Raw genomic sequence first — 56,418 nt, forward strand, 5'->3', positions numbered from 1 at the left:
TGACATATCCCCGCGCACCCGGCCCCCTTACGCCCGGCCTGGCAACTGTCGAGGGGGGCCCCCACCCAACGGTGGGGGCCGCCGTCGTCGTTTGGCGTACTTCGGGAAGTGCGCAAGGTGCTGTGATGCAGCACAATCGAAGTTGTAGCCTTCGCACAAAATGGAGCTTGTCCCGCGGGCACCGTATGCTCGGATTATGCCCGAGCCGTCCCCTGCCCCTGCACCGCGCAAATCGCCTTCCCGAACCATGACTCCGGAGAAGACGGAGACCCTGAAAAAGCTCAGGGCAAGCGTCGGTCAGTTGTCCACCACCACCATGCGCCAGCTGGAAAAGTCGCTGCCGTGGTACAGCCGGCTCAGTTCGGACGAGCGTTCGGCGCTGGGCCTTGTGGCGCAGAACGGCATCGCCGCGTTTGTCACCTGGTATGAGCGCCCGAGCTCCCCGTCCTGGATCCTTTCCGATGTTTTCGGCACTGCCCCGACGGAACTGACCCGGTCGATCAGCCTTCAAAAGGCGCTTCAGCTCATCCGGATCGTGGTGGAAGTGGTCGAGGACCAGGTGCCGGTCATCGCTCCGGAAGCGGACCAGCCTTCCCTCCGCGAAGCAGTTCTGCGGTACTCGCGGGAGGTGGCTTTCGCCGCCGCGGACGTGTACGCCCGGGCCGCGGAGTCCCGCGGGTCCTGGGACACACGGCTCGAGGCCCTGATCGTGGACGCCATCCTCCGCGGTGAAAACACCGACGCGCTGCGCTCCCGAATCGCCGCGCTGGGCTGGAAGGCGCAGGAGCGGTTCACCGTCATGGTGGGGAACTCACCGTCGGAACCCAGTGCCAGCTACGTGAGTGAACTGCGGCGCATGGCGGGCCGGTACGCGGAGGATGCCCTCGTGGGCATCCAGGGCGACCGCCTCATCCTGATCCTGGGCGGCGTGCACGACCGGGAAACGGCGTACGTGAAGCTCAGCGAGATGTTCGCGCCCGGTCCGGTGGTCTACGGAGCGGAGGCAAGTTCGCTGCTGGAAGCCAGCGGCTCGGCGCAGTCGGCCTTCGCCGGGCTCACCGCCGCACGGGCCTGGCCCGCCGCTCCCCGCCCTGTGGCAGCAGACGACCTCCTGCCGGAACGGGTCATTTCCGGGGACGATGCTGCCCGGCGGTCACTCGTGAAGAACATTTACCGGCCGCTCCTCGCGGCATCGAACGGGCTGGTGGAAACGCTCGGCACGTACCTGGAGCTGGGCCATTCGCTCGAGGCGACCGCCCGGGAACTCTTCGTCCATGCCAACACTGTGCGGTACCGGCTCAAGCGCGTCTGCGACGTCACCGGCTGGGATCCGCTGCTCCCGAGGGAGGCTTTTGTGCTCCAGGCGGCCCTCGTGGTGGGGCGGCTGTCCACTCCGCCGAAGCCCGCCGCCGAGCGTGTTGCCGCGCGGAACACGAACTGAACCGTTGTAGACTTCCTACAACCTGACCCTGTGAGCTTGGTGTACGGAAACACCAATGGATCACCCGGTAATTTGGAAAGCTGGATACGTGCTTGCAATCGTCTGCCCTGGACAGGGCTCACAGACCCCCGGTTTTTTGGCCCCGTGGCTGGAACTGCCTTCCGTAGCAGGCCATCTGGCCTCCCTGAGCGAAATTGCAGGCATTGACCTCACTGCGCACGGGACCACCTCCGACGAGGAAACCATCAAGGACACCGCCGTTGCGCAGCCGCTTATTGTTGCGGCCGGGCTGGTGGCGGCCAAGTCGCTGTTCGACGTCGAACTGAACACGCTTCCGGTCATCCTGGCCGGGCACTCCGTGGGCGAGATCACGGCGTCCGCGCTGGCCGGCGTCCTCACGGAAAAAGAAGCCATGACGTTTGTGCGCGAACGCGCCAACAGCATGGCGGCGGCCGCTGCCGTCACCCCCACCGGCATGAGCGCCGTGGTGGGCGGCGACCCCGCCGAGGTCCTGGCCGCCATTGAGGCCGCCGGCGCGACGCCCGCCAACGTCAACGGCGCGGGCCAGACCGTCGCCGCCGGCACGTTCGAGCAGCTCAAGGTCCTGGCTGAGAACCCGCCGGCCAAGGCCCGGGTAATCCCGCTGAAGGTCGCCGGCGCGTTCCACACCTCGCACATGGCCCCCGCGGTGAGCGCCCTCGAGGCGCTCCGCCCCGAACTGCAGCCGCAGGCGCCTGCGGTGCCGCTGCTGTCCAACTTCGACGGCCAGGAGGTCACGGAGGGCAACGCCGCCGTCGCCAGCCTGATCGCCCAGGTGTCACGGCCCGTCCGCTGGGACCTCTGCATGGAGACCCTCGTGAACCGCGGCGTCACCGGCGTGATTGAACTGGCCCCGGCGGGCACCCTCGCCGGCCTGGCCAAGCGTGGCATGCCCGGCGTCAAGACCGTTGCGGTCAAGACCCCGGACGATCTGTCCGCAGCCCTTGCACTCTTTGCAGAACTGGAAGGACAGGCATGAGCACGCCGGTACTGAAGCAGACCGCGGTCAACCAGCACGCCCGGATCCTGGGCATCGGCGCGTACCGCCCCGACGTCCTGGTCACCAACGAGGATGTGTGCCAGTGGATCGACTCCTCCGACGAGTGGATCCGCCAGCGCACCGGCATCGTCACCCGGCACCGTGCCCCCGCCGACGTCAGCGTGATTGACATGGCCGAGGGCGCCGCCCGCGAGGCCATGGAGAAGGCAGGCATCGACGCATCCCAGCTCGGCGCCGTCATCGTCTCCACGGTGACCCACCCGTACGCCACCCCCTCGGCTGCCGCCAGCCTCGCGGACCGCCTGGGCGCCACGCCGGCCCCGGCCTTCGACATCTCCGCTGCCTGCGCAGGCTACTGCTACGGCGTGGCGCAGGGAGACGCGCTGGTCCGGTCCGGAGCCGCCCAGTACGTCCTCGTTGTCGGCGCCGAGAAACTCTCCGACGTCATCGACAACCGCGAACGCACCATCTCGTTCCTGTTGGGCGACGGCGCGGGCGCCGTCGTCATCGGCCCGTCGGACACCCCCGGCATCGCGCCGTCGGTGTGGGGATCGGACGGCAGCAAGTGGGACGCCATCGGCATGACGCGCTCCATGCTGGACGTCCGCGATCTCGGCCTGGCTGCCCGCCGGTCTGACTCCACCGGCGACCTCGCGCTCCTCGAAGAGGCGCAGGAGCTCTACCCGACCCTCCGCCAGGACGGCCAGACCGTGTTCCGCTGGGCGGTGTGGGAGATGGCGAAGGTTGCCCAGCAGGCGCTGGACGCCGCTGGTGTCGAGGCTGAGGACCTGGTGGCCTTCATTCCGCACCAGGCCAACATGCGGATCATCGACGAGATGGTCAAGAAGCTTAAGCTGCCCGAGACCGTCACCGTGGCCCGGGACATCGCCGACGCCGGCAACACCTCCGCGGCCTCGATCCCCCTGGCCACGCACCGCCTGCTGCAGGAAAACCCCGCGCTGAGCGGCGGCTTGGCCCTGCAGATCGGATTCGGCGCCGGACTGGTCTTCGGCGCCCAGGTAGTCGTCCTTCCGTAGCAATTCCGATAACCAAGCCGCAACCGCGGTTTGCCCATTTCCGGCATCCTCTGCCGGCAATAACAAGAAAAGGAGCCATCAATGGCTAGCAACGAAGAGATCCTGGCCGGACTGGCTGAAATCGTCAACGAAGAGACCGGCCTGGCCCCCGAAGCCGTCGAGCTGGACAAGTCCTTCACCGAGGACCTGGACATCGACTCCATCTCCATGATGACCATCGTCGTCAACGCCGAAGAGAAGTTCGGCGTCCGCATCCCCGACGAAGAGGTCAAGAACCTCAAGACCGTCGGCGACGCCGTCGACTTCATCTCCAGCGCCCAGGCGTAAGTAAGACCCCAGCCAGTATTTTGGCTCCAGCCTGCGCAGGGACCAACCTTTGCAGGCTGAACCCGGCTGGCCGGTCCGGACCCGCGTTTTCCGGACCGGCCAGCCGATGCACCACCCTAAATTTTTTGCAGACTTCCTCCGCACGCCACCCACTCCGGCCTCCGGCCAGCAGCACAGGACACGGCAGGCGCACCGACAGAGAGTGATCCCATGACACGCAAAGTAGTCATTACAGGTCTGGGTGCCACCACGCCCATCGGCGGCGATGTACCCACGATGTGGCAGAACGCGCTGAAGGGGGTTTCCGGAGCCCGCACCCTTGAGGACGACTGGGTTTCAAAGTACGAACTGCCGGTCCACTTCGCCGCCCGGTGCTCCACTCCCGCCCTCGACGTCCTGACCCGCGTTGAAGCCAAGCGCATGGACCCGTCAACCCAGTTCGGCGTCATCGCCGCCCGCGAGGCATGGGCCGATGCAGGCATCACCGAAATCGACCACGACCGGCTGGCTGTCGCCTTCGCCACCGGCATCGGCGGCGTGTGGACCCTGCTGGATGCGTGGGACACGCTGAAGGAGAAGGGCCCCCGCCGCGTCCTGCCCATGACGGTCCCGATGCTCATGCCCAACGGCGTGGCCGCAGCTGTCAGCCTGGACCTGGGTGCCCGCGCGGGTGCGCACACCCCCGTGTCGGCCTGCGCGTCCGGCACCGAGGCCATGCACCTCGGACTGGACCTGATCCGCTCCGGCAAGGCCGACGTCGTCATGTGCGGTGGCGCCGAAGCCGCCATCCACCCGATGCCGCTGGCGGCGTTCTCCTCGATGCAGGCCCTCTCCCGCCGCAACGACGATCCCGAGCATGCCTCACGCCCCTACGACCTGGACCGCGACGGCTTCGTCATGGGCGAGGGCGCCGGCGCACTGGTGCTGGAAGCCGAGGAGCACGCCATCGCACGCGGCGCCCGGATCTACGGCGAACTGGCCGGCACGTCCGTGACCGCCGACGCGTACCACATCACGGCACCGGACCCCGAAGGCCTGGGCGCCACCCGCGCACTCAAGGCAGCCATGTTCGACGGCCGCATCCAGGCAGAGGACGTGGTCCACGTCAACGCACACGCCACGTCGACGCCCGTGGGTGACAAGCCGGAGTACACGGCGCTGAAGGCTGCCCTCGGCAACCACGTCGACAACGTGGCAGTCTCGGCCACCAAGTCCCAGATGGGCCACCTGCTCGGCGCTTCCGGCGCCGTCGAGGCCGTCCTCACGGTTCTGGCCGTCCACGAGCGCAAGGCTCCTGTCACGATCAACCTCGAGAACCAGGATCCGGAGATCCCGCTCGACGTCGTGACCTCCGCCCGCGATCTGCCCGCAGGCGACATTGTGGCGCTGAGCAACTCGTTCGGCTTCGGCGGCCACAACGCGGTCGTTGCCATCCGCAGCGTGTGATGCGATTTGACCACTGAAGAAGCCCCCGCCGGTTGGCGGGGGCTTCTTCATTGCTATGGGGAATGCGGCCTCTGTCGCTGGCGGACAGCCCTGCGGGGATCGAACTTGCCCGTCAGCCGACCTGGTGCAGCCAGCGCACCGGCGCGCCTTCAGCGGCATGCCTGAAAGGTTCCAGTTCCTCGTCCCATGCCTCACCGAGGGCAAGCGACAGCTCATGGTAAACGGCGGAGGGATCGCCGGCGCCGGCCTCATAGGCGTAGCGGATCCGGTCCTCGGACACCATGATGTTGCCGTGCACGTCCGTGACGGCATGGAAAATTCCCAGCTCAGGCGTGTGGGACCAGCGTCCGCCGTCCACACCCTGGCTGGGTTCTTCGGTGACCTCGAAGCGCAGGTGCGCCCAGCCCCGGAGGGCAGACGCCAGCTGCGCACCTGTTCCCTGCGCGCCGGTCCAGGACAGTTCCGAGCGGAACATGCCGGGCGCGGCGGGCTGAGCGGTCCACTCCAGATCCGTCCGCTTGTCCACGACGGATCCGATGGCCCACTCAACGTGAGGGCACAGTGCGGTAGGGGCTGAGTGAATAAACAGCACACCGCGGGTCATTGCAACAGACATTCCATCCTCCATAGCTGTAGGTACGTCTTCCCCAACGACCTGCATGGACGGGATATTTGCTGCTCCGGGCGCCGCGTGGTGCCGGATGATTCCTGCCAATCTATGAAGTTATCTGCCGGGCTGACAAGGGCGCATGAGACAGTGCTTCAAGCACAACTTGAAAGTTGCCGAACTTGGATCTTATTGTGCCGTACGCCGTCTAATTACGCCAGTGCAATTCGGCGTGGTGTAGAAGACACGCTGTAGAAGACGCGCCGAAGAAAGGCGCTCAGGCGCGGGGGTGGGCCTGCTGGTAGCTCTTCCGCAGCCGGTCCACAGATACGTGGGTGTAGATCTGGGTGGTGGCCAGGCTGCTGTGGCCGAGGATTTCCTGGACGGCCCGAAGGTCCGCGCCTCCGTCGAGCAGGTGGGTGGCGGCGGTGTGCCGCAGGGCGTGCGGCCCCGTGGCGGCGGTATCCCCAAGCGCCTCGAACAGGTCCTTCACCACGCTGCGGACCTGCCGCTGGTCAACACGGCGGCCGCGCATGCCGAGGAACAGGGCGGGTCCGCTGTCCGGGGCCGCCAGTTTTCCCCGTCCGCGGCGGAGCCAGTCGTCGACGGCGACCGCAGCCGGCAGCCCGTAAGGCACCGTCCGTTCCTTGTTGCCTTTGCCGAGCACCCGCAGGGTCCGGCGGTCCGGGTCGAGGTCGTCGACGTCCAGGCCGGCCAGCTCGCCGACCCGGACGCCGGTGGCGTAAAGCAGCTCAACCATCGCCCGGTTCCGCAATGCCAGGGGATCACCATCCTGGGCTGCCTCGTTGAGGTCGGCCAGCAGCCGGGCGAGCTGTTGCTGCTGCAGCACGCCCGGCAGTGAGCCATCGCGTTTGGGGGCCTGCAGCCGCAGGGCGGGATCGGTTTCAATGAGTTCTTCCCGCAGCGCCCAGGCGGTGAAGGAGCGCGCCGTGGCCGCGCGGCGTGCCAGTGTGGAACGGGACGCGCCGGCCTCGCTCTGGCTGCCCAGCCAGCGCCGCAGCGTTCCGAGTTCGAGATCCGCAGGATCGGTGACCCCTTCACTGGCCGCGTAGCCCAGGAGGCTGGAGACGTCTGCCACGTATGCGCGGACCGTGTGTTCGGACCGCGCCCGTTCGCCCGTCAGGTACCTGCCGAAGCCCGTGACCGCCTGGGCGAGGGCTGCCGGCAATTCCTGTTTCTCCACTCCCCCACTGTCCCAGCATTCGGCGCAGAATCAGGGAACGGCACGCTGCCAGCTCTAGGTCGATTGCTTGGTGCGCTTCCATCCGCCTTTCTCGGAGACGGCCAGTCCAAGCAGCGCCAGCCTGCCGAGACCCGCGCGCACGGATTCAGCACCCAGGCCGGCCACGGTGCAGAGTTTTTCGACCGAACTGGCGGACCGCAGCGGGAGGGCGTCCAGCAGGATCAGGTCCTCGAGCGTCAGGCCATCGTGCTCGGCCGCCTGGCCGCTCCTTTCGTCAGGCAAGGACTGGCCGCTGGGCGAGGCGAGCTCGGCGACCTCCCCGGCGTCGGTGACGCAGACGGCGCCGCCGTCACGCAGGAGCCGGTGGCAGCCTGCGGAGTTGGCGCTGTGCACCGAGCCCGGAACCGCTCCCACAGCACGGCCCAAAGTTTCCGCGTGATGGGCGGTGTTTAGGGCACCCGACCGCCATCTGGCTTCCACGACGACGGTGACGGATGCAAGAGCGGCGATCAGCCGGTTCCGCTGGAGGAACCGGTAGCGCGTCGGCGCAGAGCCGGGCGGCACCTCGGCGAGAACGGCACCCTGGTTTGCCACGGCGCGCAGGAGATCCTCGTTGCCCGAGGGGTAGAAGCGGTCCACGCCGCCTGCCATCACGGCGATGGTCGGCATCGCATCCGATCCGCCGGCGAGGGCGGCCCGGTGCGCGTGGGCGTCGATCCCGTAGGCGCCGCCCGACACCACCGTGAATCCCCGCTGCGCCAGCGAGTAGGCAAGATCGCCGGTCACCGACGCACCGTAACTGGTGCTGTCCCGCGAGCCCACCAGGGCGACCGCCTTCGAGGCCGGGGGAAGTTCGAACTCGACACCCCGCCACCAGAGGCAGATCGGCTGGTGCAGGCCAAGATCGTCAAGCTGCCGTGGCCACAGCCCGTCCGAAGGGATGATCATCCGGCCGCCCAGGCGCTGCATGGTGGCCAGGTCACGCTCAGGAGCGAGGTCCGGAATCCTGGGTGCCCAGCGCCGCAGTGCGGCACCAAGGCCAGCCCACGGGTTCACCGAACTGTGCTCGGCCAGCAGCACCGTAATGTCCTGTTCCAGCCCCGGTCCGTAACCGACCTGGCCGGTGGCTATTCTCAGGGCGTCCTCCGCTCCGGCGACGTGCACCAGGGCCAGGCCCGCGGCGTCCTGCGGCTCCATCAGCCTGGACAGCGCGGCTCGGGCCAGTCTCTCGTTGTGCATGTTGATCCCTTTCACGCCGCTGCCGAGGCGGTCTGGCGGAGGCTCAGGGCCTGTCCGATGTCATTCCCGTCGGGCTGTTCCCTGCCGCCGAGGTCGGCCAGGGTCCACGCGAGCCGGAGCACGCGGTCATAGCCCCGGGCCGTGAGCACGCCCCGTTCCAGCGCCTGGTCCAGAATCCGGGTGGTGGCCGACGCCAGTCTCAGCTCGCCGCGCAGTATCCGGCCGGGCACCTGGGAATTGGTTTCCAGGCCCAGGGGCTGCAGCCGCTGCAGCTGGCTTTCCCGGGCGGCGTGGACGCGGGCACCGACCGTTGCGCTGTCTTCCGCTCCCCCGGACTGGCCGAAGTCTGTCAGCGACACGCGGTCCACCTGCAGCTGGATGTCCACGCGGTCCAGGAGCGGCCCGGACATCCGCGACATGTAGCGGCGCCGCATGAAGGGGGTGCAGATGCATTCAATGCCCTTCCCCGCGGCCTTGCCGCAAGGGCAGGGGTTGGCCGCCAGCACAAGCTGGAACCGGGCCGGGTAGGCTGCTGCGCCCGCAGAGCGGTGGATGACCAGCTCGCCGCTCTCAAGGGGCTGCCGGAGCGCGTCCAGGACCCTGCGTTCGTATTCCGGAGCCTCATCGAGGAACAGAATTCCGCGGTGCGCACGTGATGCGGCGCCGGGACGCGGCAGCCCTGACCCGCCGCCGATGATCGCCGCTGCTGTCGCCGTGTGGTGGGGATTTTCGAAGGGCGGCCGCCGGACCAGCTGCACGCCGGATGTCGGGAGCTGGCACAGGGAGTGGATCGCCGTCACCTCCATCGCCTCCGTGTCGCCAAGATCGGGAAGAAGCCCTGGAAGCCGCTCGGCCAGCATCGTCTTGCCGGCGCCGGGCGGGCCCATCAGCAGCAGATGGTGGGCGCCGGCCGCGGCCACCTCAAGGGCACAGCGCGCTTCCGCCTGGCCGGACACGTCACACATGTCCGGGACGGGCGTGTCCACGGACACCGGCTCGGTCCCGCCTGAATCCTCTTCCGGGTCGAAGTCAAGGACAAGGTCCTGCGGGTCAGCCCCGAAATCGAACACCAGCCGCGCCAGGGTCCGGTAGCCCAGGACCCTGGCGCCGGGGACGAGCTCCGCCTCGGCCACATTCGCCTGGGCAACCACAATGTCGTGGAATCCCGCCTGCACCGCGGACATCACGGCCGGAAGGATTCCGCGGACAGGCCTCAGCCGGCCGTCCAGTCCCAGTTCGGCGATGAAGACGGTGCGCCCCGTTGGCCTGATATCCTCCGCTGCCCGCAACACCGACATCGCGATGGCAAGGTCGAAACCGGAACCGCGCTTGGGAAGCGACGCCGGAATAAGGTTGGCGGTGATCTTCCGCCGGCTCAGCGGAATGCCGGAGTTCTGCGCCGCCGAGCGGATGCGGTCCCTGGCTTCGTTGAGGGAAGCATCAGGGAGGCCGAGAAGCACGAATGCCGGCAGGGTCTGGCCGATGTCGGCCTCGACCTCCACGATGTAACCGTTCAGGCCCACGAGGGCCACCGAATAGGCTCTCCCCAAGGCCATCACAGAACCTCCTTGAGGTGCTCAACGGTTGGTTCGCCAACGCCGTCGTCCAGCACGGCAATAACGTCCACCCGGCGCAGGGGCAGCTGCAGCCCATGGTCCCGGCACCAGGCCGACCCCAGGCGGTGCAGGCGGGCGAGCTTGTCCGGGCCCACCGCTTCGAACGGGTGACCGTAGGCGAGTGAGCGCCGCGTCTTCACCTCTGCAATCACGAGGGCATCGCCATCCAGGGCGACGATGTCGATTTCGCCGTCGGGGCAGCGCCAGTTGCGCTCCACGATCAGCATTCCCAGTGATTCCAGGTATTCGGCCGCGAGCTCTTCCCCGCGCCGGCCCAGCATGTCCTTGGCTTTCATGTCCACCTCCGCATCCAGCCTGCGGGGGCCTGGTCATGCGGAACAGCCTGTTATTGGGCTATGTGGAAAGGCCGGGAGAATATCGGGGAAAGACCGCGTGTGGAGGAACAGTCGAAGCCAGAAATAGCAGCAACAGCCTCAGTTGCCGAGGTCGACGTCCTTGGGCAGCGCGAGTTCCTCGTTGCGCGGCAGTTCCTCGACGTTGACGTCCTTGAACGTGATGACCCGGACGCTCTTCACGAACCGCGCTGAACGGTAGACATCCCAGACCCAGGCATCCTGGAGCGTGAGGTCGAAATACACCTCACCGTCGGCGCTGCGCGCCTGCAGGTCCACGTGGTTGGCGAGGTAGAAGCGCCGCTCGGTCTCGACCACATAGCTGAACAGACCCACGACGTCGCGGTACTCCCGGTAGAGCTGGAGCTCCATGTCGGTCTCATAGTTCTCAAGGTCTTCGGCACTCATGGTTCCATCTTGCACCATGCGGCGGAAACCCGCGCACCACGCTGCCCGGACAGCCGCTTCGCTACTCGGTCAGCAGGTTCCAGCTCACCCGGTGATAGGGGCTGGGGCCGCGGGTCCGGATGGCCTCCCGGTGGGCGGCGGTGCCGTAGCCCTTGTTGACGTCCCAGCCGAAGTCCGGGAACTCAAGATGCAGCGACTGCATGGTGCGGTCCCGTTCGACCTTGGCAAGGACGCTCGCGGCAGCGACACTGAGGCACTGCATGTCGGCCTTGACGAGCGTGTGGACCGGCGCGTCGCACCCGGGATCCACCACGACCTCATCGAACAGGGAGGGCTGGACGGCGGGTGACAGCCAGTTGTGGCTGCCGTCGAGCAGGACGACGTCAGGGGTGATGCCGGCGCCGAGGATCGCAAACCAGGCCCTGTTCCCGGCGGTCCGGAGGGCGCCCATGATGCCGAGTTCATCGATTTCCCGGGCACTGGCATGTCCGACGGCGGAGGCAACGCTCCAGGCCCGCACCAGGGGATCCAGGCGTTCGCGGTCCGCCGCCTTGAGCAGTTTGCTGTCCCGGACGTCGGCGAGCAGTTCCATATTCTGCAGGTCCACGACGGCGATTCCCACACTTACCGGCCCGGCAAGGGCGCCGCGGCCTACCTCGTCGACGCCGGCCAGGAACCGCGCACCGCGGGGCAGGAAGCGCTTCTCGTAGTCAAGGGTGGGTGCAACGGACATGGCTAACCTGCCGAGGGGACATTCCTGAAGACGTCCGGGTAGTTGTCGAGGGCGGCCCAGCGGTTCATCGGCCAGGCGATCACTGCTGCCTTGCCCTCGATATCGGCGATGTCCACGAAGCCGCCGTTGCTGTCTGTGTGGGCCCGGGAGTCCGCCGAGTGGTTGCGGTTGTCCCCCATCACCCAGACCTTGCCCTCGGGCACCACGACGTCGAAGGTGCGCACGGCCGGGACTTCGGCCGGGTTGACGTATTTCTCGTCCAGCGCAGCCCCGTTGACGGTGATCTTCCCGCCGTCGTCACAGCAGACGACGCGGTCCCCCGGAAGCCCGATGATCCGTTTCACGAGGTGCTGCTCGGAGTTGTCCGGCAGCAGGCCCACGAAGGTCAGCCCGTCCTCCACGACGCTGAATGGCCCGTCGGCCTTTGGCGGGGTGGGCGGCAGCCAGCCCTTGGTGTCCTTGAAGACCACGACGTCGCCGCGTTCGAGGGCGAAAGGCTCCGGAACCAGGAGGTTCACGAAGATGCGGTCGTTGATGTCCAGGGTGTTCACCATGGACTCGGACGGAATGTAGAAGGCCCGGAAGAGGAAGGTCTTGATGAGGAAGGACAGCACGACGGCGATCACCACCACCGTGGCGATTTCCTTCAGCCACAGCAGGAGGGGGTTGCGGTCCCGGCTCCTTTCCTGCCGGCGGGAGCCGGAACGGGAGGGTGATGCCGCACCGGAGCCGGGCACTGCCGGTTCCGAAACGGGCTCCTGGGCGGCATGCCGTCCCGGCCCCGCAGCACTCTGCCGCGGCTCTGAACTCCCGGGATCGATTTCCGGCATCTACTGTCCGTCCTTTGTTGTTGTATGAGCCGCCAACGGCGGCCGCGCCACTGACGCAAATCTATCAAGCGGCCAGATGATCTGTACCGGCCTGCCGATTACCCGGTCCACCCGCACCATGCCGCCGCCCGGCGCCCCCAGCAGGCTTCGGGAGTCCGCTGACACCGAGCGGTGGTCACCGAGCAGCCACAGCCGGCCCTCCGGAACGGTCACGTCGAACTTTTGCGTGCTCGCGGCGTCACCCTGATACAGATACGGTTCCACCAGCGGCTGGCCATTGACTGTGAGGCGGTTGCCGGCGTCGCAACAGACCACGCGGTCGCCGGGCAGGCCGATGACCCGCTTTACATATGTAGTATCACTGCCGGTCAGTCCCAGCCAGTGCCCCGCGGCGGCCGCCGCTTCCTGCAGCGGACCCTGCCCGCTGTTCAGCGGGGCGAACGAGCCCCGGCCATCGAACACAACGACGTCGCCGCGGCGGATCGGCTCCGTCTGGAAGGCGGTGCGGGACACCAGGATCCTGTCGCCGGTCCCGAACAGCGGCTCCATGGAAGCGGACGGGATGTAATAGACATCCAGCCAGAGGGAGCGGATCAGCCCGCTGATAAGGACGGCGGCCAGCACTGCCAGCAACGCAAAACGCCAGCCCGGTTTCCCTGGCTGGCGTTTCGTCTGATCCATAGTCCGTATCCTGTGGCGCTGTTGCGGATGGTTCCGGCGCTGGCCGGACACGGGCTGGGGCCCCGCCGTGAAAGTCCGGTCGGACTTACTTGGCGGCGCTGAAGTCGCGCTTTTCCTTGATCTTCGCGGCCTTACCGCGCAGTGCACGCATGTAGTAAAGCTTGGCGCGGCGAACGTCACCCTTGGTGACAACCTCGATCTTTTCGATGATCGGGGAGTGCACCGGGAAGGTACGCTCAACACCGACACCGAAGGAAACCTTGCGGACGGTGAAGGTCTCGCGGATGCCGTCACCCTGGCGGCCCAGGACGAAGCCCTGGAACACCTGGACACGGGAGTTCTTGCCTTCGATGATGTTCACGTGAACCTTGAGGGTGTCACCCGCGCGGAACTCGGGAACGTCAGTGCGCAGCGAGGCTGCATCTACGGAATCGAGGATATGCATTGATCCACTCCTGGTGAACGCCACAGGTCATCCACTTTGGGTCACGGCGGCCAAGCCCGAAGAATTCCGGGAATCGCCGCCGAAGTGTTGAAGTCCAGTCCCGCCACCGTTTGGCAGCACCGGGGTGTCTTGCTGTTGGCTACGCTCCCCCTGTGGCAGGCGCGGACCCAGCAGACACAAGGACTAATTTTGCCATATATGGCACGGATTGGTTAATCCCGGCGCCTCAGGTGACCGTCGACGACGTCGTACCCCAGGTCAGCGAGAGCGGTGCGGTCTGCGCGGGGCAGCGACCCGGCGTCGAACGTTTCGAGCAGGTCAGGACGGCGTTCCGCCGTCCTGCGGTACTGCTCGTGCCGCCGCCACTGCGCAATCTTGCCGTGGTTGCCGCTGAGCAGGACGGCCGGGACCTCCCGGTCGCGCCAGACCGACGGCTTGGTGTACACCGGGTACTCCAGCAGGCCGTCCGAGTGCGACTCTTCAACGAGCGACTCGGGGTTCCCCACGACGCCGGGGAGCAGCCGGCCGATCGCTTCCACCATGGCCAGGACGGCCACTTCACCGCCGTTGAGGACATAGTCGCCGAGGCTGACCGGGCGGACGGTGAAGTGTTCCGCCGCCCATTCGATGACGCGCTCGTCAATGCCCTCGTACCGCCCGCAGGCGAACACGAGCTGCTCCTCCTCGGCAAGCTCGTACGCCAGCGCCTGGTTGAAGCGCTCCCCCGCCGGGGACGGCACGATCAGCACGGGCCTGGCCGCGCCGGCCGGCCGGGCAGCCGCCACTGACTCCAGCGCCTGCGCCCACGGCTCGGCCTTCATCACCATGCCGGCGCCGCCGCCGTAGGGGGTGTCGTCAACGGTGCGGTGGCGGTCGGTGGTGAAGGTGCGCAGATCGTGCACATTCAGGTCCAGCAGCCCGTCCTGGCGGGCCTTTCCGATGAGCGACAGTTCCAGCGGGGCCAGGTACTCGGGAAAGATGCTGACGACGTCGATCCTCATCTACGCTTTGGCCTCCGGCTCGGCGTCGTCCTCGGCGGTGTCCCGGCCCCGGGTCTCCGGGTCCTCCCCGCCTTCCTCGTTGATCTCGAACAGGCCTGCCGGCGGAGTGAGCAGGACATAGCCCTCCTCGATGTTCACTTCCGGGACGATCTGCTCCACGAACGGGATGAGGATTTCCTTGCCGTCGGGGGTTTCCACGACGAGCAGGTCCTGCACCGGCATGGTGTTCAGGGCGGTGACCTTACCCACGGGCCGCGAACCGACGCGGGCCTCAAGGCCGACGAGCTCGTGCTCGTACCAGCCTTCGTCGTCGTCCTCGTCAAGCTCCTCGGTCTCGATGAACAGCTTGGCGCCGCGCAGGGTCTCCGCCCGGTTGCGGTCAGCGACCTCCTGGAAGCCGAGCAGGAGGATGTCCTTGTTCCAGCGGGCACTGCGCACGGTGAGCGGCCCGGCCGAGGCCGGCTCCACCACAAACTCGGTGCCGGGGACGAACCGGTCCTCGGGCGCGTCGGTGAGCACCTGGACGGTCACCTCGCCGCGGATTCCGTGGGGCTTGCCGATACGGGCCACCTGAAGCTGCATGTGTTCCTCTGTTTGATGCATGTCGATGCATGGTTATGACTGTGCGGGCGTGCTGGCCATCGCGGGGCCAGGCCCAAAGCAGTCCGGCCCCTCCACCGTTAGCTGGTGGAGGGGCCGGACATTAAGACAAGCGTTGCAGGCGCGTTACCGGCGGCGGTCGGTGTCGACGACGTCGACCCTGACCTGCTCGCCATCCGCCAGTGCCGCCACGACCGTGCGCAGTGCACGCGCGGTGCGTCCCTGGCGTCCGATTACCCGTCCGAGGTCTTCCTGGTGAACGCGCACCTCGAGGGTATCCCCGCGGCGGTTGTTCTTGGCACTGACCTTGACGTCCTCAGGGGAGTCGACAATGCCGCGGACAAGGTGTTCGAGCGCTTCTGCCAGCAACTTACTCAGCCTCGGTGGTCTCTGCTTCAGCCTCGGCGGGGGCTTCCGATGCCTTGGCCTTCTTGGTGATGGCTTCCGGGATGATCACGGAACCCTTCTCCGGAGCAACGAATGCTTCCTTGTCGGCCTTGGTCTTCAGGGTGCCTTCCTGGCCCGGCAGACCCTTGAACTTCTGCCAGTCACCGGTGATCTTGAGGATCGCAGCAACCTGCTCCGACGGCTGGGCGCCGACGGACAGCCAGTACTGTGCACGCTCGGAGTCGACCTCGATGTACGAGGGCTCCTCGGTGGGGTGGTACTTGCCGATCTCTTCGATGGCACGGCCATCGCGCTTGGTGCGCGAGTCGGCGACAACGATGCGGTAGTACGGTGCGCGCATCTTACCGAAGCGCTTGAGGCGAATCTTTACGGCCACTTTTGTGGTCACTCCTGTTTCTGAAACGGGGTTGAACCCGCGTTCTGCACCCGTGGGGCGGGCCGTACTTGGGGGTTCGAAAAGGACAGGATCCAGACGCGGAGAGAGGGGCCACGCAGATCGAGTACCTGTTTATTGTGCCAGATCATCCGCGTTATTTCGACTTGACATGCGGACGCCGGTCTCATTGCGCGCTAGGAAGACCAGACGTAGAGGCCGGTCCTGCTGGCTTCATCCACGGTACCGGCCAGCTCCGCCAGCTGCTGAACGTACTTCCGGGCTTCCCCGGCGCCGAACGGCATGTCGTCCAGGGCCGCCCAGCGTTCGGCCACGTCGTCCAGAACGTTGCCCTCACCCTCGGACTCATAGGTGAGGAGCTCGGCCAGCGTCCGGACCATCGCCGCGGGCACGCCGAGCAGGGAGTCGCTGGCCACGTCCACCATGGCGAGCTCGTAGTCGGCGCCGGCGGCGTGCACCGCAGCGCCGGCGAGGTCGCCGAGCTGTTCGATCTCAAAATCACTGATGCCAATGATTCGGATGCCGTCTCCGGCAGCAGCGCCGCCTTCCAGCGCCTCTGCCCGCTTGAGGGCATCATTGTGGGTGGCGACAAACACTTCGGTGAAGCCCATGGATTCGTCCTCATTCCGTCGGCGGTGCATGCCCGGCGGCTGCCGCGCCGGGGCCCTTCGAATGTCAGCCTAACCCAACCGGGTGCACCGGACTCAGCGAACCCTATTTTCGAACAGCGGCGTTCATCGAACGGCGGCGTTTACCAAACGGCAACGCTTATCGGACAGCGGCCCTTACTTAACAGCGACGCGGAGCCGGTTCCGCCACGGATCCTCGAAGCGGAGCTCGGCGCCCGTGTGGTGCGATTCGACGCCGGCGACCTTGAGGCGGTCGGCAAGGGCGCCGACGTCGTTGCCCGAGGGGACCTCAATGAGGACCTCGCCGAGACCCAGGGTGTCGCGGCGCGGCCCGGCGCCGCGACTGTTCCAGACGTTCATGGCCATGTGGTGGTGGTAGCCGCCAGCTGACACAAAGAGCGCCTGGCCGTGCCAGCCCGCGGTCTTTTCGAATCCGAGGGTGCCGACATAGAAGTCGTGGGCGGACTGCACGTCGCCCACCTGCAGGTGGACGTGCCCCACCTCTGCTCCGGCGGCGCGCTGCCCCGTCACGGATTCCTGCGTGAGGTGGTCATGCAGGTACTTCTGCGGCGGCAGTGCCACGTTGTCCATGACAACGTTTTTGCCATCCCAGGACCAGGCTTCGCGCGGGCGGTCCCAGTAAAGTTCGATCCCGTTGCCTTCCGGATCGGTGAAATAGAACGCCTCACTCACCAGATGGTCGGCACTGCCCACGAAGGACTGCGGCTCGTACTGGGCCGCACTGGCAATGGTGGCGGCAAGGGAGGATCGGTCCTCGAACAGGAGCGCGGTGTGGAAGAGGCCGGCCTCGCCGCGGCCGGGGATATTGAGGCCCGGGGCGGGAGCGAGGTGCACCAGCGGCGTTTTCAGCCGGCCGAGGTAGAGGCCGCCGTCCTGCTCGGCAACGACGTCGAGGCCGAGGGCGCGCTGGTAGTAGTCGGTCATGAGCTTCATATCGCCCACCTTGAGCATGACGGTGCCCATGGCGAGGTCGGCAGGAAGCAAGTCCTGGCTGCTGTCTGCTGCTGTCATTGAATACTCCCGAAATGTCCGGACCGCCGGATTTCGGCAGCCTCTACATATCTAAATTACTTGAAGCTTCAATTTATTCCTAGTCCTCTTATTCCTAGTCCTCCCGGGTCCTATCCCGAGTGAACAGTCCTGCCCCGCAGAACCACGTGGCTGAGGTTCCGGATGGTCTCCGGCACGGCACGCGGATCTTCCCGGCAGAGCACAACGTCGGCGCCTGCCCCTTCGGCCACGCCCTCCGCTCCGAGCCAGCGGCGTGCACGCCAGCAGGCGGCGTCCAGAGCCGCTGCTGCCGGGAGCCCGGCGGCGTGGAGTTCAAGGATTTCGTCGGCGATGCGGCCGTGGCGGATCACGCTGCCGGCATCAGTTCCCGCATAAATTTCGACGCCGGCCTCATAGGCTTCCATGATCCGCTCCCGGCGGCGGGCCCAGAGTGAGCGCATGTGCTCGGCATACCGCGGGAACTTTGGCTCGGCCTGGGCCGCGATATCGGGGAAGGTGGCGATGTTGATGAGTGTGGGAACGATCGGCACCTGCTGCTCGGCGAAGCGGGGAATGTGCCTGGGCAGGAGCCCTGTGGCGTGTTCAATGCAGTCGATGCCGGCGTCCAGCATGTCATCCAGGGTGTCCTCGCCGAAGCAGTGGGCCGTGACCCTGGCGCCCTCGTCGTGGGCGGCCCGGACGGCGTCCCGCACGGCTGCGGCAGGGAATGACGGCGCGAGGTCGCCGGCGGTCCGGTCGATCCAGTCGCCCACCAGCTTGACCCAGCCGTCCCCCTCCCGTGCCTGTTTGCGCACGGCCTCCACGAGGCCTTCGGGTTCGACTTCGACGGCGAAGTTGCGAAGGTAGCGGCGGGACCTGGCGACATGTCGGCCGGCCCGGATGATCCGGGGCGCATCAGGCCGCTGCTGCAGCCAGCGCGTGTCGCTCACGGCACCGGCGTCGCGCACCAGCAGCGTTCCGGCGTTGCGGTCAGTTATCGCCTGCTCGTACGCCACGTCGTCGTCTACGGCACCCGCCGGGCCCAGCCCGATGTGGCAGTGGGCATCAACGAATCCGGGCAGGACCCAGCCATCCAGGACGGTGTCCGCCCGCCGGCTCGGCGGATTGAACGTCAGTTTCCCGTCAACGGCCCAGAGCCCGCGGCGTTCCTCATCCGCCGCAGTGAGCACGGGTCCGCTGAATTCGATGATGTGCGCCATGGTTCCAGCTTAATTGGCCGCCGCACCGGGCCCTTCACAGATGGACAGGGGCAATCGTGGCTGTGGTAGCTTCGTCTAACGACCACACGGGTGCCCTTGCAGGGGCTGAGATCAGGCTGACGCAGCCTGCGACCGTCGAACCTGTCCGGGTAATGCCGGCGAAGGAAGTGAGCAGTAAATTGAGCACCCAGAAATCACAGCTGAGCCCTGCCCAAAATGAATCAGCCCAGAATGAAAAAGCCCAGAATGACGCAGCCGTCACGCAGTCGCTGAAGTCCCATTCACTGGCTTACCTGGAAGGAGACGGGCTGCGGGTTCCGGTAACGGAAATCGCCCTGGAGCCCTCCCCCAACGGCGAGCAGAACGAGCCGCTGCGCGTTTACCGCACGGCCGGCCCCGGCAGCGACCCGGTGGTGGGCCTCGCCCCGTTCCGTGCGGAATGGATTGCGGCGCGCGAAGACACGGAGACCTATGACGGCCGCGAGCGGAACCTGCTCGACGACGGCAAGTCAGCCGTGCGCCGCGGCGCGGCTTCCGCCGAATGGAAGGGCGCCAGGCCGGTGCCCCGCCGTGCGGCTGAAGGCAGGACCGTGACGCAGATGCACTATGCGCGTCAGGGCACCATCACTCCCGAGATGCGCTTCGTGGCCCTCCGTGAGAACTGCGACGTTGAACTCGTCCGCAGCGAACTCGCCGCCGGACGGGCCATCATCCCCAGCAACATCAACCACCCTGAGTCCGAGCCCATGATCATCGGCAAGGCGTTCTTGGTGAAGATCAATGCCAACATCGGCAACTCGGCCGTTACCAGCTCCATCGCGGAAGAGGTGGACAAGCTGCAGTGGGCCACCCAGTGGGGTGCGGACACCGTGATGGACCTGTCCACCGGCGACGACATCCACACCACGCGCGAGTGGATCATCCGCAACTCCCCCGTGCCGATCGGCACGGTGCCGATCTACCAGGCGCTGGAAAAGGTCAACGGCGAGGCGAACGCGCTGACCTGGGAGATCTTCCGTGACACGGTCATCGAACAGTGCGAGCAGGGCGTGGACTACATGACCATCCACGCCGGCGTGCTGCTCCGGTACGTGCCCCTCACAGCGAACCGTGTGACCGGCATCGTCTCCCGCGGCGGTTCCATCATGGCTGGCTGGTGCCTTGCCCACCACCAGGAAAACTTCCTGTACACCCACTTTGACGAGCTCTGCGAGATCTTCGCGAAGTACGACGTCGCCTTCTCACTGGGTGACGGCCTGCGGCCGGGCGCGACGGCGGACGCCAACGACGCCGCGCAGTTCGCCGAACTGGACACCCTGGCTGAGCTGACCCAGCGCGCCTGGGAGTACGACGTGCAGGTCATGGTGGAGGGACCGGGCCACATCCCGTTCCACCTGGTGCGTGAGAATGTGGAGCGCCAGCAGGAGCTCTGTAAGGGTGCGCCCTTCTACACGCTGGGTCCGCTGGTCACCGATGTTGCCCCTGGCTACGACCACATCACCTCGGCCATCGGCGCCACGGAAATCGCCCGCTACGGCACGGCCATGCTGTGCTACGTCACCCCCAAGGAACACCTGGGCCTGCCCAACAAGGATGACGTGAAGACCGGGGTCATCACCTACAAGATCGCCGCCCACGCTGCCGACCTTGCCAAGGGCCACCCCGGCGCGCACGAACGCGACGATGCGCTGTCCAAGGCCCGGTTCGAGTTCCGGTGGCGCGACCAGTTCGCACTGTCGCTGGACCCGGTGACTGCCGAATCCTTCCACGACGAGACGCTGCCGGCGGAACCTGCCAAGACGGCGCACTTCTGTTCGATGTGCGGCCCCAAGTTCTGCTCCATGCGGATCAGCCAGGACATCCGGAATGAGTACGGCTCAGCCGAAGCGCAGGCCGCCCTCGCAGAGATGGCGGAGGGCATGCGCGAGAAGAGCGAGGAGTTCCTCGCCGCCGGCGGGAAGGTGTACCTGCCGGAGCTGCGGCTCCCCGAGTCAGCCCGCCAGTAACAGGCGTCCCTCACCATGTCCGGCTGGCATTGGGGGCCGGCCGGACGTGGGACGGAACGCTGAACGCGGGACGGGAAACGCTAGGAAGCCTGCGGCTGCTGCTGCCGCCGGCTGACGTCGGCGATGAATGACCTGATGTGGCGGTCACCTTCCGCTGAATCGTGGGGCCGGTGCCCTCCCGCAGCGATGCGGTGCACGGCACCGGTCTCGCGCAGGTAACCCGCGATTTCCTCGTACAACGGCTCCCAGCCGCCGGTGAGGACCAGGGTGGGAACACCCGGCACGATCTGCAGCGGGGCCTGCCACGGCGGCGCCTGCAGCCGCAGCCGCCTGGCAGCGCGTTTGGCCTCCGGGGTGCTGGGCTCCGGCGAATCCGCCGCGAAGGCACGGTGTAAAAACTCGCGTTCGTAATCGTCGTCGCCGAGCTGGTGCCGGACCTCGAACAGCGGTTCCATCAGGGCGCGATGGGCGGCAGTAGCCGGCAGTTCGGCGGTGAGCGACAGGCAGGCAGGCTCCACGAGCGTGAGCGAGAAGACCAGGTCGGGGCGTTCGACGGCGGCCATCATCGCAGCGATGGCGCCCTGTGCGTGCGCCACCACATGGCCCCCGGCGGCTCCGCGGCCGTCGTCGGCCAGGGAACGCAGCACGATGCGGGCGTCCTCGGCGAAGTCGGTTTCCAGCGGTTCCGCCTCGGCGTCAAAACCGTGCCGCCGCAGGAACAGGGCGTCGTACTGCAGGGCCATGCCGTGCTGGCGCGGCCACGCCGCGGAGCCGAAGTTTCCGGCTCCGTGGACGAACACTACCCGCTGCTTATACATGACCCAACCTTATGGCAGCGGTCCGACATCGGCGCCGGCCGACGTGACCGTGCGCCTTATTTGCCGCCCAGGAACTTGTCGAAGCCCTTGGGGAGGTTCAGCTGGGACGGGTCGAAGTCGCCGGACTGCTGGCCGAACGCAGCTCCGGTAGGCACTGCCTTGGCCCCGGCCGCCCGCCTTGCCTCGGCTTCGCGAAGCTCCTGCGCCGCCTTGGCAGGATTTCCGGAACGGGCCTTCTTCTTGGGGGCGTTCTTGCCGCCCTTGCGGGCACCGCCTGCCCCCATGCCCGGCATGCCCGGCATGCCCGGCATCCCGCCGCCCTGGGCCATCTTCTTCATCATCTTCTGCGCCTGGCCGAAGCGCTCCAGCAGCCCGTTGACTTCGGACACGTGCACGCCCGAGCCACGGGCGATGCGGGCCCGGCGGGAACCGTTGATGATCTTCGGAGCCAAACGCTCATGCGGCGTCATCGAGCGGACGATTGCCTCGACCCGGTCAATCTCGCGCTCGTCGAACTGCTCCAGCTGCTGCCTGATGTTCTGGGCACCGGGCATCATCATGAGCATCTTCTTCATGGAGCCCATTTTGCGGATCTGCTGCATCTGGGCGAGGAAGTCGTCCAGGGTGAAGTCTTCCTGGTCGGCGAACTTCTTCGCCATCCGGGCGGCTTCTTCCTTGTCCCAGGACTTTTCCGCCTGCTCAATCAGGGAGAGGACGTCGCCCATGTCCAGGATGCGCGAGGCCATCCGGTCCGGGTGGAACAGTTCAAAGTCGTCCAGGCTTTCACCGGTCGAGGCGAACATCACAGGCTTGCCGGTGACCGACGAAACGGACAGCGCGGCACCGCCGCGGGCATCGCCGTCGAGCTTTGACAGCACGATGCCGGTGAAATTCACGCCTTCATCGAAGGCCATGGCCGTGTTGACGGCGTCCTGGCCGATCATGGCGTCAATCACGAAGAGGACTTCGTTGGGCACGATGGCCCGCCGGATCTGGCGCGCCTGTTCCATCATGTCCGCGTCAACGCCGAGGCGTCCGGCGGTGTCAACGATGACGACGTCGTGCAGCTTCTGGCGTGCTTCCTCGACGCCGGCACGGGCGACGCCGACCGGATCGCCTGCCGGGTGCTCCAGCTCCGAGGTGGCGCCCGGGTGCGGTGCAAAGACGGGAACGCCGGCGCGCTGGCCCACGACCTGCAGCTGCGTCACGGCGTTGGGGCGCTGGAGGTCACAGGCGACGAGGATGGGGCTGTGGCCCTGGGCCTTCAGCCACTTGGCGAGCTTTCCGGCCAGGGTGGTCTTGCCGGCACCCTGGAGGCCGGCAAGCATGATGATGGTGGGGCCGGTCTTGGCCATCCGGATGCGGCGGGTCTCGCCGCCGAGGATTTCGACGAGCTCCTCGTTGACGATCTTCACGATCTGCTGGCTGGGGTTCAGTGCCCCGGAAACCTCGGCGCCGAGCGCGCGCTCACGGACCTGCCCGGTGAACTCGCGGACCACGGGCACGGCAACATCCGCATCCAGGAGGGCGCGCCGGATCTCGCGGACCGTGGCGTCGACATCTGCCTCGGTGAGGCGGCCCTTGCCGCGGAGGTTCTTGAAGGTTGCTGTCAACCGGTCAGAGAGTGAATTGAACACGCGCCGTGCACTTCTTTCAGTGGATGTACGGGACTCGACTATCTAGGGTATCAAGTCAGCCTTGCAGGTGGCATGCTGGCAGGGTGACGAGCCAAACGACTGTGAAAACCCTGCTCATCCTTGGTGCCTCCGGCGATCTCACCGGCCGGCTCCTCCTCCCGGGCCTGGCCAGGCTGGTGGCCACAGGACGTGCGCCCGGCCTGAAACTTGTGGGCGCCGGTTCGGATCCGTGGTCCCTGGAACAGTGGCAGGAGCGCGTACACACCGCTTTTGAGGCAGCCTCGGGGACCGCGGGCGCCTCTGGCAGGGACGCATTGGCGGCCATGGAAAAGTCCACGGAATACCGCCAGGCCGACGTCACGGCCGACGGCCCGCTGGCGCAGCTCCTGGCCGAACTCGAGGGGCCGGTCGCGGTCTATTTTGCCCTGCCTCCGCAGGTGAGCCAGAAGGCCTGCGAAATCCTGCGCCCGGAGCAGGTCCCCGCCGGCACACGCCTGGTCATGGAGAAGCCTTTCGGCTCCGGCGAGGAATCGGCCCGTGAACTCAACCGGACACTCCTGACCCTGGTCCCGGAGGACCACATCCACCGGGTGGACCATTTCCTGGGCAAGGCCACGGTCCTGAACATCCTCGGGCTGCGGTTCGCCAACAATTTCCTGGAGCCGGTCTGGAACCGCGGCCACATCGAAAAGGTGGAGATCATCTTCGAGGAGGACCTCGCCCTCGAGGGACGCGCCCGGTACTACGACGGGGCGGGCGCACTGCGGGACATGATCCAAAGCCACCTGCTGCAGATCATGGCGCTGCTGGCCATTGAGCCGCCGGCCACCATCGGCGAGCGCGACCTCCGCGATGCGGTTGCCGCCGTCCTGCGGGCCAGCAGCATCAGGCAGCCCTACACGGAAACCACCCGGCGGGCGCGATACCTGGCGGGAAGCCTCGGCGGCAAGAACGTCCCCGATTATGCCGGGGAGGAGGGCGTGGACCCGGGCAGGAACACCGAAACCCTGGCCGAGGTGCAGGTGAACATCGACAACTGGCGCTGGAATGGCGTGCCGTTCATCCTGCGCTCCGGCAAGGCGCTGGGGGTCAAGCGCAAGGAGGCGGTGGTCACGTTCCGGCCGGTTCCCCACCTGCCCGCCGGCTTCACCGGAAGGGACACCCCCAACACGCTCCGGATCGGCTTCGGCCCGGACACCCTGGAGCTCGGCGTCGACGTCAACGGGCCGGGGGACGTCTTCAGCCTGGACCGGGCCGCCCTCGTGGCCGAGCTCAACGCCTCCGAACTGCTGCCCTACGGCGAAGTGCTGGAAGGCGTCCTGACCGGGGATCCCCTGCTGTCGGTCAGGGGCGACACCGCAGAGGAATGCTGGCGGATCGTCGAGCCGGTGCTGGCGGCATGGGCAGCAGGCAAGGTTCCGCTGGAGGAATACCGGGCGGGCTCGACAGGAACTGCTTAACACGCAGGGAGGGCCGGTCACCGTTGTAAGGTGACCGGCCCTCCCTTTGCGTTGGGCTGGTGCCTGGTCTGGCTGGCGACTACGCTAGATGGCGGCTACGCCGCGTTCGCCCGTCCTCACCCGCACTGCTTCGAAGACATCGACCGTCCAGACCTTGCCGTCGCCGGCGCGGCCCGTGTTGGAGCTGGCGATGATGACATCCAGGATGTCGTCAGCCTGTTCGTCCGTGGCCAGCACCTCGACGCGGATCTTGGGCAGCAGGTCCACGTTGTACTCGGCGCCGCGGTAAACCTCGGTGTAGCCGCGCTGCCGGCCGTAGCCGCTGGCCGCGCTGACCGTCAGGCCCTGGACCCCGTAGGCCTCCAGGCCTTCGCGGATCGTTTCGAGCTTCTCCGGACGAACAATTGCTGTGATCAGTTTCATGCCCCCACGCTTTCCTTGCCTGTTACTTCTTCTGCCTTCTTGCCGTCGGCGGGAACCGCGTCCGTGCCGCTGGTCTGACCGCCGGTTGCCGGAACCTTGCCGGTGATCAGCTCATGCAGGGGCTGGAAACTGCCGCCGTGGCCGCCGACGCCGAATTCGTAGGCGGTCTCTGCGTGCAGGCTGAGGTCCACACCCACCACTTCCTGCTCCTGGCTGACCCGGAAGCCCATGGTCTTGTGGATGGCCAGTGCGATGATCGTGGTCAGGACAGCCGAGTAGGCGATGGCGATGCCGGCTGCTGCCAGCTGAGCCCACATCTGGGCAAGGCCGCCGCCGTAGAAGAGGCCGCCGCCCACGCCGTCGGTCGGAAGGGCGATGAAGCCGAGGGCCACGGTGCCGATGATGCCGGAGACGAGGTGGACGCCGACGACGTCGAGGGAGTCATCGAAGCCCCAGCGGAACTTGAGGCCGACGGCCAGGGCCGAGGCCACACCGGCTACAACGCCGAGTCCAAGGGCGCCGACCGGGCTGACGTTGGCGCAGGCAGGGGTGATGGCAACCAGGCCGGCCACCACGCCGGAGGCCGCACCCAGAGAGGTGGGGTGGCCGTCACGGATGCGCTCGGTGACGAGCCAGCCGAGCATGGCGGCAGCCGGAGCGGCCAGGGTGTTGATCCAGATCAGGCCGCCCTGTTCCGCCGTGGTGGCGGCGCCGCCGTTGAAGCCGAACCAGCCGAACCACAGGATGGCTGCGCCGAGCATGACGAACGGAACGTTGTGCGGGCGGTGGTTCGGGTCCTTGCCGAAGCCCTTGCGGTTGCCGATGATGAGGACGAGGATCAGCGCAGCAACACCTGCGTTGATGTGGACCACGGTGCCGCCGGCGAAGTCAATGGCCGGGCCAAGCGCCTGTCCAACCGCGCCTTCGGGGCCGAAAAGTCCGCCTCCCCACACCATGTAGGCGAGCGGGCAGTACACCAGCGTGACCCAGACGGGCACGAAGACGCTCCAGGCGCCGAACTTCGCGCGGTCTGCGATGGCGCCGCTGATGAGGGCAACAGTGATGATGGCGAACGTGGCCGCGTAGCCGACCTTGATCAGTCCGTCAGGGGTGGTGATGCCTTCCAGGCCGAAGGTGGCGAACGGGTTCCCGACAATCTGCAGGAATCCTTCGCCGGAGCTCATCGATGCGCCCCAGAGCACCCACACCACGCCGACCATGCCGATGGAGATGAAACTCATCATCATCATGTTCAGTGCAGCCTTGGCGCGCGTCATGCCGCCGTAGAAAAATGCCAGACCTGGTGTCATGAACAGCACAAGTGCCGCCGCCACCATGAGCCATACGTGACCTGCGGTAAGTTCCATGGTGCACGTCCTCTCTTGATCGAAAATGCTGCGGAGTGATCCGCCTGCCCAACGCCTTTTGCGTCCTGAATCAAGTTTTGCCCCGGTGTGTTTCGCTGGCTGAGGATTTAGATTGCCGGTCTGTTACAACAACCTCCCTGACGTAAATGGTGCATATCCTGCTTGTTACGGTTATGTTTCACCCGCCCCAAACGCCCGTTCCGCCCGTTTTGCAAGGATTCCCCCGCAACATGCCCCCACTCCCCCGTAACGCCGCGGGCAAACTCCGGTTCAGCGCGGTCCGCCGCCCCGGCGGTGCTCCGCTGCCCCGTGACATCAAGGTGATGCTCGTCGCCGCCTTCCTGATAGCGCTGGGCTTCGGCCTGGTGGCTCCCGTGCTGCCGCAGTTCGCCACCACGTTCGACGTCGGCGCCACGGCCGCCGCCGTCATCGTCAGTATCTTTGCCTTCATGCGGCTGCTGTTCGCCCCCGCCGGCGGGTCGCTCATCGGCCGGCTCGGTGAGCGCCCCGTCTACGTTGCGGGCCTGCTCATTGTGGCGGCGTCCACGGCGGCCTGCGCCTTCGCCCAGAACTATTGGCAGCTGCTGGTGTTCCGCGGGCTGGGCGGCGCGGGCTCGGTCATGTTCACCGTGGCATCGATGGCGCTGGTGGTCAGGCTGGCTCCGCCGGAGAGCCGCGGCCGGGTTTCGGGCGCGTACGCCTCCGCGTTCCTGATCGGCAACGTCTGCGGACCGATCGTCGGCGGCCTGCTGGCAGGATTCGGGCTGCGGATCCCGTTCCTGGCCTACGCCGCCGCGCTGGTCCTGGCGGCCCTGGTGGTGCAGACGCAGCTGAGCCATGTTCCCGGCTCTGCGCGCGGAGAGGCAGGCGGGGCGCCGCCCATGAAACTCGGCGAGGCGCTCGGCGACAGCGCCTACCGGGCGGCCATGTTCTCAAGTTTCGCCAACGGCTGGGCCACCTTCGGTGTGCGAATGGCCACGGTGCCGCTGTTCGCCGTCACGGCGCTGGGCTCGGGGCCGGAGGCGGCCGGCTGGGCACTGGCGGTCTTCGCCGCCGGAAACGCGCTCGCCCTCACTGTGTCAGGCCGGCTGGCGGACAGCCTGGGCAGGAAGCCGATGATGGTGGCCGGCCTAGTGGTCACCGGCGCGGCCACCGCAGGAATCGGGCTCACACAGGGGCTGGAGTGGTTCCTGGCGGCGTCGCTGCTGGCCGGAGTCGGCGCGGGCATGCTCAACCCGGCTCAGCAGGCGGCGGTGGCGGATGTGATCGGCCGCGAGCGCTCGGGCGGACCTGTCCTGGCGGCCTTCCAGATGACGTCCGACATTGGTGCCATCCTCGGGCCGGTGCTCGTCGGACTGCTGGCGGACCGGTTCGGCTACAGCTGGGCCTTCGCAGCGACAGGCGCCGTGCTGCTGGTTGCCGCCCTCGGCTGGCTGGCCGCGCGGGAGACGGTGCAGAAGCCCAGGCCCGCGGCTTAGCAGACAGCCGGGTAGCAGAAGAGGGCGTTCCCAGCCTCGGGAACGCCCTCTTCTGCAATTTAGTTGGGAGCCGCTCAGTTCAGGAGGGCGTCGACGAATCCCTCGGTTTCGAACGGTGCGAGGTCGTCCGCGCCCTCGCCCAAGCCAATGAGCTTCACGGGCACGCCGAGGCTCTTCTGGATCGCGACGACGATGCCGCCCTTGGCGGTGCCGTCCAGCTTGGTCAGCACGATGCCGGTGATGTTGACGACTTCGGCGAAGACCCGTGCCTGGTTGAGCCCGTTCTGGCCGGTGGTGGCGTCCAGCACCAGGAGGACCTCATCCACCTCTGCCAGCTTTTCCACGACGCGCTTGACCTTGCCGAGCTCGTCCATCAGGCCGATCTTGTTCTGCAGGCGGCCGGCGGTGTCGATCATGACGACGTCGACTTCCTGGTCGATGCCTGCCTTGACGGCCTCGTACGCGACGGACGCGGGGTCGGCGCCGGCGATGTCCGACTTCACCGTGGGCACCCCCACGCGCTGTCCCCAGGTGGCCAGCTGCTCGGAAGCGGCGGCACGGAAGGTGTCCGCGGCACCGAGCAGGACGTCCTTGTCCTCCGCGACCAGGACACGGGCCAGCTTGCCCACCGTGGTGGTTTTGCCCACGCCGTTGACGCCGACCACCATCATCACGGCAGGCCGGTCCGCGTGCCGGTCAACCCGGAGGCTCCGGTCCATGGACGGGTCCACGATCTTGATGAGCTCTTCCCGGAGCAGCGCCTTGACGTGCTCGGGGTCGCGGGCGCCGAGGACCTTCACACGTTCGCGGAGCGCGTCCACCAGCTGCATGGTCGGCTCGGTGCCAAGGTCCGCCAGGAGCAGGGTTTCCTCCACCTCGTCCCAGACGTTCTCGTCGATCTTGTCGCTGGAGAGCAGCGCCAGCAGGCCCTTGCCGAGGACATTGTTGGACTTGACCAGGCGCTCCCGGAGCCGTGTGAGGCGTCCGGCCACGGGCAGAGGGGTCTCTACCGCGATGGTCTCCAGGCCGGCGGCGTCATCGGGGACCTCGGCCTCGAGTCCTTCAAGGTCGACGGCGTCCGGCGCCTTACGGTCGGCAGGGGCCGCAGGCGCGGCCGGGCGGTCCTCGAGGAGCGTCCCTCCGCCGCCGAGCGGCTGAACGGGGTCGTTGGCGTCCCGGGTGCCGGGATACTGGGTGCCGGATTTCCGGGCTTTCATGAGCACCGGGATCAGCCCGCCAATGACTACCAGGGCAGCAAGAATGGGCAGAAGAATGGGGATAATGTCATTCACACCCCTAGCTTCTCACAAGCCGCGGGGCCTGCTTAGACGTCCGCTCCCAGCCGCTGGCTGATGACGGTGGATACGCCATCACCGCGCATGGTGACGCCGTAGAGCGCGTCGGCCACCTCCATGGTCCGCTTCTGGTGCGTGATCACGATCAGCTGGCTGGATTCCCGGAGCTCTTCAAAGATCGTGATGAGCCGGCCCAGGTTGGTGTCATCAAGGGCAGCTTCCACCTCGTCCATGACGTAGAACGGCGAGGGGCGGGCCTTGAAGATCGCCACGAGCAGGGCCACCGCTGTCAGGGACCGCTCGCCGCCGGACAGCAGGGACAGCCGCTTGATCTTCTTGCCCGCGGGCCGGGCCTCCACCTCGATGCCCGTGGTGAGCATGTCCGTGGGATCTGTCAGGACCAGCCTGCCCTCGCCGCCGGGGAAGAGCCGGCCGAAGACCCGCACAAACTGGGCCGAGGTGTCCGCGAAGGCTTCGGCGAAGACCTTCTGCACGCGGTCATCGACTTCCTTGATGATGTCCAGGAGATCCTTGCGGCTGGCCTTCAGGTCCTCCAGCTGGGTGCTGAGGAACTGGTGGCGCTCCTCCAGGGCGGCGAACTCCTCCAGGGCCAGGGGGTTGACCTTACCCAGCGATGAGAGATCCCGTTCCGCCTTGCGGAGCCGCTTTTCCTGCTCCTCCCGGACGAACGGCACACCCTCCACCACAGGCTGCCCCTCGGCGTCGACCGGCGCCCGCAGTGCCGCCCACTTGTCCGTGGACGCGGCTGCAGGCAGGGGTACCGGCTGGTCCGGCCCGTAGTCCGCCACGAGCTGGTCTGCGGTCAGCCCCAGCTCGTCCACCGACTTCGTTTCCAGCGCCTCGATCCGGAGCCGCTGCTGGGCGCGCGCCAGTTCGTCGCGGTGCACCGAGTCGGTGAGTTCCGCCAGTTCGCGGGCCAGGGCATCGTTGACAGTGCGGATGTCCGCCAGCTCCCGGTCCCGCTGCTCCCGGACCTGCTCGGCAAGGTCCCGCTCGCGGCTGGCCAGCTCCACGGAAACATCGCTGAACCTGATCAGCTGCTCGGCGACGGCGGCGACTGCCGCGGCCCGCTTGGCCTGGATTCTCCGTCGGCGGGCCCGTTCGGCTGCCTGTTCCCGGGCACGGCGTTCCGATGCCGCCGCCCGTTCCAGCGAGGCGGCCCGGTTGCGGATGGCGGTCAGTTGCTCCTCGCGGCTGCGCAGGGCGAGCCGCGCCTCCATCTCGGCGGACCGCGCCTGCGCTGCGGCCAGGGCCAGCGCGTCCCGCTGCCCGGAGGAGGGTTCCTCCTCGGCGGGGGCGTCCTGCGCCGCGGCCAGCCGGGCGGTCACCGCCTCCAGCGCCTCCTGCTCGGTGACGATGTTGGCTTCAGCGCGGGCGAGCGAGGCGGCCAACCGTTCGCTTTCACCGACGGCGCTGCGCAGGACAGAGTTGAGGTGGCCCAGCCGTTCGGCAACCGCGGCCAGCCGCGCATCCGATTCGTGCAGCCGGTCCAGGGCGGCGTCCGCCCGTTCCTGGGCTTCCGCCCGGCGGGCCCCGGCGGCGGCCAGGGCAAAACGGCACTGTTCCAGCGCGGCAGTGACTGCCGCCAGACGGGATGCGGCATCGTCGACGGCGGCCTGCACCTCCAGCAGCGAGGGTGCCTTCGCGGAACCGCCGGTAACGGTCCAGGCAGTAAAAACGTCTCCGGAAACCGTTACCGCCGTGAGGCCGGGATGCTCAGCGACGAGTTCCGCCGCGGCGGCATGGTCCTCGACGACGGCGGTGGCGCCGAGCAGGGTGCGCACGGCTTCCCCTGTGGTTCCGGAAGCCGTAACCAGGTCCGGAGCCGGGCGGGCGCCGGACGGCAAGGCCGCGCGGACGGCTGCAGTAAGGGCCGCGGCGGGAGGGGCCTTGGCTTCCGCGGTCTCGAGGACGAGCGTGGCCCGGCCGGCGTCGTCATCCCTGAGGAGGCGCACCAGTTCCGCCGCCGTCCCGGCATCCTGCACCACGATGGCGTCCGAAGCGCTGCCCAGGGCAGCGGCAACGGCCGCCTCATAGCCGGGTTCAACAGTCAGGGCCGAAGCGAGCGGGCCAACGGTCCCGGCCACACCGGCACCGAGGACATGCTCGGAGCCGTCTTTGCGGTTGAGACCCAGCTGAAGGGCCTCGTGCCGGGCCTTCAGCGCGTCCCGCTCGCGGACGGCGTCCCGTTCCGTGCTTTTCAGCGCATCGATCTCCGCGAGGATGCCGTCCAGGGCGGCGCTGGCGTCCTCGTATTCGGCGTCGAGGGTTTCCTCGCCGTCCTCGACGCCTGCCACCTGCGACTCCAGCGCGGTGAACTCGGACTGGGCCTTCCTGCGGCGCTCATCGCCGGCGGCGAGGGATTCGCGCAGCCGGCCGACTTCCGCCTGGGCAGATTCCACCTTGGACCGCGCCGCTCCCACCTGGCCGGCCAGCCGTGCCAGGCCCTCACGGCGGTCCGCGGCAGCACGCAGGGCGGCGGTAAGCCGCTTCTCCTCGGCAGCGGCGGCATCCTCGGCCGCCGACTTGGCGGCAGTTGCGGCTTCGAGCGCGGCACGGCACCCGATGATGTCCCGTTCCAGGTCCGCCTGCTCGCCGCGCACGCGCGCGGCTTGCCGTTCCAGCTGTTCCGGGTCCCGGCCGGGTTCGGGCGCAGGATCCGCAGATCCCAGCAGTCGGCAGCGTTCCTGGGCCAGGGATGCGAGGGAACGCAGGCGCTCCCGTCCGGCGGACAGCTGGTACCAGGTATCCCGGGCCGCGTTCAGCGCCGGAGTCGCCTCCGCGGCGAGCTGCTCCAGGGCAGCCTGCCGCCGCCGGCCCTCCTCAAGCTGGGTTTCGACGACGGTGCGCCGCGCCTTGAGCGCCGACTCATCGGCGATGTCCTGGGCCAGTGCGTTCTGGAGCTGGACCAGGTCATCGGCCAGCAGCCGGGCGCGGGCATCGCGTACCTCGAACTGGACGGTCTGCGCGCGCCGTGCCACCTCGGCCTGTTTGCCCAGCGGCGTGAGCTGGCGCCGGATTTCACCGGTCAGGTCGCTGAGCCGCTGAAGGTTCGCCTGCATCGCCTCCAGCTTGCGGACGGTCTTTTCCTTCCGCCGCCGGTGCTTGAGGATGCCGGCGGCTTCCTCGATGAAGCCCCGGCGGTCCTCGGCGGTGGCGTGCAGGACCCGGTCAAGCTGGCCCTGCCCCACGATCACGTGCATTTCGCGGCCGAGTCCGGAGTCGGAGAGGAGTTCCTGGATGTCCAGGAGCCGGCAGGCCGAACCGTTGATGGCGTACTCGGAACCGCCGGTGCGGAACAGTGTCCGCGAGATGGTGACTTCGCTGTACTCGATCGGCAGGGCGCCGTCGGTGTTGTCAATGGTGAGCGAGACGTGCGCGCGGCCCAGCGGCGGGCGCCCGGATGTGCCGGCGAAGATGACGTCCTCCATCTTGCCGCCGCGGAGGGTTTTGGCGCCCTGCTCCCCCATGACCCAGGCGAGGGCATCCACCACGTTGGACTTGCCCGAGCCGTTGGGCCCGACGACCGCCGTGACGCCAGGCTCGAAGTCGAACGTCGTGGCCGACGCAAACGACTTGAAGCCCCGGACGGTCAGACTTTTGAGGTGCAAGGTTTTTCAGATCTCCATAGTGGCGGCGGCGGCTGCTGGTCCTCCCCCAAATCTAGCGGCAAGCAGGCCGGGAACCCCGGATTTGTGGCCTTCCGGCCTTACCGGAACGCCGTGGGGGTGGTCACCAGCGGCCGTTTCGCGGCCGCGGCTGGCAGACAGGGCAGGTGTAGGAGGAGCGGTTCATGAACTGTTCGCGCTTCATGATGCTGCGGAGCCCCACGGCCGCGCAGCGCCGGCATGCCTCCCCCTCCCTGCCGTAAGCGTTGAGGGACCGTTCAAAATAACCGGACGCGCCGTTGACGTTGACGTACAGCGAATCGAAGCTGGTGCCGCCCGCGGCCAGGGCATCGGTCATGACGTCGCGGGCAGCGGCGAGGACGCGCTCTGCCTCACTCCGGCGGAGGGTGTTAGTGGGCCGGGCGTAGTGCAGCTTTGCCCGCCACAGGGCCTCGTCCGCGTAGATGTTGCCGATGCCGGAGACGAGCCCCTGGTCCAGCAGTGCGCGCTTCAGCCCGGTCTTGCGCTTCCGGATGCGGCGGTAGAAGGCGTCGAAGGAAAAATGCGGGTCCAGGGGGTCGCGTGCGATGTGCGAGGCCTCCTCGGCGATGACCGGCACCGGGTCCTCCGCGCTCCCGCCGGGCCCGCCGTCGTCCGTGGGGACGAGCGTGGTGACGAACAGGCCGCCGAAGATCCGCTGGTCCACAAAGCGCAGCTGCTCCGGCATGCTTTCAACGCGGCTCAGCCGCAGCCGGACCTTCAGGTGCTTCTCGTCCGGGACCGAACTGTCCTGCATCAGGAGCTGCCCGCTCATGCCCAGGTGCGCCATGAGCGCGACCCCGGGGAACCCGGAATCGCTGCCATGTGCATTGAGCCGCGTCTCCCCGTCCCCCTGCAGCGGCATCCAGAGGAACTTGCCGCGGCGGACGACGTCGAGGACTTTGGCCCCTTCCAGGTTCCCGGCGAAATCCTCGGGCCCCAGGGCATGCCGCCGCACTGACCTCGGGTCCACCACGTCGACGGCGGTGATGGTCCGGCCGCGGACCCAGTTGACCAGGCCGCGGCGGACCACCTCGACTTCGGGAAGTTCAGGCACGGGCGCTTAGCTGCCCGCGGCGGATTCCGAGGGGGCGGAAAGCCTCCGCCAGGCATCCGCGGCGGCTTCCTGCTCGGCTTCCTTTTTGGAGTGGCCGGAGCCCTTTCCGTAGGCAGTTCCGCCGATCTGAAGCTCGGCGACAAACGTGCGTGCGTGGTCAGGACCGGAGCCCTCTACCGCGTAGTAGATGCTGCCCAGCTGCCGGCTGGCCGCCAGCTCCTGGATGCTGGTTTTCCAGTCCGTGCCGGCACCGAGGGCTGCCGCGTCCTTAAGGAGCGGACCGATGAGGCGCATCACCAGCTGGCGGGCGGTCTCGATGTCGTTGGACACGTAGGTGGCACCGATGAGCGCTTCCATGGTGTCAGCCAGAATCGAGGCCTTGTTCTTGCCTTCTGTGAGCTTCTCCCCCTGGCCGAGGTAGATGTAGTCCCCGATGCCCAGGCTGCGGCCGATGCCGGCGAGGGCCCTCGTGCTCACGACAGCTGACCGGCGCTTGGCCAGGTCGCCTTCGGGAAGCGTCGGGTTGTCGCGGTACAGCGCATCGGTGACGGAGAAGCCCAGGATGGAGTCGCCCAGGAACTCAAGGCGCTCGTTGGTGGGTATGCCGCCGTTTTCGTAGGCGTACGACCGGTGTGTCAGAGCAAGACGAAGCGTCCCGGCGTCAATGAAGACACCGAGACGCTTCAGAAGCTCTTCAGTTGAAGACATCCTGATCAGCTTGGGGGCCGATTAGACGTCCGCGACCTTGCGGCCCTTGTACTCAAGGAACAGCGCAGTGCCAGCCGAGTCGGTGACGACCTTTGCCTGGTGCGGCAGGCTGTAGGTGACCTGGCCGTTCTCGACGGTCTTCACCAGGTGGGGCGCAGTTGCCTTCCACTGGGAACGGCGGGCGCGGGTATTCGAGCGAGACATTTTCCGCTTGGGAACAGCCACGGCTAACTCATTTCTCTCTAGAAAAACACTTACAAATCAATTTTGCCGGTCAGGCTTAGCCAGATCAGCCAGGGCAGCCCAGCGAGGATCTACGACCTCGTGGTGGTGCCCCGGATCGTCTTCCAGGCGCGCCCCGCATTCGGAGCACAGACCCTGGCAGTCTTCCCGGCACACCGGCTGGAACGGCAGCGCGGTCACGACTGCGTCCCGCAACACCGGCTCAAGATCGATCAGATCGTGCTCGACTCGACGTTGCTCTTCATCGTCTTCCTCGTCGGAGGGCAGGGCGCCCTCGTAGAAGAAAAGCTCTTGCACATTGACCTCAAGGTCATACGCAAGGGGATCCAGGCATCGGCCGCACTCACCTTTTACTTCGGCGAGGGCGGTTCCTGATACCAGAATTCCTTCGTGTACGGCCTCCAGCCTCAGGTCGAGCTCGATATCCGAGCCTTCCTGAACACCAATGAGCGCCACGCCGAGATCTTTCGGCGCGGGTACATGTTCCGTCAGTGTACGCATGCTCCCCGGGCTGCGCCCGAGGTCCTTGACGTCAAACATCAAGGGCGAACTTGCATCTCGCTTAATGAGAACTCCTGTTGAACATATGACCGACGTACCATCTTAGCCTGAACTCCCTGACGGACTCAAACCGGATGCCACGCCCGGGCACGCGGCCGGCGTGCACCGGAAACGTACCGGACCAGCCTACCCCCTGGAAGGCTGGCCGGCCGAAGGCGCGCCCGCAAGCAGCCGTTTCAGCACAGACCGCGGAACATATTCGGAGACGCTCCCGCCCAGGGAAGCCACTTCCTTGATCAGCGTCGAGGAGAGGTGGACGTAGTGCGCCTCGGCCGGAAGGAACACGGTCTCCACGCCGCTCAGCTGGCGGTTCATGGTGGCCATGGGAAGCTCGTAGTCGAAGTCCGACGACGACCGCAGCCCCTTGACGATGGCAGACACCCCGCGCTGGCGGCAGTACTCCGCCAGCAGGCCCTCTCCGACCGGCTCCACCACGATGCCGCGCAGCGAGGCCAGCGTCTCCCTGGCCATCTCAATCCGTTCCTCCAGCGGAAACCGGTACTTCTTGGCATAGTTGGTGGACACGGCGACGATCACTTCGTCAAACAGGCTCGCGGCTCTGGCAATCACCTCGAGGTGTCCGTTGTGGATGGGATCGAAGGAGCCTGGGCATACGGCGCGTCTCATGCTCCGAACCTACCGTATCCGCAGGCCGGGATACCATGACTGGGGCACCCGCCGCCCACGCGCCCGCGGCAGGAAACAGTGCCGGACAGACAGGCAGGAAACCAATGACACACTCACTTCCGGCGCCATGGCAGCGTGCGGCCACCGGGGCGAACCTGCTGGGAACGGACGGCGCCCTGGGCGTGACGATCTTCGAGGAGATGACCACGCTGGCCATGCAGACCGGCGCCATCAACCTCGGCCAGGGATTCCCGGATGAGGACGGCCCTGCGGAAATCAAGGCGGCAGCCCAGGCGGCGATCGCCCAGGGCTCCAACCAGTACGCGCCCGGCAAAGGAATCCCCCAGCTCCGGAAGGCCGCGTCCGCACACCAGAGCCGGTTCTACGGGCTGGAACCGGACCCCGACACAGAGGTCATCATCACCACCGGTGCCACGGAGGCAATCGCCGCGTCCCTGCTGGCGTTCGTCGGTCCCGGGGATGAGGTTCTGACCTTCGAGCCGTTCTACGACTCCTATGGCGCCATCATCGGGCTGTCCGGTGCCGCGCATGTCACCGCCCCGCTGCTTGCCCCTGATTTCCTTCCCGACACCGCTGCCCTGGAATCGGCGTTCACCCGCCGCACCAAGGTGGTGCTGCTAAACAACCCGCATAACCCGACCGGTGCCGTCTTCCCGCGCGAGGTGCTTCAGCGCGTCGTCGACCTCGCCCGGAAGCATGACGCCATCATCATCACGGACGAGGTGTACGAACACCTCACGTTCGGCGTCCGCCACATTCCGGTGGCCACGCTGCCGGGCGCCGCCGACAGGACGATCACCATCTCCTCGGCAGGCAAGACCTTCTCGTTCACCGGCTGGAAAGTGGGGTGGCTGAGCGGCCCGGAGCACCTGGTGGCGGCCGTGCGGACGGTGAAGCAATTCCTCACCTACAGTTCCGGCACCCCGTTCCAGAGCGCCATCGCCGCCGCGCTGGCCCTGCCCGATGAATTCTACGAGGGCATCTCCGCCACGCTGCGGCAGAAGCGCGACATCCTCAGCGAGGGGCTGCGCGCAGCGGGCCTGAAGGTGTTCACGCCCGACGGCACCTACTTCGTCAACGTGGACACTTCGCCGCTCGGCATCCGCGACTCCGTGGACCTGGCCCGGCGCCTGCCCGGGCTGGTGGGCGTGGCAGCGATTCCGGTGCCGGTGTTCTGCCACCCGGAGGGAGCGGAGCGGACCCGCAGCCTGCTGCGGTTCGCGTTCTGCAAGCGCAATGACATCCTCGAGGAGGCGGCCACGCGGCTGGCCACCCTCCGGGACAGGCTCTGACCGTGGCCGGCGGCACCCGGGCATCGCGTTTCCTGCGTGGCATCGGCGAGCACGCGGTCATAGAACCGGATACGTTTACGGACGGCGGGTTCGTGCTGAGCATTGGCGGGGCCGAGCAGTCCCACGTGGACCTCGCCGACCCCGAGGACATCTTTTATGAGTACCTGCGCCGCATCGGCCACGTCGTGGACCTCGCCGCCCCGTGGGGTGAGCCAATTCGCGCGCTGCACCTGGGCGCCGGGGCCCTGACGCTGGCGCGGTACATCCAGGTGACCCGCCCCAGATCCGTGCAGTACGCCGTGGAACTGGAGCGCGAACTGCTGGACTTCGTGCTGGAGCGGCTGCCGCTGCCGGAGGGCACAGACCTCCACACGGTCATCGGTGATGCGCGCGCTGCCCTGGCGGAACTGCCCGCGGAGCTCCGGTTCGACGTCGTTATCCTTGACATCTTCTCCGGACCGGAGGCGCCTGGCCACATCGCCTGCACCGAGTTCTACCAGGAGGCGGCGGCGCTCCTCACCGAACGCGGCGTGCTGATCGTGAATGTCGGCGACGAGCCCGGCCTGACACTCGTCCGGAGCCAGGTGGCCGCGCTGCGCAGGGCCATGACGGACGTGGCCGCCTGCGCCGAGGCGGGCATGTTCACCGGAAAGTATCCGGGCAACATCATCCTTGCCGGCACCCGGAAGCCATGGCCGCCCGAGTGGACCGCCGCCTTGACGGCCCGCGGGCCCCATCCGGCGAAGGTCCTGGCCGGTGTGGAGCTGGACGGGCTGTCCGGGTAGGAACTAGTCCTCCAGCGTAAAAATTAGTCCTCCAGCGCGAGGTCCACGTCCTGGCCGCTGGACGGTTCGGCATACCACAGCCGGGTCTCGCCGTACTTCTTCTCCGCGAAGCGCTCCAGGCCGTCCGGCCACCCGGGTTCGGTGGCGCGTGATGAGCGCTCCACCACCACCACTGCCCCTTCGTTCAGGTGCGCCGCGAGCTTTTCCAGGACCGACGCCAGCGCGGGCTCGCCGAGGGGATATGGCGGGTCCAGGAAGGCGACGTCCCATTTGGTGTCCCCGGCCGTCCGTTCCAGGAAGGACTCGACCTTGGAGCGGTGCACCGTGACGGCTTTGCGGCCCAGGACTCCGTTGATGAGATCGGCGTTGCGCTGGCAAACGGCGCTGGCCTTGGCGTCGAACTCCACGAGGTCGACGGTCTCCGCTCCCCTGCTGGCGCTTTCAACCCCGAGGGCACCGGATCCGGCGTACAGGTCCAGGACGCGGGCGCCGCCGAGCACGTTGAAGGCATCCAGCCGGGAAAACAGGGCCTCCTTGACGCGGTCCGTGGTGGGACGCGTCAGGGAACCCGGGACGTTGGCCAGCGGGGTTCCGCCCGCGGCGCCGGCGACGATCCTGCTCATGGCCGGTCCCCCGCGCTGTCCCCTGCCTGCGGCAGTGCGGGTGGCAGGGGGTTCGTGCTAGCCACGTTCAAGGAACGCCTCCTTCTCGGGATTCAGGTACTCGTCAATGGCCTCGGCAAGTGCGGCATGGCCGGCCAGGCCGGGGTCGGCGGCGACGATCTGCTGGGCATCCTGCCGGGCCCGGGCAATGATGTCCTCGTGTTCCAGTACGCGGAGCAGCTTCAGCGTGGACCGGCCGCCGGACTGGGAGGCGCCGAGGATGTCACCCTCGCGGCGCAGTTTGAGGTCCTCCTGCGAAAGCTCGAACCCGTCCGTGGTGGACGCCACCGCATCGAGCCGGCGCCGGCTGGGGTGGCCCGGTTCAAGCGTTGTCACGAGCAGGCACGTCCCCGGCAGGCCGCCCCGACCCACGCGCCCGCGGAGCTGGTGAAGCTGCGAGATGCCGAAGCGGTCCGCGTCCAGGATGACCATCAGGGTGGCGTTGTGCACGTCCACGCCCACCTCGATCACGGTGGTGGATACCAGCAGCTTGGTCTGGTTGGCGGTGAACGACGCCATGGTCTCGGACTTCAGCACCGGGTCCTGGCGCCCGTGGAGCGGGGCCAGGGGCACTCCGGACAGCGCCGGCTCCTCCTTGAGGTGATCGACGACGGCGGTCACGGACGCCAGTTCGCGTGCGGGACCGTCCCCCTCCAGTTCCCCGGGATCAGGTTCCGCTTCACCGGGAGTGAAGTCGCCGTCGTCGTCCGCCCCAATCTTGGGGCACACGACGTACACCTGGTGGCCGGACTCGATCTCCTCGCGGGAACGGGACCAGATGCGGGCAGCCCAGGCGGGGTTCTCCGCGAGACCCACTACGTGCGTGGTGATCGGTGCCCGGCCGGCCGGCAGTTCGTCAAGCACTGACGTTTCGAGGTCACCGAAAACCGTCATGGCCACGGTCCGCGGAATCGGGGTGGCGGTCATGACCAGCAGGTGCGGCGGCTTGCTGGCCTTGGCCCGCAGGGCATCGCGCTGTTCCACCCCGAAGCGGTGCTGCTCATCCACCACGATGAGGCCCAGATCAAAGAATGTGACGTTGTCGCTCAGCAGCGCGTGCGTGCCGATGACAATCCCGGCCGTCCCGGAGGCGGCGTCGAGCAGCGCCTGCTTGCGGGCGGCCGTCGGCATGGAGCCGGTGAGCAGGCTGACCTGCACCGCGTTGTCACCCAGCCCGCCCAGGAGTCCGTCACGGGCCAGCGGGCCGAGCGTCCGCCGGATGGACTCGAAGTGCTGCGCCGCCAGGACTTCCGTGGGTGCCAGCAGCGCCGCCTGCCCCCCGGCGTCCACAACCTGGAGCATTGCCCGCAGCGCCACAATGGTTTTGCCGGAGCCGACCTCGCCCTGCAGGAGCCGGTTCATGGGCCAGTTCTGCGACAGCTCCTCCGCGAGCGTCTTGCCGACGGCGGACTGGCCGGCGGTCAGGGTGAACGGCAGCTGCCTGTCGAAGGCTGCGAGCAGTCCGTCGGTCACCGGACGCCGGGCGGTGGCCTCCTCGGCCGAAAGCTGGGCGCGCCGGCGGGCGAGGGCGGACTGGAGGACCAGCGCCTCCTGGTAGCGGAACCGGTCCCTGGCCTTGCGCCAGTCCTGCGCGTTTTCGGGGGTGTGGATGAGCCGGTAGGCCTCCGGCACCGGAAGGAATTTTTGGCGGGCTGATATGGCCGCCGGCAGCGGATCCGGCAAGGCGTCCAGGTCCGCGGTTGCCAGCAGGGCCTTCACGACATTGTGGATGGCCCAGCTGGTGATGCCTGCGGTGGCCGGGTAAATCGGGATGGGCATGGCCGCGAGCTTTTCAGGGTCCGTGCCCGCGATATCCGGATCCTTGTCCAGCAGCTGGTAGTTCGGATTGGTCAGCCCCAGTGAACCCTGATAGCGCGTCACCTTCCCGGAGAACATGACACGGCGTCCGGCATGCAGTTCGACCCTGGGGAGACGGGCGTTGAAGAAACTGATCTTCAGCGTGCCCGATCCGGCGTCATCGGTGACGACGACATCGGTGATGGAGCCCTTGCGTTGCCGCATCTGCCTGGTGCTGTTGGAGACGACGCGGGCGATGAGCGTCACTTCCTCGTCGAACGGAAGCTCACTGATGCGCGTCAGGTCACCGCGGTTAATGTACTTCCGCGGGAAATGGTTGAGCAGGCCGCCCACAGTGGTGATGCCCAGGTGCTTCTCGATCGCGTTCGCGGAGCGTTTGCCGACCCGGCGCTCGAGGCCGAGTTCCATTTCGACGTTCATCTTCCCTCTGCGCCCATTCCCTCTGCGCTCACTTCACCTGACGGATCCCGGGGCAGGGCGAGGTCGCTGACGGACACGTCCGACGGCTCGCCCAGCGACCTGATCATCGCCAGGGCGGGGCCCGATTCGGCAACGTGGACGTGGACCCGCCACCGGTACCGGCCTTCGACGTCCGCGGAAGGACCCGCCTGGCTCATGATCACGGAGTCACCAAGCTCATCGAGGCGCTGCCGGAGCATGGCGGCGTCGAGCGGCGAGAGGCTGATTGTGCACATGACCTCCACGCCGTCGTCGTCCGGCATGTCGGTGTGGATGTGGGGGTCCTGCAGGTCGTAGCCGTGCAGGCCGTCCAGCAGTTCGTTGCGGAGCTCCTCGCCAAGCACCACCGAGCGGAGGCAGTCGAGGATCAGCAGCATGCCCACACCGCCGGCGTCCACCACGTGCGCGGCCTGCAGCGCGTCAAGCTGGCCCTCCGTGCGGACCACGGCTTCGAGGGCGGCCGCCACGGCCGCGTCCAGGACAAGGCCCAGCGCATGGTTGCTGTCGTTGCCGTTCTGCCCGGCGTCGACGGCTGCGGCTGCCCGGCCCGCAGCCTCCATGACCGACAGCATGGTGCCGGGAACGGGGTCACTCAGCGCGGACCAGGCCCTGATCTGCGCGCGGTTGAGCGCGGCTGCGAGGAGGGACGATGTGAGCCGGGGATGCCCGGCCAGCGGTTCGGCTGCGGCACAGAGAAACACAGAGAACAGCGTGCCGGAGTTGCCCCTGGCCTGTTCCATGGCGGCCTGGCCTGCGCGCGCCAGGACGGCGCCCACGTCGTTGGGCTGCTGGCCCGCATCTTCCGGAACGGCGTCCTGCAGTGCCCGGGCCGCGGCACGGACCGTGAGGTACAGGTTGGTTCCGGTGTCGCCGTCGGCCACGGGGAAAATGTTGATGGCGTTGAGGCGGTCGCTGTGGTTGCCCAGTGCGGTTTCGGCCTTGCCCAACCACCGATTCATCGCTTGCGCGTTCGCGGCAACCCTAGTCTGCAAAGTGATCCCATCCCACGGAGTCAGCGGGCCGTCCCGCGATCGTCACGCCCGGCGCCTTGTCTGCGCCGCAGGCCTGTACTGAGCCTATCCCAGTAAACCCGGGCGGCACCTGCATGCCCGCCGGGAATGTGGCCAGGAGTCCGTGGTCCTCCCCGCCCCCCAGCACCCAGGCGCGCGGGTCTGCCCCGAGCAGGGTGGCTGCCGGGCGCAGTGGCTCGGCAAGCGCGGCCAGCTGCCCGGGGTCCAGATCCAGCACGACCTCGCTGGCGGCGGCCATCCTGGTGCCGTCCCGCACCAGGCCGTCCGAAATATCCATCATGGCGGTGGCGCCGGAGAGCCGTGCCAGCGGCCCCGCATCCAGGGGCGGCTCCGGCCGGCACTGAAGCTCAAGCATTGACAGCAGCTCCGGTGCCAGCGAGTCCACCTGGTGGCTGGATTCCAGCAGCGCCAGCCCGGCCGCTGCCCAGCCTGCCCGCCCGGCGATAGCCACGGCGTCGCCTTCCTGTGCACCGGACCGCAGAACTGGCTGCCCGCCGCCAAGCGTGCCAAGGACTGCAACGGTGACCGACAGCTCCCGCCCTCGGCCAAGGTCGCCGCCGGCAACGGAGCACGCACCGGCCCCCAGCTTGCTGATGGCTGCCGTGAGGCCGTCCGCCAGATCCTCGACCCATCCCACCGGCGTGTCAGGCGGCATGGTCAGGCTAATCACCATGGACGTTGCCGAGGCACCCATCGCGTTGATGTCGCTGAGGTTCTGCGCTGCGGCCTTCCAGCCGACGTCGTACCCGGTGGTCCGGTAGCCGTTGTTCCACTGAAGCCGGAAATCCTGGTCCTGGACCTGGGTGTCGATGCTGATGACTGTCCTGCCATCCGGAACCGCAACGATGGCGGCATCATCGCCGGGGCCGAGGACCACGGCGGCACTGTGCAGGGCGCTGAGTTCCAGGCGCGGGAAAATCCGGGCCAAAAGCTCCGCTTCGGACAGTTGGGCGACAGTCAATGGTGTTTGGGGCACGCCACTACGCTACCGCCACGGACGGACATTTTTAGCGGCGTCCGCGCTGCCTCAGTCACACGGTGCCCGGAGGGAACCGGGGGGTCAGAGCGGCTCGCTGCCGAGGGATAGGCTTGAAGGATGCATTACCCGCCTGCCCAGAAACTTGTCCAGAAACCTGCCCAGAAATCCGTCCGCAGGCTGAGGGTGGCAGCAGCCGCGGCAGTGACTGGTCTGGCGCTGGGCGGCTGTTCACCCGCCGTCGACGTTGCACCGGCAGCCGATGCGGCCAATCCGGCCTGTGCCCCCATGATGGTGGCCCTTCCGGATGCCATCGGCGACGCCCACCTGCGGAAAACGAACAGCCAGGCCACCGCCGCCTGGGGTGACCCGTCGCTGGTGATCCTGCGGTGCGGGGTGAACGCTCCGGGCCCCACCACAGACCGCTGCGTCAGCGTCAACGACGTCGACTGGGTCATCAAGGAGGGCAACCCCGTGTGGACGCTGACCACCTACGGCCGGGAACCGGCCACGGAAATCCTGATGGATCCCAACAAGATCAGCTCGGCCACCGTCCTTGCTGACCTTTCCGGCGCGGCCACGAAGATCAAGGCCAGCCGAAATTGCGTGGGCCAGGCGGACCTTCAGGACCTCCCCACCAGCAAATAGGCGGTGCGCCTGCCGGGCGGAATTAGCGCAGGCCGGTCCGCCGGTTCAGGGCCAGGTAGATCAGCTCGTCGATCAGCTCCGGATAGGACAGGCCGGTGGCCGCCCACATCTGCGGGTACATGCTCTTTGGGGTGAAGCCGGGCATGGTGTTGATCTCGTTGATGATGAGATCGCCGTCCGGGGTGTAGAAGAAGTCAACCCGGCTCAGGCCCTCCGCACCGACCGCCTCGAACGCCGCCGCGGCAAGCTCGCGGACGCGGGCGATCGCTTCCTCGGGCATGTCCGCGGGGCAGCTCAAGGCAGCAGCGTCATCCACGTACTTCGCCTGGAAGTCGTAGAACTCGTGCTGGTCCCCGGCCACCGAGATCTCGCCGGGCAGGGACGCGCGCGGCGCATCGGCACCGCGGCCCTCGAGCACGGCGCATTCGATTTCGCGGCCTACGATGCCGGCCTCGATCACCAGCTTGGGATCATGCTCGCGGGCCGCCTCAATGGCGGCGTCCAGGCCGTCCAGCGAGTCCACCTTGGAGATGCCCATGGAGGACCCCGCGCGGGCGGGCTTGACGAACACCGGGAAGCCCAGCAGGTCGACCTGCTTGCGGACGGATTCGGGGTCGTTGCGCCACTGCCGGTCGGTCACAGCGACGTAGGGGCCAACCTTCAGGCCGGCCGCCTCGAAGACCACCTTCATGAAGTGCTTGTCCATGCCAACCGCCGATGCCAGCACGCCGGCGCCGACGTAACGGGTGTCTGACAGCTCCAGGAACCCCTGGATGGTGCCGTCCTCGCCGAACGGTCCGTGCAGCAGCGGGAACACCACATCCACGGTGCCAAGTTCCTGCGGAACCTCGTTGGGGGCAGTCACGATCAGCTGGTGCTCTCCCCCGATCTCGGTGAGCGTCACCGTCTGGGCCGACGCCGGAACCTCCGGCAGCGCCGTCGCCGACAGGGACCACTGTGCCGTGTCCCCGGACGCGAGGACCCACTGGCCGGATTTGGCGATGCCGATGGGGACGACGTCGTACTTCGTCCGGTCGATGGCTCCCAGTACACCGGCCGCGGTCACACAGCTGACGGCGTGTTCGCTGGAACGGCCGCCAAAAAGGACGGCGACGCGCGGCTTGCGCTGAGTCGTCCCCTCCTGGGTTGCGTTGCTGTTCTTGTCCGCTGCGGTCAAGTTTTCTTCCGACACTGTCAGTAATCGCCTTCGGCTTTAAGTTCCCGGGACAGCAGCAGCGGCCCGAGTTGGTCAACGGACAATTTTCCGGCGAGGACCGCTACGACGGCCGCCGTGATGGGCATTTCGACGCCGACCTTGCCGGCAAGTTCGTGGACGGCCGGCCCGGACTTGATGCCTTCGGCCGTCTGGGTCATTTTCTGCGCGACCTCGTCCAGCGTGAGCCCCTGACCCAGCAGGCGGCCCGCGGTGTGGTTCCGGGACAGCGACGAGGAGCACGTGGCCACCAGGTCCCCGAGTCCGGCCAGCCCCGCCATGGTGTGGGCTTTGCCGCCGAGTGCCAGGGCCAGCCGGGACGTTTCGGCCAGCCCGCGCGTGATGACGGAGGCTTTGGTGTTGTCCCCCATCTGCTTTCCCTCGCAGATGCCCACAGCCAGGGCGATGACGTTCTTGACGATGCCGCCGATCTCAACACCGACGATGTCGGAGGTGGTGTAGGGGCGGAAGTAGGGGGCGGTGCAGCTTCTGGCGATCCAGCCTGCGACGGCGGCATCGGGGCAGGCAACGACCGACGCCGTGGGCTCCTCGCGGGCGATCTCCATGGCCAGGTTGGGCCCGGACACGACCGCGATGCGTTCGGCGGGGATGTCCAGCTCCTCGGCGATGACCTCGCTCATCCGTGCATCGGAACCCAGTTCGAGGCCCTTCATGAGGGACACCACGAGGGCGTCGGGCCCGATCAGGGGCTTCCACTTGCGCAGCTGGAGGCGGAGCGACTGCGCGGGAACGGCGAGGACCACCAGGTCAGCTCCGGACAGCACTTCGGCCACGTCCGTGGCGGCGGTGATGCTCGGCGGAAGGTCGATGTCGGCCAGGTACTGGGGATTGCGGTGGTTGCCGTTGATCTCGGCAACCACTTCCGGGCGGCGTCCCCAGACCCGGATGCTGCGGTCCACCCCGGAGGCGGTGGCGGCGTCGGCGAGGATTTTCGCGAACGTGGTGCCCCACGAACCGGCGCCCAGCACCGCCACGGACACGGCGGAGCCGGGCCGGGCAGAGACAGGTGTCATTTTTTGCCCCGCTCAACGTCGCGGCCGTGCTTCGTCTGGTTGTGGGCGCTCGGGTCCCAGCGCCGGGCGGGCGGCTGCTCGCCGCGGAGTTCGGCCAGGAGTCCGGTCACGGCATCCATAATGACGTCCGTGGCTTCCGCCAGGGTGGCCTTGTCCCGGGGCTGGCCCATGAACCGCGAGAGGTCAACGGGGTCGCCGATCCGGATCCTGGACGTCTTGCGCGGGAAGAGGTGGAAGCGCTTGGCGTAGCGGGGAAAGAGCTCGTGCGCGCCCCAGTGCGCCATGGGCACCACCGGGATGCCGGTCTCGAGGGCCAGCCGGGCGGCGCCGGTGTGGCCCTTCATCGGCCACAGGTCGGGGTCACGGGTCAGCGTTCCCTCGGGATAGATAATAATCGCACCGCCCTCTGCCACAACCTCCTGGGCGAGCTGCAGCGAGCGGTTAGCACCCGCCGTCGAGCGTTCCACCGGGATCTGCTTGGTGGCGTGCAGCACGGCGCCCACGACGGGAACCTTGAAAAGGCCCGACTTCGCCAGGAAGTGCGGGGCCCGCTTCTGGCTGTACAGCATGTGCCCGATGACGAGGGGGTCGATCTCGGTGCAGTGATTGGGTACGGCGATGAAGCCCCCCGCGGGAAGCTTGTCCGTGCCCTCCCATTTTTTGCTCATGATCAGGTTCAGGACCGGCCGGACGATGCTGGCGATCACCATGAACGTTATGTGGCTCTTGGCCGATTCCTTCACCGGGCCCCCGCTACTTCGCCGACGAGATGTCGAAGTCGGCGCCGAGCGCGGCCAGCTTTTCGGTGAACCGCTCGTAGCCGCGGTTGATGATGTCAATGCCCGTTACGCGGGAGGTGCCCGTGGCGGCCAGCGCGGCGATCAGGTGGCTGAAGCCGCCGCGCAGGTCCGGCACGTCAATGTCGGTTCCCTTGAGCTGGGTCGGACCCGAGATGACCGCGGAGTGCAGGAAGTTCCGCTGCCCGAAGCGGCACGGCACGCTGCCCAGGCATTCCCGGTGCACCTGGATGCTGGCACCCATGCGGATGAGGGCGTCGGTGAAGCCGAAGCGGTTCTCGTACACGGTCTCGTGCACGATGGACACGCCTTCAGCCTGGGTCAGGGCCACGACGAGCGGCTGCTGCCAGTCGGTCATGAATCCCGGGTGGACGTCCGTTTCCAGGACCAGCGGGCTGAGCTTGCCGCCGCGGTGGTAGAACCGGATGCCGTCCTCGGCGATATCCATGCCGCCGCCCACCTTGCGGAAGGTGTTCAGGAAGGTCATCATGTCCCGCTGGGAGGCGCCTTCAACAAAGATGTCGCCGCGGGTCACCAGCGCCGCGGAGGCCCAGGAGGCCGATTCGTTGCGGTCCGAGAGGGCACGGTGGTTGTAGCCGCCAAGGTCGCGGACGCCCTCGATGCGGATGGTCCGGTCCGTCTGGACGCTGATGATGGCGCCCATTTTCTGGAGCACGGCGATGAGGTCGATGATCTCGGGCTCGGTGGCGGCACCGGACAGTTCAGTGATGCCTTCGGCGCGCGTTGCGCTCAGAAGAACCTGCTCTGTAGCGCCGACCGACGGGTAGGGCAGGGAGATCTTGGCCCCGTGCAGCCCCTTGGGCGCGGAGATGTGGATGCCACCGGGGCGCTTCTCGACGACGGCGCCGAACTGCCGCAGCACGTCCAGGTGGTAGTCGATGGGCCGGTCGCCGATCTTGCAGCCGCCCAGGTCCGGGATAAAGGCCTCGCCGATGGCATGGATCAGGGGGCCGCACAGCAGGATGGGGATCCGGGAGTCGCCGGCGTGGGCATCGATGGCCGTGCTCGACGCCGTCTTGGCCGCCTTGGGATCCAGGGTGAGATCCCCGGTGACCGGGTCCTTCTCGACGGTCACGCCGTGGAGCTGGAGCAGGCTGGTGACCACCTCAACGTCCTTGATTTCCGGGACGTTCCGCAGCACGGAGGGCTCGTTGCCCAGCAGCGCTGCCACCATGGCCTTGGGTACAAGGTTCTTGGCACCGCGGACGCTGACACGGCCAGTTAGCGGGACGCCTCCGCGGATTGTCAGAACACTACTCATTTACCGGTTTCCTCACGACTACTCGCCCCCAAATCCTTACAAAGGCACCAGCTAAGCATATGAGTTCGCGTTACCGAACCGAAATACTGACGCGGGTGTGTGGGCTTCGGCACGCGAACCGGGGGCAGCGGAAAGGCCCGCCGCGGCTGTGCACGGCGGGCCTTTCGGGAATGCTTCGTTGCCTTGCTAAGACGGCCTTACTTATGCAGTCTTCGCCGGCAGCGTGAGGGGCTTGAAGGACGGCCGCGTCGCTTCGTAGGCCGTGATGTCCTCCTCGTGCTGCAGGGTCAGCCCGATGTCATCGAGGCCCTCGAGCAGGCGCCAGCGCGTGTAGTCGTCGATCTCGAAGGGTGCCACAACGTTGCCGCACGTGACGGTCTTGGACACGAGGTCAACGGTCACCTCGGTGCCCGGGGCGTTTTCGAGAGTCTTCCAGATGAGCTCGATGTCATCCTGGGCAACTTGGGCGGCAAGGAGTCCCTGCTTGCCCGAGTTGCCGCGGAAGATGTCGGCGAACCGGGAGGAGAGCACGGCACGGAAGCCGTAGTCCTTGAGCGCCCAGACGGCGTGCTCGCGGGAGGAGCCGGTGCCGAAGTCGGGGCCGGCCACCAGCACGGACCCGGTGTTGAACGGCTCCTGGTTCAGGATGAAGGAAGGATCCTTCCGCCAGGCGGAGAAGAGCGCGTCTTCAAAGCCGGTGCGCGTAATGCGCTTAAGGTACACGGCCGGGATGATCTGGTCAGTATCGACGTTGCTCTGGCGCAGCGGGACGCCAATGCCGGTGTGGGTGGTGAACTTTTCCATGGCGTCTTCCTAGGCGGCGTCGGTGGTCAGGGCTGCGGATTCCGGTGCCGGATCGAGGTCCGACGGCGAGCTCAGCGTGCCGCGGACGGCCGTGGCGGCTGCTACAACCGGAGAGACGAGGTGCGTGCGGCCGCCCTTGCCCTGCCGCCCTTCAAAGTTGCGGTTGGAGGTGGAGGCGCACCGCTCCCCCGGCTCCAGCTGGTCCGGGTTCATGCCGAGGCACATGGAGCAGCCGGCGAAGCGCCACTCCGCGCCGAAGTCCTTGAACACACGGTCCAGTCCTTCAGCCTCGGCCTCGAGGCGCACCCTGGCCGAGCCGGGAACCACGAGCATCCGGACCTTCGGGTCCTTCTCGCGGCCGCGGATGATGTCCGCCGCCGCACGCAGGTCCTCGATGCGGGAGTTGGTGCAGGAGCCCAGGAAGACGGTGTCCACGCGGATGTCCTTCATGGGCGTTCCGGCTTCCAGTCCCATGTACTGCAGGGCACGCTCAGCGGCGGCCTTGGCGTTCTCGTCGCCGAAGTCCTCCGGGGACGGCACGTTGGCCGAGAGGGAGACACCCTGGCCCGGGTTGGTGCCCCAGGTGACGAACGGCTCGAGCGTGTTGGCATCCAGGTCAACCTGGGCGTCGAAGACGGCATCTTCGTCGGTGCGCAGCGTGTTCCAGTACTCGACGGCGGCGTCCCAGTCCGCGCCCTCCGGCGCGTGCGGCCGGCCCTTCATGTAGGCGTAGGTAGTCTCGTCCGGAGCCACCATGCCGGCGCGGGCGCCTGCTTCGATGGACATGTTGCAGATGGTCATGCGGGCGTCCATGGACAGCGCGCGAATGGCGGAGCCGCGGTACTCCAGGACGTAGCCCTGGCCGCCGCCGGTGCCAATCTTGGCGATGACAGCGAGGATAATGTCCTTAGCGGTCACGCCGGGGCGCAGGGTGCCCTCGACGTTGATGGCCATGGTCTTGAAGGGCTTGAGGGACAGCGTCTGGGTGGCCATGACGTGCTCCACCTCGGACGTGCCGATGCCCATGGCCAGCGCGCCGAACGCGCCGTGGGTGGAGGTGTGCGAGTCGCCGCAGACCACGGTCATGCCGGGCTGGGTCAGCCCAAGCTGCGGGCCGACGACATGCACGATGCCCTGCTCGGCGTCGCCGAGGGGATGCAGGCGGACGCCAAACTCCTCGCAGTTGTTGCGCAGGGTCTGGATCTGGGTCCGGCTGGTGAGGTCGGCAATCGGCTTGTCGATGTCCAGCGTAGGGGTGTTGTGGTCCTCGGTGGCGATGGTGAGGTCCGGGCGGCGCAGCTTGCGGCCAGCCAGGCGGAGCCCTTCGAACGCCTGCGGGGACGTCACCTCATGGACGAGGTGCAGGTCGATGTACAGAAGGTCAGGCTGGGCGTTGGCGCCGTCGCCGTCACCTTTGCGCACCACGTGCGCATCCCAGACTTTCTCGGCCAATGTTTTGGCCATGGCCATCTCCCTTCGGTGCTGTTTTGCTCTTAGTTCCACTGAAACAGCAGAGCTGTGTAATAAGCCAGTCAAATGATTTGCATCTCAGATATTGAGACGGCAATATCAATACATGGACAATTCTAGTGGAGTCGGTGTCATTGATAAAGCAGCGCAGGTGCTCGACGCGCTTGAGGCCGGACCCACCACTCTTGCGCAGCTCGTCGCTGCCACAGGACTGGCGCGGCCCACGGTGCACAGGCTGGCACTGGCGCTGGTTCACCACCGCCTGGTGAGCCGTGACATCCAGGGCCGCTTTGTCCTCGGCAGCCGGCTCGTCGAGCTCGCTTCCGCTGCCGGCGAGGACAGGCTGATCGCCTCTGCTGGGCCCGTGCTCATGCAGCTGCGCGACGCCACGGGCGAAAGCGCCCAGATCTTCCGCCGCCAGGGTGACTGGCGGGTCTGCGTCGCCTCCGCCGAACGGCCCATCGGGCTTCGCGACACCATCCCGGTCGGAACACAGCTGTCCATGAAAGCCGGTTCTGCGGCCCAGGTGCTGCTCGCCTGGGAAGACCACGACCGCCTGCTGGAAGGCCTGCAGTCGGCGCGCTTCACGCCCACCGTCCTGGCCGGAGTACGACGGCGGGGCTGGGGCCAGAGCCTCGGCGAACGGGAGCCGGGCGTCGCCTCAGTCTCCGCACCGGTGCGCGGCCCTTCCGGCCGCGTCATTGCCGCCGTTTCCATCTCCGGCCCCATCGAGCGGCTCACCCGCCAGCCCGGACGGCTGCACGCGGAAGTCGTATGCAACGCGGCCCGCGTCCTGACCGAAGCCCTCCGCAAGAATAACGACTGACTCCCCCCCTTGCTGGACCCGCCGGCGAGCGGGTCTAAATACAGCGCCCAACCGGGTGGCAGTTCAGGGCCTTCTCCCCGCCGGAAACGCCTTGATCTGCTACCCGGTTTTGGTAGTGGGATGCATCCAAAAAAGTTTCTGGATTCTGTTCAGATCTGGTGCCCGATCCGCCTTATTTTGTCGTACCCCCCAGGCAGACTGTGTTCATGGAGGTTCTCGGGAACTCAGCAGCAGCACCGGCCACGCGTGCCGGCGGGCTGCCTGGCGACACCGTTCCCGATGGCTGGTTCTCCGAAAAGGTTTTTCCCTTTGAGGGCTTCGCCGGCGACGAATTTCCCTACGGCGCTGATCCGGACTCCGCGTATCCGGAGGACCCTTTCCCCGGTGGGGAGTATGAGGACGGGGTTTTTCCGGAGGACCCGTTCCCCGAGCTCCTTGATGCCCCGTTCCCCGAGCTCCTTTCCAGGGACCACCTGTTCACGGACGCCGCCCCCACCGCCAGTGGCGCGGCCTCCGGTGCCAACACCGCTCCTACACCTGGGCTGGGTGTCGACGACCGGGTCGGGACGGTGAAGACGCTGTTGCGGGCCGATCTCAGCGCCGATGGTCCCGGGCTGATCGACCAGACCACGGTGCTGGAGAAATTCAAACGCTGGGCCACAGGGCAGCAGGCAAGGCTGGCCGTCGAGTTCGAAGCCAGACAGCGGCAGGAACAAGCCGGACCCGCGACCGTGAACGTTCCGGCGCAGGCCGCTTCCGGGCTGGCCACAAGCAGCACCCTCTCGGCTGAGGATCTGGGCAAGAAGCGGCACACGGAACATAGCCTGGGTGTGGCCGAGCAGATTGCGCTGGCCAGGGGTGAGTCCCCGCACCGGGGAGGCCGGCTGCTGGGCATGGCCAGGGCCCTGGTCATTGAGATGCCGCACACACTCAGGGCGTTGGATACCGGCCAGCTGAATGAAGAAAAGGCCATGTACGTCGTGAAGGAAACGGCCGTCCTGGCGGTGGAGGACCGGGCCGCGGTGGATGAGGAACTCGCCGCCGATACCGGGACTTTTGACGGGGTGGGGACCCGCGGCTTTATCGCCGCTGTGAAAGCGGCCGCGATCCGACGGGATCCGCGCTCGGTCACCCAGCGGGCCAGCCACGCCGCCTCCGACCGGGGCGTGAGCCTGCGCCCCGCCCCCGGACTGCATGACGTACCTGACAGCCCTGCTGCCCGCCCACCAAGGCGTGGCCGTGTATGCGGCACTCACCCGGCAGGCCGACGCCCTCCGCTCCGCCGGGGACCCACGCTCCCGGAACCAGGCCATGGCCGACACCCTCGTCGAGTGGACCACCGGCACCCCCGGCGGCATTACCGGCGTCGAGGAAAACCTCGTCATGACCGACCGCACTCTCCTCCAGGGGGACAGCGAACCTGCAAGGCTCACCGGCTACGGCATCGTCCCCGCAGCATGGGCCCAGGAACTCCTCAACCAGGAACAAGTAGCGCAGCAGCCCCTCCAGCCAAACACTGGCAGCTCAAACGCGTCCGGCTCGAATACAGGCAAGAAGGACGCGGTGATCCGCCGGAACGGCGCCGTGAAAGACCTGAGGATCTGGCTGCGCCGGCTCTACACCGCCCCGGACACCGGCGACCTGGTCGCCATGGACTCGAAACGGCGGCTCTTCCCGCCACCGCTGCGCCGCTTCATCCAGGTAAGGGACAACACCTGCCGCACCCCCTACTGCGACGCCCCCATCCGACACCACGACCACATCGTCCCCTGGCACAACGACGGCCCAACAAGCCTCGAAAACGGCGCCGGACTCTGCGAAGCCTGCAACCACACCAAAGAACTCCCCGGCTGGAAAGCACAACCCAGACCAGGACCAAGACACACTATCGAAATCACCACACCGACCGGCCACACCTACCAATCCACCGCACCCCCGCTACCCGGAACCAGGCTGGCCAGTCTGACCGGAACCAGACGCGTTGGAGCGGGGCTTCGCGAAGCTCACCACATCGAAGACGACGGCCCGGCGCCGTAGCACCCGCCGGCATATTGTCCGAGACCGTAGAGGGAAGCTCGGCCGTGACGCACTATCGCGCAGTAGTGTGGGCGCATGACCAGCTATGCAGTGTTCCTCCGCGGCATCAATGTGGGCGGCATCAACATCAAGATGGCGGACCTTAAGGAGGCCCTCAAGGACGGCCCGTTCAGTGGCGTGAAAACGCTGCTCGCAAGCGGCAATGTTGTGCTGGCCAGCGACCTGGGTCCTGCCGCCGTCAAGAAGGAGTTCGAGACAACGCTGCGGGAGGGCTTTGGCTATGACGCCTGGGTGGTGGTGCTGACCTCGGACCGCGTGGCTGAACTCGTGGCCGCGTGCCGTTACCCAGCCGACGACAAAACCACCCACACCTATCTCACCCTTGCCTCGGACCCGGCTGCACTGGACGAGTTGTCCGCGGCAGGGCAAGCACTGGACAACGTGGAGCTGGAACGGCTGGGCGCCGAAGCCGTGGCCTGGCTGGCGCCCGCCGGCGGTACCCTTGAGAGCCCTTTCAGCAAACTGACGGCCAAGCCGAAGTACAAGGCTTCCACCACCACCCGAAACCTCCGCACCATGATCAAGGTCCGGGATGCCGCGAGGGCCCTGGAGACAGCAGCCGGCTGACGCGCCGGCAAAGCTAGCCCGCGGCCGTCCGCAGCGCGGCGCTAAACGCTTCCAATCGCCGAACTTCCGCCTCCACGGGTTCCACCACCAGCCGGTCCGCCACGTCTGCCACCGCCGCATTGAGCCGCTTCCTGGCCCTGGCGCCGCGGCGCTTCGCCACCCCGGCAGTAATGAACTTGGCCGTCACGGCGAGCAGGATCCCTAGTGCGGCTCCGCCCGCAACCATCAGGGTGGGCACGGGCCAGCCCTCCACACGCGGCACCTCGGGAACGGGCAGCTGCAGGTAACCGAGGCCCGCAAGCACGCCCAGCCAGCCCAGGCCAGCCACGGCCGCGAGCAGCGCCAGCCACTGGATGATGTTGAAGGCACCCCACCACCAGGACTTCCGCCCCGCTCCAAGATCTGCCCCGGCGATGGCCTGGTCAAGAGCATCCGGCAGCCGGTCCCTCCCCATCCGGGCGGCCGTGCGGATGGAGGCGCGCCAGGGACCGGGTGCACCGTCACTGGCGGCGTCGGCAAAGTTGCGAACGGCAGCGTCGGTCCGCGCGCGTTCCGGAGCGCCCGCGGGCGGCAGGGACGTCCGGTTCACCTCGGCGCTGGCGTCACGGCGCAGGTTGAGCCGGCGCAGCGGATCGGGTCTGAAGCGCACCAGCCAGCGGGTCACCGGCCAGCCTGTGCGCCGGGTCGACTCGATCCGGTACGACGAGGACACGGCATCGGCCACCAGCGGCACGTTGGCCGCCTTGGCCAGCTCATCAGCGAGCCGCACCGCGGTCCCGCGCTGAACGCCTGCAGCATCCCCGCGGCCGGAGGCTTCCCGCAGCTGGGCCGCAGCCTTGGTCACATCCGCGGACAGCCGAAGGGACAGTGCTTCCCGCTGCGACACCACACGGCGGATGGCAGCCCGGACATTGTCCACTCCCGATCCGGTCAGCGCGGAGGCGGCCAGGACCTGTACCTTGCCCAGCCCGTCGCGGGCGAGGATCCCCTTCAGCGACTCCAGCACGGGCTTGACGTCGGCATCCGGCAGCCTGTCCACCTGGTTGAGCACCACCAGCGTGACGGCACCGTGCGACGCCAGCGGCGCCAGAAATCCGTTGTGGACGGCGGCATCGGCGTACTTTTGCGGATCCAGCACCCAGACCAGGACATCCACCATTCCCACCAGCCGCTGCACGATATCCCGGTTCGCAGTCCGCGTGGAATCAAAGTCGGGCAAGTCCAGCAGAATCAGCCCGGTGTCCTCGTCGGCGAACCCGTCCACGGGGACTGCATGGTGGCGCGCCTTCACGTCCAGCCAGTCAAGCAGCGGCTCGCTGCCGTCGGCACCCCACACACTCGCCAAAGGTTCGGACGTGGTCGGCCGGCGCGCCGCCGCCGTCGCAATTTCAGCGCCGTTTACGGCGTTGAACAGCGTGGACTTTCCGCTTCCGGTCGCTCCAAAGAAGCCCACCACCGTGTGCTCTGCTGAGAGCGCACGCCGTGACCGGGCACGTTCCAGCACCCCGAGAACGTCCTCCAGCGCGGCGTCGGGCAGCACGCCTTCGGCCAGTTCACGCGCCTCGCCCAGCGCTTCGAGGCGGCCCTGCAGCCGTGTCTCTTCCTTCATCCTCCCCCGGCGGTTCACGTGGCGTCCGCCAACCGCGTCAGCGCCCGTGCATGCTCGGCGAGCTGGACGGCGGCCTTCCCCGCGTCCGCGTCCAGCCTCTCCAGGAACCGCTCCTGCTCCGCCGCCAGCAGGTTTCGGCACCTGCTGCTCAGGTCGTCGCGGGCGGTGTGGGCGAGCCGGCGTACGGCGTCCTCGCCGAAGACGGCTTCCAGCAGTTTCTGCCCCACCACCGCGGTTCCCCCGGCGACGCCGATCTCCAGGCCGGTCAGCCCGGCCGTCATGGAAAAAACCACAATCATCAGGGCTGCACCGAGGCCGTTGATGCCAAAGGACAGCCACCGCGCCTGGGTCCGCTTGTCCTGGCCTTCGGTCCTGATCAGTTCCATCAGCCCAGCCTGCCAGTCGCGTATTTCCGCCGCCACGCGGTCCCCAAAGCCGGGACCCGTTCCGGAGAGGTCGTCCGTGCCCAGGAGCTGCCGGCCCGCCGGATCCGAGCGCCAACGCTGGTCTGCGTCCTCCGCTGCCTTGGCAGCCTCATCCAGGATGACCGCCTGGAGGCCTGTTTCAATGGCGGTTTCCACTTTCACTGCCGGCGCAGGCTCGCCGCGGAAGAATGCGCCCAGGCGGTCGCGGAACCGCCCCACGTTCTGCTCCAGGCTGCGGAAGAACTCGCCCGTTCCCACGAAGTCCTGCCAGCGGGCCAGGACCTCGCCACGGAGGAGGGCACCGTCTTTGGTGGCGTCGATGATCCGTGTGCCCGCATCCTGGTAGGCGGCCCGCACGTCATCACCCAGCAGGGTGGCGGCGCGGCCCTGTTCCCCGGCGGCTTCGGCGATGTGCGCCACACGCTGGCCCAGCTCTCGTACAGCACCATGCAGCGTCCGCCTTGCGATGTCGGCGCGGGCCGCCGCATCTTCGGCAAGGCCGCGCAGCCAGGCTTTCAGCGGCTGCACGGTTTCCGCCGGAAGCATGCCGGCGCTGCCGAGCACGACTTCCGGAATGACGAAGAG

53 protein-coding genes, 1 pseudogene and 1 riboswitch (1 of these 55 cut by a window edge) are annotated in these 56,418 nt (G+C 67.4%); of the genes and pseudogenes, 14 read left to right on the forward strand and 40 right to left on the reverse strand.

Annotation, left to right across the window (positions count from 1 at the left end; all coding sequences use genetic code 11):
- Positions 1 to 196 precede the first annotated feature (196 nt).
- The 5 genes from ACFTR6_RS00330 (at position 197) to fabF (ending at position 5,290) form a co-directional block, all read left to right on the forward strand.
- Positions 197 to 1,441, forward strand: coding sequence for a CdaR family transcriptional regulator (locus ACFTR6_RS00330; RefSeq protein WP_076802410.1), 1,245 nt, complete (start codon positions 197 to 199; stop codon positions 1,439 to 1,441).
- 88 nt (positions 1,442 to 1,529) lie between these two features.
- Positions 1,530 to 2,459, forward strand: a complete 930-nt coding sequence (locus tag ACFTR6_RS00335; RefSeq protein ID WP_172411769.1) for an ACP S-malonyltransferase — start codon at positions 1,530 to 1,532, stop codon at positions 2,457 to 2,459.
- Complete coding sequence (locus ACFTR6_RS00340; protein WP_076802405.1) at positions 2,456 to 3,517, forward strand: beta-ketoacyl-ACP synthase III; 1,062 nt, start codon at positions 2,456 to 2,458, stop codon at positions 3,515 to 3,517. The genes ACFTR6_RS00335 and ACFTR6_RS00340 overlap by 4 nt, the downstream gene beginning before the upstream one ends.
- An 81-nt stretch (positions 3,518 to 3,598) precedes the next feature.
- Positions 3,599 to 3,844: an acyl carrier protein gene (locus tag ACFTR6_RS00345; RefSeq protein WP_076802402.1), complete on the forward strand. Its 246-nt coding sequence runs from the start codon at positions 3,599 to 3,601 to the stop codon at positions 3,842 to 3,844.
- Positions 3,845 to 4,054: 210 nt separating this feature from the next.
- Positions 4,055 to 5,290, forward strand: a complete 1,236-nt coding sequence (fabF, locus tag ACFTR6_RS00350) for a beta-ketoacyl-ACP synthase II (protein WP_076802399.1) — start codon at positions 4,055 to 4,057, stop codon at positions 5,288 to 5,290.
- 112 nt (positions 5,291 to 5,402) lie between these two features.
- On the opposite strand, the gene ACFTR6_RS00355 is transcribed toward fabF, so the two are convergent.
- The 17 genes from ACFTR6_RS00355 to ACFTR6_RS00435 all read right to left on the reverse strand — a co-directional run bounded on the left by ACFTR6_RS00355 (position 5,403) and on the right by ACFTR6_RS00435 (position 18,669).
- The gene (locus ACFTR6_RS00355) at positions 5,403 to 5,906 is read right to left on the reverse strand and encodes a DUF3145 domain-containing protein (RefSeq protein ID WP_076802397.1); all 504 of its coding nucleotides are present in this window, start codon (positions 5,904 to 5,906) and stop codon (positions 5,403 to 5,405) included.
- 268 nt (positions 5,907 to 6,174) lie between these two features.
- On the reverse strand, positions 6,175 to 7,101 hold the full coding sequence (locus ACFTR6_RS00360) for a tyrosine recombinase XerC (RefSeq protein ID WP_377956511.1): 927 nt from the start codon (positions 7,099 to 7,101) through the stop codon (positions 6,175 to 6,177).
- Positions 7,102 to 7,155: 54 nt separating this feature from the next.
- Positions 7,156 to 8,340 (reverse strand): DNA-processing protein DprA, encoded by a 1,185-nt coding sequence (gene dprA / locus ACFTR6_RS00365; protein WP_377956512.1) that lies wholly within the window; start codon positions 8,338 to 8,340, stop codon positions 7,156 to 7,158.
- A gap of 11 nt (positions 8,341 to 8,351) precedes the next feature.
- Positions 8,352 to 9,896, reverse strand: a complete 1,545-nt coding sequence (locus ACFTR6_RS00370) for a YifB family Mg chelatase-like AAA ATPase (RefSeq protein ID WP_377956513.1) — start codon at positions 9,894 to 9,896, stop codon at positions 8,352 to 8,354.
- Positions 9,896 to 10,252 carry a YraN family protein gene (locus ACFTR6_RS00375; RefSeq protein ID WP_076803835.1) on the reverse strand — a complete coding sequence of 119 codons (357 nt, stop codon included), beginning with the start codon at positions 10,250 to 10,252 and terminating at the stop codon, positions 9,896 to 9,898. Before ACFTR6_RS00375 ends, ACFTR6_RS00370 begins: the two co-directional genes overlap by 1 nt.
- Positions 10,253 to 10,390: 138 nt before the next feature.
- A complete protein-coding gene (locus ACFTR6_RS00380; RefSeq protein ID WP_003806068.1) occupies positions 10,391 to 10,717 on the reverse strand; it encodes a DUF2469 domain-containing protein in 327 nt (108 codons plus the stop codon).
- A 61-nt stretch (positions 10,718 to 10,778) separates the two neighbouring features.
- Positions 10,779 to 11,450: a ribonuclease HII gene (locus ACFTR6_RS00385; RefSeq protein ID WP_087872994.1), complete on the reverse strand. Its 672-nt coding sequence runs from the start codon at positions 11,448 to 11,450 to the stop codon at positions 10,779 to 10,781.
- A 2-nt stretch (positions 11,451 to 11,452) separates the two neighbouring features.
- Positions 11,453 to 12,280, reverse strand: coding sequence for a signal peptidase I (gene lepB, locus ACFTR6_RS00390; RefSeq protein WP_377956514.1), 828 nt, complete (start codon positions 12,278 to 12,280; stop codon positions 11,453 to 11,455).
- A complete protein-coding gene (gene lepB, locus ACFTR6_RS00395; protein ID WP_377956515.1) occupies positions 12,281 to 12,961 on the reverse strand; it encodes a signal peptidase I in 681 nt (226 codons plus the stop codon).
- Between the two features lie 85 nt (positions 12,962 to 13,046).
- Positions 13,047 to 13,406 carry a 50S ribosomal protein L19 gene (rplS, locus tag ACFTR6_RS00400; protein WP_076802247.1) on the reverse strand — a complete coding sequence of 120 codons (360 nt, stop codon included), beginning with the start codon at positions 13,404 to 13,406 and terminating at the stop codon, positions 13,047 to 13,049.
- 212 nt (positions 13,407 to 13,618) lie between these two features.
- Positions 13,619 to 14,407 (reverse strand): tRNA (guanosine(37)-N1)-methyltransferase TrmD, encoded by a 789-nt coding sequence (gene trmD, locus ACFTR6_RS00405; RefSeq protein WP_377956516.1) that lies wholly within the window; start codon positions 14,405 to 14,407, stop codon positions 13,619 to 13,621.
- Positions 14,408 to 14,989: a ribosome maturation factor RimM gene (gene rimM / locus ACFTR6_RS00410; RefSeq protein ID WP_377956517.1), complete on the reverse strand. Its 582-nt coding sequence runs from the start codon at positions 14,987 to 14,989 to the stop codon at positions 14,408 to 14,410.
- Between the two features lie 144 nt (positions 14,990 to 15,133).
- Entirely contained in the window at positions 15,134 to 15,376 is a 243-nt protein-coding gene (locus ACFTR6_RS00415; protein ID WP_076802241.1) for an RNA-binding protein, read from the reverse strand.
- A gap of 1 nt (position 15,377) precedes the next feature.
- Positions 15,378 to 15,791 carry a 30S ribosomal protein S16 gene (gene rpsP / locus ACFTR6_RS00420; protein ID WP_003806059.1) on the reverse strand — a complete coding sequence of 138 codons (414 nt, stop codon included), beginning with the start codon at positions 15,789 to 15,791 and terminating at the stop codon, positions 15,378 to 15,380.
- A gap of 194 nt (positions 15,792 to 15,985) precedes the next feature.
- Positions 15,986 to 16,420, reverse strand: a complete 435-nt coding sequence (locus ACFTR6_RS00425; RefSeq protein WP_377956518.1) for a hypothetical protein — start codon at positions 16,418 to 16,420, stop codon at positions 15,986 to 15,988.
- A gap of 174 nt (positions 16,421 to 16,594) precedes the next feature.
- The gene (locus tag ACFTR6_RS00430; RefSeq protein WP_377956519.1) at positions 16,595 to 17,470 is read right to left on the reverse strand and encodes a VOC family protein; all 876 of its coding nucleotides are present in this window, start codon (positions 17,468 to 17,470) and stop codon (positions 16,595 to 16,597) included.
- Positions 17,471 to 17,580: 110 nt separating this feature from the next.
- Complete coding sequence (locus ACFTR6_RS00435; protein WP_377956520.1) at positions 17,581 to 18,669, reverse strand: amidohydrolase family protein; 1,089 nt, start codon at positions 18,667 to 18,669, stop codon at positions 17,581 to 17,583.
- Positions 18,670 to 18,745: 76 nt separating this feature from the next.
- A riboswitch (TPP riboswitch) is annotated at positions 18,746 to 18,853 on the forward strand.
- Here ACFTR6_RS00435 and thiC point away from each other — a divergent pair.
- Complete coding sequence (gene thiC, locus ACFTR6_RS00440; RefSeq protein ID WP_377956521.1) at positions 18,849 to 20,675, forward strand: phosphomethylpyrimidine synthase ThiC; 1,827 nt, start codon at positions 18,849 to 18,851, stop codon at positions 20,673 to 20,675. It overlaps the preceding riboswitch by 5 nt.
- An 80-nt stretch (positions 20,676 to 20,755) precedes the next feature.
- On the opposite strand, the gene ACFTR6_RS00445 is transcribed toward thiC, so the two are convergent.
- Positions 20,756 to 21,493, reverse strand: coding sequence for an alpha/beta hydrolase (locus ACFTR6_RS00445; protein WP_377956522.1), 738 nt, complete (start codon positions 21,491 to 21,493; stop codon positions 20,756 to 20,758).
- A 56-nt stretch (positions 21,494 to 21,549) separates the two neighbouring features.
- Positions 21,550 to 23,130 carry a signal recognition particle protein gene (gene ffh, locus ACFTR6_RS00450; RefSeq protein WP_076802227.1) on the reverse strand — a complete coding sequence of 527 codons (1,581 nt, stop codon included), beginning with the start codon at positions 23,128 to 23,130 and terminating at the stop codon, positions 21,550 to 21,552.
- An 83-nt stretch (positions 23,131 to 23,213) separates the two neighbouring features.
- Here ffh and ACFTR6_RS00455 point away from each other — a divergent pair, with 83 nt between their 5' ends.
- A complete protein-coding gene (locus ACFTR6_RS00455; RefSeq protein WP_377956523.1) occupies positions 23,214 to 24,590 on the forward strand; it encodes a glucose-6-phosphate dehydrogenase in 1,377 nt (458 codons plus the stop codon).
- 84 nt (positions 24,591 to 24,674) lie between these two features.
- Here the strand turns inward: ACFTR6_RS00455 and ACFTR6_RS00460 are convergent, their stop codons facing one another.
- Entirely contained in the window at positions 24,675 to 25,013 is a 339-nt protein-coding gene (locus tag ACFTR6_RS00460) for a P-II family nitrogen regulator (protein WP_009356573.1), read from the reverse strand.
- Positions 25,010 to 26,380, reverse strand: a complete 1,371-nt coding sequence (locus ACFTR6_RS00465; protein ID WP_377956524.1) for an ammonium transporter — start codon at positions 26,378 to 26,380, stop codon at positions 25,010 to 25,012. Before ACFTR6_RS00465 ends, ACFTR6_RS00460 begins: the two co-directional genes overlap by 4 nt.
- Before the next feature lie 230 nt (positions 26,381 to 26,610).
- Here ACFTR6_RS00465 and ACFTR6_RS00470 point away from each other — a divergent pair, with 230 nt between their 5' ends.
- On the forward strand, positions 26,611 to 27,858 hold the full coding sequence (locus ACFTR6_RS00470) for an MFS transporter (RefSeq protein ID WP_377956525.1): 1,248 nt from the start codon (positions 26,611 to 26,613) through the stop codon (positions 27,856 to 27,858).
- A 74-nt stretch (positions 27,859 to 27,932) separates the two neighbouring features.
- Here ACFTR6_RS00470 and ftsY read toward each other — a convergent pair whose 3' ends face one another.
- The 7 genes from ftsY to coaD all read right to left on the reverse strand — a co-directional run bounded on the left by ftsY (position 27,933) and on the right by coaD (position 36,017).
- On the reverse strand, positions 27,933 to 29,150 hold the full coding sequence (gene ftsY / locus ACFTR6_RS00475) for a signal recognition particle-docking protein FtsY (RefSeq protein WP_076802218.1): 1,218 nt from the start codon (positions 29,148 to 29,150) through the stop codon (positions 27,933 to 27,935).
- 32 nt (positions 29,151 to 29,182) lie between these two features.
- Complete coding sequence (gene smc, locus ACFTR6_RS00480) at positions 29,183 to 32,785, reverse strand: chromosome segregation protein SMC (RefSeq protein WP_377956526.1); 3,603 nt, start codon at positions 32,783 to 32,785, stop codon at positions 29,183 to 29,185.
- Positions 32,786 to 32,906: 121 nt separating this feature from the next.
- On the reverse strand, positions 32,907 to 33,878 hold the full coding sequence (mutM, locus tag ACFTR6_RS00485; RefSeq protein WP_377956527.1) for a bifunctional DNA-formamidopyrimidine glycosylase/DNA-(apurinic or apyrimidinic site) lyase: 972 nt from the start codon (positions 33,876 to 33,878) through the stop codon (positions 32,907 to 32,909).
- A gap of 6 nt (positions 33,879 to 33,884) precedes the next feature.
- On the reverse strand, positions 33,885 to 34,586 hold the full coding sequence (gene rnc, locus ACFTR6_RS00490) for a ribonuclease III (protein ID WP_377956528.1): 702 nt from the start codon (positions 34,584 to 34,586) through the stop codon (positions 33,885 to 33,887).
- Between the two features lie 21 nt (positions 34,587 to 34,607).
- The gene (gene rpmF / locus ACFTR6_RS00495) at positions 34,608 to 34,811 is read right to left on the reverse strand and encodes a 50S ribosomal protein L32 (protein ID WP_009356569.1); all 204 of its coding nucleotides are present in this window, start codon (positions 34,809 to 34,811) and stop codon (positions 34,608 to 34,610) included.
- Positions 34,812 to 34,847: 36 nt separating this feature from the next.
- Positions 34,848 to 35,372: a YceD family protein gene (locus ACFTR6_RS00500; RefSeq protein WP_377956529.1), complete on the reverse strand. Its 525-nt coding sequence runs from the start codon at positions 35,370 to 35,372 to the stop codon at positions 34,848 to 34,850.
- Between the two features lie 144 nt (positions 35,373 to 35,516).
- Positions 35,517 to 36,017 carry a pantetheine-phosphate adenylyltransferase gene (gene coaD / locus ACFTR6_RS00505; protein ID WP_087872981.1) on the reverse strand — a complete coding sequence of 167 codons (501 nt, stop codon included), beginning with the start codon at positions 36,015 to 36,017 and terminating at the stop codon, positions 35,517 to 35,519.
- A gap of 104 nt (positions 36,018 to 36,121) precedes the next feature.
- Here coaD and ACFTR6_RS00510 point away from each other — a divergent pair, with 104 nt between their 5' ends.
- Positions 36,122 to 37,330, forward strand: coding sequence for an aminotransferase class I/II-fold pyridoxal phosphate-dependent enzyme (locus tag ACFTR6_RS00510; RefSeq protein ID WP_377956530.1), 1,209 nt, complete (start codon positions 36,122 to 36,124; stop codon positions 37,328 to 37,330).
- Between the two features lie 2 nt (positions 37,331 to 37,332).
- Positions 37,333 to 38,115 carry a spermidine synthase gene (locus ACFTR6_RS00515; protein ID WP_377956531.1) on the forward strand — a complete coding sequence of 261 codons (783 nt, stop codon included), beginning with the start codon at positions 37,333 to 37,335 and terminating at the stop codon, positions 38,113 to 38,115.
- Positions 38,116 to 38,138: 23 nt separating this feature from the next.
- On the opposite strand, the gene rsmD is transcribed toward ACFTR6_RS00515, so the two are convergent.
- From rsmD to ACFTR6_RS00535, 4 genes are read right to left on the reverse strand one after another with little or no spacing between them, the layout of a single operon-like run.
- Entirely contained in the window at positions 38,139 to 38,738 is a 600-nt protein-coding gene (rsmD, locus tag ACFTR6_RS00520) for a 16S rRNA (guanine(966)-N(2))-methyltransferase RsmD (RefSeq protein WP_076802204.1), read from the reverse strand.
- A 57-nt stretch (positions 38,739 to 38,795) separates the two neighbouring features.
- Positions 38,796 to 41,015 carry an ATP-dependent DNA helicase RecG gene (locus ACFTR6_RS00525; RefSeq protein WP_377956532.1) on the reverse strand — a complete coding sequence of 740 codons (2,220 nt, stop codon included), beginning with the start codon at positions 41,013 to 41,015 and terminating at the stop codon, positions 38,796 to 38,798.
- Positions 41,012 to 42,013, reverse strand: a complete 1,002-nt coding sequence (locus ACFTR6_RS00530; protein WP_377956533.1) for a DAK2 domain-containing protein — start codon at positions 42,011 to 42,013, stop codon at positions 41,012 to 41,014. The genes ACFTR6_RS00525 and ACFTR6_RS00530 overlap by 4 nt, the downstream gene beginning before the upstream one ends.
- 22 nt (positions 42,014 to 42,035) lie before the next feature.
- Complete coding sequence (locus ACFTR6_RS00535; RefSeq protein ID WP_377956534.1) at positions 42,036 to 43,061, reverse strand: thiamine-phosphate kinase; 1,026 nt, start codon at positions 43,059 to 43,061, stop codon at positions 42,036 to 42,038.
- Between the two features lie 120 nt (positions 43,062 to 43,181).
- On the opposite strand from ACFTR6_RS00535, the gene ACFTR6_RS00540 reads away from it, so the two are divergent.
- Positions 43,182 to 43,709 carry a DUF3515 family protein gene (locus ACFTR6_RS00540; protein WP_377956535.1) on the forward strand — a complete coding sequence of 176 codons (528 nt, stop codon included), beginning with the start codon at positions 43,182 to 43,184 and terminating at the stop codon, positions 43,707 to 43,709.
- A gap of 22 nt (positions 43,710 to 43,731) precedes the next feature.
- Here ACFTR6_RS00540 and ACFTR6_RS00545 read toward each other — a convergent pair whose 3' ends face one another.
- From ACFTR6_RS00545 to leuC, 6 genes are all read right to left on the reverse strand, one after another.
- A complete protein-coding gene (locus ACFTR6_RS00545) occupies positions 43,732 to 44,886 on the reverse strand; it encodes a D-alanine--D-alanine ligase family protein (RefSeq protein WP_377956536.1) in 1,155 nt (384 codons plus the stop codon).
- A 17-nt stretch (positions 44,887 to 44,903) separates the two neighbouring features.
- Positions 44,904 to 45,956, reverse strand: coding sequence for an NAD(P)H-dependent glycerol-3-phosphate dehydrogenase (locus ACFTR6_RS00550; protein ID WP_076802193.1), 1,053 nt, complete (start codon positions 45,954 to 45,956; stop codon positions 44,904 to 44,906).
- Positions 45,953 to 46,699, reverse strand: a complete 747-nt coding sequence (locus ACFTR6_RS00555; RefSeq protein ID WP_377956537.1) for a lysophospholipid acyltransferase family protein — start codon at positions 46,697 to 46,699, stop codon at positions 45,953 to 45,955. The genes ACFTR6_RS00550 and ACFTR6_RS00555 overlap by 4 nt, the downstream gene beginning before the upstream one ends.
- Positions 46,700 to 46,709: 10 nt before the next feature.
- Complete coding sequence (gene murA, locus ACFTR6_RS00560; protein WP_076802188.1) at positions 46,710 to 48,035, reverse strand: UDP-N-acetylglucosamine 1-carboxyvinyltransferase; 1,326 nt, start codon at positions 48,033 to 48,035, stop codon at positions 46,710 to 46,712.
- Between the two features lie 201 nt (positions 48,036 to 48,236).
- On the reverse strand, positions 48,237 to 48,839 hold the full coding sequence (gene leuD, locus ACFTR6_RS00565; protein ID WP_087872975.1) for a 3-isopropylmalate dehydratase small subunit: 603 nt from the start codon (positions 48,837 to 48,839) through the stop codon (positions 48,237 to 48,239).
- 9 nt (positions 48,840 to 48,848) lie between these two features.
- Positions 48,849 to 50,303, reverse strand: coding sequence for a 3-isopropylmalate dehydratase large subunit (gene leuC, locus ACFTR6_RS00570; protein ID WP_377956538.1), 1,455 nt, complete (start codon positions 50,301 to 50,303; stop codon positions 48,849 to 48,851).
- Between the two features lie 112 nt (positions 50,304 to 50,415).
- Between leuC and ACFTR6_RS00575 the strand changes: the two genes are divergently transcribed.
- The 3 genes and pseudogenes from ACFTR6_RS00575 to ACFTR6_RS00585 all read left to right on the forward strand — a co-directional run bounded on the left by ACFTR6_RS00575 (position 50,416) and on the right by ACFTR6_RS00585 (position 53,799).
- Positions 50,416 to 51,135, forward strand: a complete 720-nt coding sequence (locus tag ACFTR6_RS00575) for an IclR family transcriptional regulator (RefSeq protein WP_043420062.1) — start codon at positions 50,416 to 50,418, stop codon at positions 51,133 to 51,135.
- Between the two features lie 542 nt (positions 51,136 to 51,677).
- Positions 51,678 to 53,172, forward strand: a pseudogene (locus ACFTR6_RS00580) (HNH endonuclease).
- Between the two features lie 75 nt (positions 53,173 to 53,247).
- Positions 53,248 to 53,799, forward strand: a complete 552-nt coding sequence (locus ACFTR6_RS00585; RefSeq protein WP_087872973.1) for a DUF1697 domain-containing protein — start codon at positions 53,248 to 53,250, stop codon at positions 53,797 to 53,799.
- A gap of 13 nt (positions 53,800 to 53,812) precedes the next feature.
- Here ACFTR6_RS00585 and ACFTR6_RS00590 read toward each other — a convergent pair whose 3' ends face one another.
- Together ACFTR6_RS00590 and ACFTR6_RS00595 are read right to left on the reverse strand one after the other, a co-directional pair.
- On the reverse strand, positions 53,813 to 55,408 hold the full coding sequence (locus ACFTR6_RS00590; protein ID WP_377956539.1) for a GTPase: 1,596 nt from the start codon (positions 55,406 to 55,408) through the stop codon (positions 53,813 to 53,815).
- A gap of 14 nt (positions 55,409 to 55,422) precedes the next feature.
- Positions 55,423 to 56,418, reverse strand: the 3' portion of a protein-coding gene (locus ACFTR6_RS00595) for a dynamin family protein (protein WP_377956832.1). It continues 762 nt past the right edge of the window; the window shows 996 of its 1,758 coding nt (coding positions 763–1,758); its start codon lies beyond the right edge, outside the window; it ends in the stop codon at positions 55,423 to 55,425.

Origin of the sequence: Arthrobacter sp. NPDC057009 (assembly GCF_042673905.1) — a bacterium.
Classification (GTDB): Bacteria; Actinomycetota; Actinomycetes; order Actinomycetales; family Micrococcaceae; genus Arthrobacter.

Bases quoted from the DNA above. Each gene is read 5' to 3' on its own strand.
- ACFTR6_RS00330 (WP_076802410.1), top strand. From the start codon at position 197: ATGCCCGAGCCGTCCCCTGCCCCTGCACCGCGCAAATCGCCTTCCCGA.
- ACFTR6_RS00340 (WP_076802405.1), top strand. From the start codon at position 2,456: ATGAGCACGCCGGTACTGAAGCAGACCGCGGTCAACCAGCACGCCCGG.
- ACFTR6_RS00345 (WP_076802402.1), top strand. From the start codon at position 3,599: ATGGCTAGCAACGAAGAGATCCTGGCCGGACTGGCTGAAATCGTCAAC.
- fabF (WP_076802399.1), top strand. From the start codon at position 4,055: ATGACACGCAAAGTAGTCATTACAGGTCTGGGTGCCACCACGCCCATC.
- ACFTR6_RS00355 (WP_076802397.1), bottom strand. From the start codon at position 5,906: ATGTCTGTTGCAATGACCCGCGGTGTGCTGTTTATTCACTCAGCCCCT.
- dprA (WP_377956512.1), bottom strand. From the start codon at position 8,340: ATGCACAACGAGAGACTGGCCCGAGCCGCGCTGTCCAGGCTGATGGAG.
- ACFTR6_RS00370 (WP_377956513.1), bottom strand. From the start codon at position 9,896: ATGGCCTTGGGGAGAGCCTATTCGGTGGCCCTCGTGGGCCTGAACGGT.
- ACFTR6_RS00375 (WP_076803835.1), bottom strand. From the start codon at position 10,252: ATGAAAGCCAAGGACATGCTGGGCCGGCGCGGGGAAGAGCTCGCGGCC.
- ACFTR6_RS00380 (WP_003806068.1), bottom strand. From the start codon at position 10,717: ATGAGTGCCGAAGACCTTGAGAACTATGAGACCGACATGGAGCTCCAG.
- ACFTR6_RS00385 (WP_087872994.1), bottom strand. From the start codon at position 11,450: ATGTCCGTTGCACCCACCCTTGACTACGAGAAGCGCTTCCTGCCCCGC.
- lepB (WP_377956514.1), bottom strand. From the start codon at position 12,280: ATGCCGGAAATCGATCCCGGGAGTTCAGAGCCGCGGCAGAGTGCTGCG.
- lepB (WP_377956515.1), bottom strand. From the start codon at position 12,961: ATGGATCAGACGAAACGCCAGCCAGGGAAACCGGGCTGGCGTTTTGCG.
- rplS (WP_076802247.1), bottom strand. From the start codon at position 13,406: ATGCATATCCTCGATTCCGTAGATGCAGCCTCGCTGCGCACTGACGTT.
- trmD (WP_377956516.1), bottom strand. From the start codon at position 14,407: ATGAGGATCGACGTCGTCAGCATCTTTCCCGAGTACCTGGCCCCGCTG.
- rimM (WP_377956517.1), bottom strand. From the start codon at position 14,989: ATGCAGCTTCAGGTGGCCCGTATCGGCAAGCCCCACGGAATCCGCGGC.
- ACFTR6_RS00425 (WP_377956518.1), bottom strand. From the start codon at position 16,420: ATGGGCTTCACCGAAGTGTTTGTCGCCACCCACAATGATGCCCTCAAG.
- ACFTR6_RS00430 (WP_377956519.1), bottom strand. From the start codon at position 17,470: ATGACAGCAGCAGACAGCAGCCAGGACTTGCTTCCTGCCGACCTCGCC.
- ACFTR6_RS00435 (WP_377956520.1), bottom strand. From the start codon at position 18,669: ATGGCGCACATCATCGAATTCAGCGGACCCGTGCTCACTGCGGCGGAT.
- ACFTR6_RS00445 (WP_377956522.1), bottom strand. From the start codon at position 21,493: ATGTATAAGCAGCGGGTAGTGTTCGTCCACGGAGCCGGAAACTTCGGC.
- ACFTR6_RS00460 (WP_009356573.1), bottom strand. From the start codon at position 25,013: ATGAAACTGATCACAGCAATTGTTCGTCCGGAGAAGCTCGAAACGATC.
- ACFTR6_RS00465 (WP_377956524.1), bottom strand. From the start codon at position 26,380: ATGGAACTTACCGCAGGTCACGTATGGCTCATGGTGGCGGCGGCACTT.
- ACFTR6_RS00470 (WP_377956525.1), top strand. From the start codon at position 26,611: ATGCCCCCACTCCCCCGTAACGCCGCGGGCAAACTCCGGTTCAGCGCG.
- rnc (WP_377956528.1), bottom strand. From the start codon at position 34,586: ATGTCTTCAACTGAAGAGCTTCTGAAGCGTCTCGGTGTCTTCATTGAC.
- coaD (WP_087872981.1), bottom strand. From the start codon at position 36,017: ATGAGACGCGCCGTATGCCCAGGCTCCTTCGATCCCATCCACAACGGA.
- ACFTR6_RS00510 (WP_377956530.1), top strand. From the start codon at position 36,122: ATGACACACTCACTTCCGGCGCCATGGCAGCGTGCGGCCACCGGGGCG.
- rsmD (WP_076802204.1), bottom strand. From the start codon at position 38,738: ATGAGCAGGATCGTCGCCGGCGCCGCGGGCGGAACCCCGCTGGCCAAC.
- ACFTR6_RS00525 (WP_377956532.1), bottom strand. From the start codon at position 41,015: ATGAACGTCGAAATGGAACTCGGCCTCGAGCGCCGGGTCGGCAAACGC.
- ACFTR6_RS00530 (WP_377956533.1), bottom strand. From the start codon at position 42,013: ATGAATCGGTGGTTGGGCAAGGCCGAAACCGCACTGGGCAACCACAGC.
- ACFTR6_RS00540 (WP_377956535.1), top strand. From the start codon at position 43,182: ATGCATTACCCGCCTGCCCAGAAACTTGTCCAGAAACCTGCCCAGAAA.
- ACFTR6_RS00550 (WP_076802193.1), bottom strand. From the start codon at position 45,956: ATGACACCTGTCTCTGCCCGGCCCGGCTCCGCCGTGTCCGTGGCGGTG.
- murA (WP_076802188.1), bottom strand. From the start codon at position 48,035: ATGAGTAGTGTTCTGACAATCCGCGGAGGCGTCCCGCTAACTGGCCGT.
- leuD (WP_087872975.1), bottom strand. From the start codon at position 48,839: ATGGAAAAGTTCACCACCCACACCGGCATTGGCGTCCCGCTGCGCCAG.
- leuC (WP_377956538.1), bottom strand. From the start codon at position 50,303: ATGGCCAAAACATTGGCCGAGAAAGTCTGGGATGCGCACGTGGTGCGC.
- ACFTR6_RS00575 (WP_043420062.1), top strand. From the start codon at position 50,416: ATGGACAATTCTAGTGGAGTCGGTGTCATTGATAAAGCAGCGCAGGTG.
- ACFTR6_RS00585 (WP_087872973.1), top strand. From the start codon at position 53,248: ATGACCAGCTATGCAGTGTTCCTCCGCGGCATCAATGTGGGCGGCATC.
- ACFTR6_RS00590 (WP_377956539.1), bottom strand. From the start codon at position 55,408: ATGAAGGAAGAGACACGGCTGCAGGGCCGCCTCGAAGCGCTGGGCGAG.